This is a genomic window from Streptomyces sp. NPDC051214 (assembly GCF_040682375.1).
GTDB lineage: Bacteria > Actinomycetota > Actinomycetes > Streptomycetales > Streptomycetaceae > Streptomyces.
The window spans coordinates 1-56,040 of record NZ_JBFBAT010000010.1 but is presented as its reverse complement, the minus strand read 5'-3'; the positions used below and the strand labels follow the sequence as shown (position 1 = coordinate 56,040).

Here is a 56,040-nt window from a genome sequence, read left to right as displayed (position 1 = left end):
ACGGACGCTGGTCGGAGACCCGGACGCCGAGGACGTCGCGTCCGAGGCCTGGCTGCAGATAGCCCGTGACATCGACCGGTTCAGCGGCGACGCGGACCGGTTCCGCGGCTGGGCCGCACGCATAGCGCGCAACCGCGCCCTCGACCACATACGCATGCGGGGCCGCCGCCCGGCGATAGGCGGCGACGAGACCGAGCTGACCGGAAAACCCGGCGAGGCGGACACCGCCGACGAGGCGATGGAGTCCCTCGCCACCGGAGACGCCCTCGCCCTGATAGCCCAGCTCCCGCAGGACCAGGCGGAAGCGGTCGTGCTCCGGGTCGTCGTCGGCCTCGACGCCAAGAGCGCCGCCCAGACCCTCGGCAAGCGCCCCGGCGCGGTCCGCACCGCCGCCCACCGCGGCCTGAAGCGGCTCGCCGAACTGCTCGGCGCCGAGGGCCCGCCGAGCGAGGGCGCGCTGGACGCCGTACCGCCGCAGAGGGAGCGGCGCGGGCGCGCGGTGACATCCGCCGGTGTGACGCATTCGCGTTCGCGGGCGCAGAAGGACATGTGATGGCCGACGAGGACTACAGGTGGCTGGACCGCGACGCGGCGGAGCGTTTGCTGAGCGGTGAGTCCATCGACGGCACCGACCCTCACACCAAGGAACAGGCCGCACGGCTGGCCAAGGCCCTGGCCGCGCTCGCGGCGGACGACCGCGCGGGATCCGTCGTACCCGCCGACGTCTCCGCCGAACTCCCCGGCGAGGCCGCCGCGCTCGCCGCGTTCCGCGAGGCCCGTGGCCCCCGGGCGGCTTCTACGCGCGTGGGAGCGGGCGAAACCGTACGTATCGGTCGCTCGGCCGCGCCACCGCCCCCCGCCCGCTGGGCCCGTCCCCTGCGCTACGGCCTCGCCGCCGTGCTCGCCGGCTGCATGATCGGCGGGGTCGCCGTCGCGGCCGGTACGGGCGTGCTGCCCTCGCCGTTCGGCGACCGGGACCAGCCGGGCCCCGCGGCCTCCGCGTCCTCCGTCGCCTCGCCCGAGCCGCTCGCGTCCCCGTCCGAGGGGGCGACCAGCACCCCGGACATCGAGCCCGAGGACGTGACCACCACCCCCGAGGACCCCACGCGCGAGCCCGGCGGCAGCGCCCCGCCGCGCAGGACCGAGGACTCCGCCGGCGCCTCCAAGGGCGGCACCGCGGGCACCACGCAGCCCGGCTCCGGTGGTCCGCGCCGCGAGGACGAGGCGAAGGACTGGTACCGCAAGGTGGTCTCCGCCTGCCGCGACTACCGCAGCGGAGAACTCCAGGGCGAGAAGCGGCGCCGCCTGGAGGAGGCGGCCAAGGGATCCCAGCGGGTGACCGAGTTCTGCGGTCGCGTCCTGGACGGCTCCGGCGGCGGCGACCGCGAGAACGGCGGCGGCAGCGGTGGCAGCGGCGGCAGCGGTGGCGGGGACGACGACGGCGACAAAGGCGGCGACGGCGACAAGGGTGGCGACGGAGCACCCGGCGGCGGCAACGACCACTGGGGCAATGGCGGCAGCAAGCCCGTCCCGCCGATCGTCGGGCCCACCGTCCCGCGGCCGACGCCGACCCCCACCGCCTCCTACACCGCACAGCCCGTGCTGCCCCGCTCCTGACCTGCCGCTCACCCGCTCCTGACCTGCTCAAAGACCCCGGTCAGGGTGGGTGTGACGTTTTTTGGAGCAGTGACGCAGTAAGAAGTGAGCCGACTGGTCATCGGCCCGCGCACGAGCCAGGGGTTCCCCCCGTACCTTTGGCTCAGTGCCACCAGCGTGGGCGGGAGACGTTCCCCCGATCCCGCCCACGCTGATTAATCACTTGTAGACGACGACCTTGTCGCCCTTCCTCACCTGCGCGTACAGGCTCGCGATCTTCTGTTCGTCGCGTACGTTCACACAGCCGTGCGAAGCGCCGGTGTAGCCGGTCGCCGCGAAGTCCGTCGAGTAGTGCACGGCCTGGCCGCCGCTGAAGAACAGCGCGTACGGCATGGACGAGTCGTACAGCGTCGAGACGTGGTGGCGGGACTTCCAGTAGACGGTGAACGTGCCCTCGCGGGTGGGCGTGCCCTGCGAGCCGAAGCGCACGTCCATCGTGGAGACGGTCCGGCCGTCGATCATCCAGCTCAGCGTGCGGCTCTCCTTGCTGATGCACAGGACGCGACCCGTCAGGCAGGCCTTGGCGGGCTTCGACGGCGGGATGCCGCCCCCGGAGTAGAGCTCGTACTTCGTGGGCTCGTGCGTCATGGCGAGCAGCCGCTGCCAGGTCACCGTGTCGGTCGTGCCGGTGGCGGGCAGCCCGCGCTTCTCCTGGAACCCCTTGACCGCGGTGGTCGTGGCCTCGCCGTACGTGCCCGAGGGGTCCTCGTAGAGCCACTCGACCTCGCGGAGCCTGGCCTGCAGTTCCCGCACCTGGTCACTGCGCTGGCCCGGGGCCAGCAGGGTCTTCGGCGGCGCCTTCGGGGCCGGTTTCGGGGTCGAAGCCCGCTCCGTCCCCGGCTTCTCGGCCGGTCCGTCCTGTCCGCCGCCGCCCGCATCCGTCTTCGTGGGAGAGATCCGGATCGGCTGCGCCTTCCCGTCCGAGTCGACGGCCTGCGCCTTGCAGCCGGCCACCAGGGCGACCGTCATCACGGCTCCCACGGCTATCGCACCTTTGCGCACAATGACCCCCGGCGTCGCTGGACCGATCGACAGACTCACCGGGAGTGTTCCCAGCGAGTGACCACTCCTGCACGTTGCCGCATGCTGGTGGATGACCGCTATACCGGAGAAGTAACGAAGGATCTCTGGCAGGAGGCACAGAGCGATGGCGCGTGAGTCGGAGTCCGGACTGCCCGTCGAGCCCGTGTACGGCCCCGAGGCCCTCGACGGCTGGGATCCCGAGGTGAAGCTGGGCGCCCCCGGCGCGTATCCCTACACGCGCGGCGTCTACCCGTCGATGTACACCGGCCGCCCCTGGACGATGCGCCAGTACGCCGGGTTCGGTACGGCGGTCGAGTCGAACGCCCGCTACAAGCAGCTCATCGAGAACGGCACCACGGGCCTGTCGGTCGCCTTCGACCTGCCGACGCAGATGGGCCACGACTCGGACGCCCCGATCGCCTCGGGCGAGGTCGGCAAGGTGGGTGTCGCGATCGACTCGATCGACGACATGCGGATCCTGTTCGGCGGCATCCCGCTGGACAAGGTCTCGACCTCGATGACGATCAACGCCCCGGCCGCCCTGCTGCTCCTGATGTACCAACTGGTCGCCGAGGAACAGGGAGTTGACGCGGGCGCCCTGACCGGCACGATCCAGAACGACATCCTGAAGGAGTACATCGCCCGCGGCACGTACATCTTCCCGCCCAAGCCGTCCCTGCGCCTGGTCGCGGACATCTTCAAGTACTGCCGGGCCGAGATCCCGCGCTGGAACACCATCTCCATCTCCGGCTATCACATGGCCGAGGCGGGCGCGACGCCCGCGCAGGAGATCGCCTTCACCCTCGCCGACGGGATCGAGTACGTCCGTACGGCGGTCGCCGCGGGCATGGACGTGGACGACTTCGCGCCCCGCCTCTCCTTCTTCTTCGTGGCGCGTACGACGCTCCTGGAGGAGGTCGCCAAGTTCCGTGCCGCGCGCCGCATCTGGGCCCGCGTGATGCGCGAGGAGTTCGGCGCGAAGAACCCCAAGTCGCTGATGCTGCGCTTCCACACGCAGACGGCCGGGGTCCAGCTCACCGCCCAGCAGCCCGAGGTGAACCTGGTCCGGGTCGCGGTCCAGGGTCTTGGCGCGGTCCTGGGCGGCACCCAGTCCCTGCACACGAACTCCTTCGACGAGGCGATCGCGCTTCCGACCGACAAGAGCGCGCGCCTGGCCCTGCGCACCCAGCAGGTCCTGGCGTACGAGACGGACGTGACCGCCACGGTCGACCCGTTCGCCGGGTCGTACGTCGTCGAGAAGATGACGGACGACGTCGAGGCCGCGGCGCTCGGGCTCATGGAGCGCGTCGAGGACATGGGCGGCGCGGTGGCCGCCATCGAGAACGGCTTCCAGAAGGGCGAGATCGAGCGCAGCGCCTACCGCATCGCCCAGGAGACCGACTCCGGCGAGCGCGTCGTGGTCGGCGTCAACCGCTTCCAGCTGGACGCCGAGGAGCCCTACGAACCCCTCCGCGTCGACCCCGCCATCGAGGCCCAGCAGGCGGCCCGCCTCGCGAAGCTGCGGGCGGAGCGGGACCAGGCGGCGGTGGACGCGGCGCTGTCGTCGCTCCAGGATGCGGCCAAGGGGGAGGCCAACGTCCTCCACCCGATGAAGGACGCGCTGCGGGCGCGGGCGACGGTGGGCGAGGTGTGCGACGCGCTGCGGGAGGTGTGGGGGGCGTACGAGCCGTCGGACGTCTTCTGACGCCCGCCTGTCGTCCGGCCGACGTCACAAGAAGCGGGGTGTCCGATGTGCGGACACCTGATCCCTCATGTCGTACGCGCGTGCGACACTCCGCCCCATGCTGGGTGTCACCGATCTTCCGACCTATCTCGCGGGCCTCGCCCTGATCATTCTGCTGCCGGGGCCGAACTCGCTGTACGTGCTCTCCGTCGCCGCGCGCCGCGGCGTACGCACCGGCTATACCGCCGCCGCGGGCGTCTGGTGCGGTGACACTGTCCTAATGACGCTGTCCGCGGCCGGTGTGGCCTCGCTGCTGCAGGCCAACGCGCTGCTCTTCGGGATCGTGAAGTACGCCGGTGCCGGCTATCTGACCTGGCTCGCGATCGGGATGCTGCGGGCGGCCTGGGGGCTGTGGCGGGAACGGCGGCAGCCGGTGACCGAGACCGGCGCCGAGGCTCAGGAAGGCGCCGCCGAGCGGCCGTTCCGCAGGGCTCTGGTGATCAGCCTGCTGAATCCGAAGGCCATCCTCTTCTTCATCGCCTTCTTCGTTCAGTTCGTCGATCCGGGCTACGCCTACCCCGCGCTGTCCTTCCTCGTGCTCGGCGCCCTCGCCCAGCTCGCGAGCGTCCTCTACCTCACCGCCCTGATATTCAGCGGCACCAAGCTGTCGGCCGCCTTCCGCCGCCGCAAGCGGCTCTCGGCGGGGGCCACTTCGGCGGCGGGCGCGCTGTTCCTCGGTTTCGCGGCGAAGCTGTCGCTCGCCAGTGGGTGAGTGCTGAGAGCGGGTGAGTGCTGAGAGTCGGCCACCACCGGGCAGCGCTCAGTGGTGCCAGGCCGCCCCTCCTACGTTGTGGATCATGCGCTGGAGGACCTTGAGGGTACGGATGTACTCCTCGTCCGGGATGCCCGCGTGGATCTCCGCGCGCAGCTTCTGCTGGCGCACGGCGGCGCTTTCCCGCACGGCGCGGCCCTCGTCGGTGATGCGGATGCGGCCGTCGGCGTCCTCGGCCAGGAGGCCCCGGTCGCGCAGGGCGTCGATGTCGTGGTCCAGCTTGCCGTCGCCGACGTCGAGGTAGCCGCGCAGGATTCCCACGACCTCCGCACGCTCGCGGTCGTCGCACGTGAGCAGTTGGTTCAGGATCCACCACTGGGGCTGGGTGAGCCCGGCCTCGGCCAGCATGGTCCGGATGTGGTGGACGACGGCGTCGCCCGTGGCCGAAGCCCAGTAGCCGATGGGCTGGTTGATGAGGTCTTCGTCGCTGTGGGAGTACGTGAAAGTGTCCATGCCCAGAACGTAGAACCTCAAGTTTGATTGAGGTCAAGTGTCTGATCGAGGCCACGTGTCCGTAGTCTTGCCCCCATGGATGAAGGCGAGACGTTGGAGCGGCTGGTCCAGGAGTTGGTGGACGCCATCGGGGAGGCCGGGGCAGCCATGGACGAGGCCGTGGAGGTGGCCCGCGCGGTGTCGGCGGACGGCTCCGCCGACACCGATGCGGACGGAGTCACTTCCGGGTCATGAGCCCGTTGCGGATCAGCGGCGTGAGCCGCTCCTCCACGAAACGGTTAAGCAGCCAGGCGAGCAGCAGCATCGCCGCGACGGTCAGACCGAGCGTCGCGTACGAGGGAAGCCCGAGCCCCCGGTGCAGCGCGCCCACCGTCACCCAGCCCAGGTGCTCGTGCACCAGGTAGAACGGGTACGTCAGGGCGCCCGCCACCGTCAGCCACTTCCAGTCGGCCCGGTGCAGTGCGCCGAGCGCGATGAGCAGGACCGCGGCGAAGCCCGCCGTCACGACCGCGATGATGCCGAAGGACGTGCGGTAGGAGAAGAAGTCCGGGTTCGGCGCGTGCCAGAGGCGGTCCACCGCGTAGTGCTGGCCGATCAGCCAGCTCACCCCCACGATGCCCCACGCCGTCAGGTCCTTGCGGTCCCGGTGGACGAGGTAGATGCCGATGCCGCCGATGAAGAAGGGGGCGTACTCGGGCATGAGGACGAGGTCGAGCAGCGGTTCGTCCGCGCCCTCGGCGATGACCGCGGCCAGTGTCCACACCGCGCAGAACAGGATGACGCGGGCCCGGTTCGCGCCCGGCATGACGACGAAGAGCGCGAAGAGGGCGTAGAAGCGCAGCTCGGCCCAGAGCGTCCAGCAGACCCCGAGCACCCGGTCCACGCCCAGCGGTTGCTGCAGCATCGTCAGGTTCACCAGGGCGTCGCTCGGCGCGACCGCGTCGTACGCCACGACGGGCAGCGCGAAGACCGCCGTCACCAGCACGATGGCGGCCCAGTACGAGGGAAAGAGCCGCGAGACGCGTGAGGCGAAGAACGCGCGCAGCGGTCGGCCCCAGCCGCTCATGCAGATCACGAAGCCGCTGATCACGAAGAAGATCTGGACGCCGAGGCAGCCGTACGCGAACCAGCTGTGCGCCGTGGGGAACTGCAGCTGTGGTGAGCTGCCCCAGGCCTCGCTGATCTCGCCGTCACGTCCGCCGTAGTGGTAGGCGGCGACCATCAGGGCCGCGATGAGCCGCAGCCCGTCCAGGGCCCTGAGGCGGGGGCGGGCGCGCCGGACGGCGGGGGTCGTGATCGTGAGCGCGAGAGCGTCCGCCCCCGAGGATTCCTTCGGGAGCGTGGTTCCGGGAGAGGTCATCCGAGTGCGGTCCGCTTGATGGTGCGCTGGACCGAGCGGGCGCGGCGCGCGACCCGGCGTACGGCCGCGTTGCGCGGGATGAACGAGAGCTGCGTGGGCAGCGCTCCGGGCAGGGCGAGGGCCGTGAGGCGGCGCCGCTTGAAGTAGCGCCAGGTGTGCGGGGTCAGGTGCGTCGAGAGGTACCGCTCGGCGGCCTGGCGGCGGCGCGGGTAGATCTGCGGCTGCATGGCGAAGCCGACGGCGACGAGCAGCTCGCCCAGGTCGGCGACCGGCATGCCGGGCTGCCGTCCGGTGACGGCGCCCTTGTCGGCGAGGTCGGGGATCAGCGCGTCCACGATGGTGACCGGGACGCGGTTGCTGTTCTGGTAGGGCGCGAGCCGCTCCAGAAGGGTCTCCGTGCCGGTGCGGGCGACCGGCAGGCCGTACAGCGCGGACGCCGTGAGCAGCGCGGTCGAGAAGCAGCCGATGACGAGCGCGGGGCGCATCCGCTGGTACAGGACCTCGGCGAGGACCGGCGAGTCGAGGACGGTCAGCTCCACGCCGATCGCCTCCGCCTCCTTCTCGAGCATGCGCGACCAGCGGGCCGGGGCCGTCGGATGCGGCTTGAACACCACGCGCGTGTGGCCGAGTTCGGCGGCGCCGCGCACCATGCGGACGTGCAGCTCCTCCTCTTCCTCGGCGGTCAGGATGCCGAGGGCGGAGAGGTACTGGCCGAGGAGCAGGGCGGGTTCGGCGATGTCCGGTACATCCGACTCGCCGTCGGCCAGGCGGTCGAGCACCTTCACGAAGGCCTCGGTCGGCACGATCTCCGGCTCGACGTCGAACTCGGTCAGGAGCAGCGGGGTCAGGCCCGGCACCAGGTCCAGGTGGAGCAGGCGGCGCACGCGCGTGCCGACCAGCGGGTCGATCTTGTTGCGGGTCGGGCCGTAGCTCATCAGGCCGTCCGCATAGACGTCCACGGGCGCGCCCGTGAAGATCTGCGTCAGGGCCAGGGCCGGGTTGACCTGGATCGACTCGACGGCCAGCTCGATGGCGTCGTCACCGAGATCCCACAGGAGCCGGATGTACCGCTCCCACAGAGGGATGTCGTCAGCCCGCGGGGCCCAACCGCCCGGGTGGAAGGGGGAGATGGCCTCGTTCCAGGACCGTACGTCGTCGAACCGGTCCCGCAGGCGATCGAAACCCGGCATCTCGTACACGGCGACGGTCGTCTCCGGCGTCGCCGCGTTGTTGCTGACCAGGAGAATCCGCCGGTCGGCGGGACCGAAGCGGTCGGCGTCGATCGCGGCGGCCAGCGTGGCGGTGCCGTACAGCGTGGACGCGAGGAAGATCTGCGTCGTCGCCATTACGCGGCCACCTCCGCCGACACCGGACGCCGACGAAGGCGGCGAAGGCGGGTCGCCCGCTGTATGTCCATGGAGTCGAGGGCGTCGTCGAGAACGCCCTGCGGCATCCGCTTCAGGGCGGCCGCACTCAGTGACTTCAATTTCCGCGCCACTTGTGGCTCGAACCTTTCGATGGATCCCAGATGGTGGGAAATGATCGCGCAGTAAGTACGGACTGCCTTCGGCAGGAGTTTGTCCGCGTCCCGGTCCGCCGCGGTTTCACGTACCACCTGGTCGAATGCCCGAATGAAATCGAGCTGCCGTACGTCGCCGATCTGTGTCAGTGACGAGGCGACCCCGCGCCGGTAGAACACGCCGAGCAGACCCACCGCCGCGAAGGATTCCGCCTCGCGGTGCAGGCGCCAGATCCACGGCCGGTCCTCCGCGGTGCGCAGACCGTCCGTGAAGTGCAGCAGGCCCTGGTCGGCGAGGCGCCGGTGGTAGATGCCCGCCCAGGCGTACGCGTAGTCGACGGACGTCGACCGGTCGGCGGGCAGGATGACGTCCCGCGGCGGCATGACGACACCGCGTCTGCCGTGCGGGACACGGTGGATGCTGCGGGCCCGAGCGGTGCACTGCACATGGTCGGTACGCACGAAGTCGCAGCCCAACTGCTCGATGGCGGCGACGAGTTGCGCGTAATAACCAGGGGCGAGCCAGTCGTCACCGTCCAGGAAGGTGAGGTACTCGCCGCGCGCCGCGTCAAGGCCCGTGTTGCGGGCGGTCGCCAGACCGCCGTTCGTCTCATGGCGGAGATGGACGGCACCGGGCAGCTCGCGCGCGGCACGCTCCAGGATCTCTGGAGTCTCGTCCTTCGAACAGTCGTCGACGAGAATGAATTCGAAGTCTTCGCGTGCGTTCGCCCGCAGACTCCTCAAGGTGTCGGGCGCGTATTGCTGCACGTTGTAGAACGGCACGATGACGGAGAGCTTAACCACGTGGGTGACGTTAGGTGTCGGCCCGGCATTCGTCTTGGCCGAAGGTGAGATGCCAGGTGAACGACGCATGGCGGAATGGTTAACCCGCCTGCCGGCCGGTCTTTTCCGGGGCCGATTCGCCATTCGTCGGCGTGCTGTTAACCGTTTGTTGCATCTGAGTTGGGCCGCCCATCGGAATGCCTTCCTAGCGTCTTGGCTGTGCCAGCAAGCAACAGCGGGACGACACGGATCACCGTGCTCGCCGACTCCGACACTCGGTGGAAATGGGGCGCGCTCACCGCGAGCCGCCTCGCCGGCGAGGGAGCGGATTCGGGTGAGGCAGCGGACATGCGCCTCGACGGACGCCTCCTTCGTGGCAGGGCCACGCCCACCGTCCGTCAGCTCGAAGAGGTCGGGGTGCGCGCGGACTCGCTCCGTGAGGTCACCGCGGTCGAATTCCTGCGTGAGGTGGAGCGCGACGCGCCCGATGTGATCGTGCTCGCCCTGGTGGGCGGCGCGGTCCAGGCGGTGCTGCACGGGCTCGCCCGTACAGCTGTCTCCTTGGAGCGGCGCCCCGTCGTCGTCACCGGCTACGTCGGCGTCGTCTACGAGAAGCTCGCCGACGGTCTGCTCCTGCGCCACGGCGCGGACGTCGTCCTCGCCAACTCCCGGCAGGACGCGGAGCGTTTCCGCGCCGTGTACGAGGGGGTCGGCGCCGACGCGTCGGGCGTCGTGGAGAGCGCGCTGCCGTTCCTCGGCGGCGCGGCGTACCTCGAGAAGGGCCAGAAGCACGACCCGTACACGGTCGTCTTCGCCGCGCAGCCCTCCGTGCCCGACAGCCGCGCACACCGCACGTACCTGCTGCGCCGCATGGTCCAGCACGCACGCCTCCACCCGGACCGCGAGGTCCTGATCAAGCTGCGCAGCAAGCCCGGCGAGCACACCACGCACATCGAGGAACTGCCCTACCAGAAGCTCGCCAAGGGCGAGGACCTGCCGCCCAACTGCCGCCTCGTGTACGGGAACATGGGCGAGGTCCTCGACCGCACCGACCTGCTCGTCACGGTCAGCTCCACCGCCGCGCTCGAATCCCTGCACCGCCGCATCCCCACCGCGGTCCTCACCGACCTCGGGGTGCGCGAGGCGCTCGGCAACCACCACTTCATCGGCTCCGGATGCCTGGCGTCCTGGGACGAGATCGACGCCGGGCACAGCCCCGAGGCCGCTCCGGAGTGGGTCGCGCGGCAGGGCGTCGCGCCCGACGGGACGTACGCCACGGCGTTCGACGCGGCACGTGAGCGGGTCTCCAGCCTCCTCGCGCAGGACCGGCTGCCGCCCATCGCCCCGTACTACAGCCTCACCACCGCCCCCGGATACCTCCCCGGCATCCTGGCCCGCCACCACCTCGGCCCGGACGGCGCCCCGCTGCCCGGCGCGCCCGCCGCGGACCGCGAGCCCGGCCCCGTGCGCCAGGCCGTCCGCAGCGCGGCACGCGGCGCCTACCGGCACGGCGTGCAGCGCGTGGCCCCCGTCATCCGGCGGATGGGCGAGCTGTGAACCGCGATCGAGCTGTGAACCGCGATCGAGCCGCGGACCCAGGGCGTGCCGTGATACCCCACCCCTCTCAAGGAGCCCCCATGTCTCTCCCCGCCCCAGGGAGCGCGCCCGTACGCCGCGTCCTGGCCGTCATCCCGGCCCGCGGCGGCTCCAAGGGCGTGCCCGCCAAGAACCTCGCCCCGGTCGGCGGTGTGCCCCTGGTGGCGCGCGCCATCCGCGAGTGCCTGGCCGCGCGGCTCGTCACGGACGTCGTCGTCTCCACGGACGACCACGTGATCGCCGAGGCCGCGCGCTCGGCCGGCGCCGAGGTGGTCCTGCGGCCCGCGGCGATCGCGGGGGACACCGCGACCAGCGAGGCCGCGGTCCTGCACGCCATGGACGCCCACGAGGCGCTGCACTCCGTCGCGGTGGACGTCGTCCTGCTCGTGCAGTGCACCAGCCCCTTCATCGTCCGCGAGGACGTCGACGGCGTGGTCGGCTCGATCATCGACGGCGGCGCGGACACCGCCCTGACCGTCGCGCCCTTCCACGGCTTCGTCTGGCGGGACGCCGACGACGAGCCCAAGGCCCTGGACGCGCGCCGCACCGGCGAGGTGGGCGGCACCACGAAGGTCGCCACGGCCACCGCCACGGACGGCGGCTACGGCATCAACCACGACAAGTCCTTCCGCCCGCGCCGCCAGGACCGCCCCCAGGACCTCCTGGAGACGGGCGCGGTCTACGCCATGGACGTGGCCGGCTTCCGCGAGCACAAGCACCGCTTCTTCGGGCGCACCGAACTGGTCCGCACCGACCCGGCGCGCGTCCTGGAGATCGACGACCCGCACGACCTGGCCCGCGCCAGGGCGCTCGCGCCGCTCTTCGACTCCGGCCGGGCCGACGCCCTTCCGACCCGCGACGACATCGACGCGGTCGTACTCGACTTCGACGGCACCCAGACGGACGACAGGGTGCTGATCGACTCCGAAGGACGGGAGTTCGTCTCCGTGCACCGCGGGGACGGCCTCGGCATCGCCGCCCTGCGTGACGCGGGCATCCCGCTGCTGATCCTGTCCACGGAACAGAACCCGGTCGTCGCCGCGCGGGCCCGGAAGCTGCGGCTTCCCGTCCTGCACGGCATCGACCGCAAGGACCTCGCACTCAAGCAGTGGTGCGAGGAGCAGGGCATCGCTCCCGAGCGCGTGCTCTACGTCGGCAACGACGTCAATGACCTCCCGTGCTTCGGCCTTGTCGGCTGGCCCGTGGCGGTCGCGAGCGCCCACGACGTCGTGCGCGGCGCCGCACGCGCGGTCACCGCTCTCCCCGGTGGTGACGGCGCGATCCGAGAGATCGCCGCATGGATCCTCGGCCCCTCCCTCAACAAGTAAGGAACGTTCCTGCCATGAGCTCTACGATCTCCAACTCCCGTCTGCGCAGCTTCGGTTCGAAGACGGCCGGACCCGGTCAGCCCGTGTACATCACCGGTGAGATCGGCATCAACCACAACGGCGAGCTGGACAACGCCCTCGCCCTGATCGACGTGGCCGCCGACGCCGGCTGCGACGCGGTCAAGTTCCAGAAGCGCACCCCGGAGATCTGCACCCCGCGCGACCAGTGGGACATCGAGCGCGACACCCCCTGGGGCCGGATGACGTACATCGACTACCGCCACCGCGTGGAGTTCGGCGAGTCCGAGTACCGCGCGATCAGCGACCACTGCGCCAAGCGCGGCATCGACTGGTTCGCTTCCCCGTGGGACACCGAGGCCGTCGCCTTCCTGGAGAAGTTCGACCTCCCGGCCCACAAGGTCGCGTCCGCTTCTTTGACGGACGACGAGCTGCTCCGAGCCCTGCGCGCCACGGGCCGCACGGTCATCCTCTCCACGGGCATGTCGACCCCGAAGCAGATCCGCCACGCGGTCGAGGTCCTCGGCTCGGACAACATCCTGATGTGCCACGCCACGTCGACGTACCCGGCGCAGGCCGAGGAGCTGAACCTCCGCGTCATCAACACCCTCCAGCAGGAGTACCCGAACGTCCCGATCGGCTACTCCGGCCACGAGACGGGCCTGCAGACCACGCTCGCCGCGGTCGCCCTCGGCGCCGCCTTCGTGGAGCGCCACATCACCCTCGACCGCGCCATGTGGGGCTCGGACCAGGCCGCGTCGGTGGAGCCCCAGGGTCTGACGCGCCTCGTCCGGGACATCCGCACCATCGAGGCCTCCCTCGGTGACGGCGTCAAGAAGGTCTACGAGTCGGAGCTCGGCCCGATGAAGAAGCTGCGCCGCGTCACGGGCGTCGTCGCCGAGGCGGACGCGGCCGAGGCGGCCGACGCGGCCGAGCGTGAGCCGGTCTCGGTCTGAGCGCGCAGCCGCTCTCACCGGGATTCCCCCAAGGACAGGACACGGTCATACGACGATGAGCCCCCGAACCGGGCCGACGGCCCCCACCGCTGCGGCGCCCACCACCCTGGCGTTCGTAGAGAGCCCTGTGCAGCTCCTCAACGTCCTCGAGTGGGCGCATTCGGCGGGGGCGATCGGCCCGGCCGGCCCGGTCTTCCCGGCCCGTCCGGCCGGGGGGCTCACCGTCGTCGTCCTCTCCCCGAACGACCCCATGACCCGCGGCCAGCTGCGCCGCATGGCCCAACTGGCCCGTGACGAGGGCCTGAACGTCCGCTGGGAGGAGGCGCGCGGCGGCGCGGCTGCTCCCTTCCAGACGATCGGCGGCCTGGCGGGCGCGCTGCGGGCGGCGGACCGCATCGTGATCGGCGACCCGTTCTCGCGCTACGTGCAACTGCTCCTGACGATCACGCGGGCCCGCTCGCTGGTGGTCGTGGACGACGGCACCGCCACGATGGAGTTCATCTCCCAACTGGCGGCCGGTGAGCGCCTGGTGCGCTGGCACCGGCGCGGCGGCCGCCCCGGCCTGCGGGACCTGGCCTTCGCCCCGGTCTCGTCCTCCGCCCGCCGCCGCCTGACGCCCGGCGGCAAGCGGACGGTGGAGGTCTTCTCCTCCATGCCGATCGAGTCGGCGCCTGACGGTGTCGTCGTCACGGCCAACACCTTCGCTTGGACGCGGGACCGCTTCGGCCCGCCGCGGGTGTCGAAGGGCGCGGACCTGGTGGGTACGTCGCTCGTGGAGACGGGCGTGGTGGACCTCGATCGTTACGTGGAAGCGGTCCGCACCCTGTCCGCCGCCCACGGCGCGACGCGCTACTTCGCCCACCGCCGCGAAAGCTCGGAGAAGCTCCACCGCTTGGCGGTGGAGACCGGCCTCCAGGTGGTCCGCCCGGACCTCCCGTTGGAGCTGATCGCCCGCCGGGGCCCGATCGGCCGAACGATCCTGAGCTTCCCGTCAACGGTGGTCCACACCCTCCCCCTGGCCCTGGCGGGCACGGAGGTCCGGGTCGCGGTCTGCGACATCGACCCGGCCTGGCTCACGGAGAACGCCTCACCCAGGGCTCAGGGCTTCTTGTCCGGCGTAACGGGAACGGCGAGGGACGTACATCGCCTGGCGTCGGTGGGTTCGCCGGTACGGGGGGTAGCGGCTACGGCGTGACGGCGCCCTTGACGACCGCGATAGGGGCGACACACGCTGCGAGCGGTACTGCCCGGTCGCCGAGGTGATGGAGATGGTGACGATGACGATGGAGCCGCTCGAGGGTGAGTACGGGCCGAGTCCGGCCCGGTGGGTGCGCGAACAGGTCGAGCTGTACGAGCGTTCGGGCGGCACGGAAGGGGGGACGCTGTGGGACACGGGTTTGCCGGTGGTGATCCTCACGATGCGGGGCGCGAAGAGCGGCAAGATCCGTAAGGTTCCGCTGATGCGGGTGGAGCATGAGGGGCGGTACGCGGCCGTGGCCTCGAAGGGCGGGTTCCCGCGCCACCCGGTCTGGTACTTCAACCTCAAGTCCGACCCGCGCCTGGAACTCCAGGACGGGTCGGAGCGCTGGAGCATGACGGCTCGCGAGGTGACCGGGGCCGAGAAGGCGGAGTGGTGGGACCGAGCGGTATCCGCGTACCCGCCGTACGCGGAGTACCAGGAGAAGACCGCCCGGGTGATCCCGGTCTTGGTACTGGAACACACATCGGAGGCCCGCCCCGCGCGGTGAGCGTTACGGGGGCTTCGGTGGTCCGGTGGCTTTGAGGGGCGCCGGGGCCATCCGGTATCGCGAGGTTGGCGGTTACGGACCGGGAGTCAAGGGCGCTCCTACGTCGCGTCGGCTGCGCCGATTCCGCTGCGCTCCACCCTTGACACCCGCCCCTCCACCGCGCGAGGGAAGACAACCGGACGGCCCCAGGGGCGGGACTCTCGGAGACTCCCGTGGGGCGGTTCGGCTTTTCCGCCGGGTGCGGACTGGTTCGTCGCAGGGCACCCGGCGGTGGAGAGGTGCGCGGCCGGTTCGAAGATGGCTCCCGCTCTCGTCAAGCGGGTGCGGGCTAGTTCGTCGGGGGCGACCGGTGGGGGACGGGGTGCGCGAGCGGTTCGGGGATGGGCGACGGTTTCGTCAAGCGGCTGCGGACTGGTCCGTCGGGGGCACTCGGCAGTGGGCAGTGTGCGCGAGCGGTTCGGGGCTGGCTCCCGGTCTCGTCAAGCGGGTGCGAACTGGTTCTTCCGGGGCGAACGGCAGCTGGCAGAGCGCAGACGCGGGCAAGCGGGGGCGCTTTGGCGGCGGTGCGGGTGTCGTGCCGGGTGCGGACTGGTTCTTCCGGGGCGGACGTCGCGGGAAGAGGTGGGGGAGGGCCGGCGGCTGCGCGCGGTTCGGGGGTGGCTCGCTCGGGGGCGGGGCCTGCCTAGGTGGGGATGGGCGGGGTGCGGTGGGGGGTCTGGCACCTAATTCGCAGAAGGCGCATTGACCAACTCGCGCGCCCCCCAACTGCCCGAACACAACTTCCCCAAGTAGGTCCCGGCACCCAGCCCCCGAGGCCCGCCCGTTTCGACGACCTGTTTCGCCCACCCCTGATCGCACGCCCACCCAATGCGCCACGGATCCCCATGCGATGTGGCGCGCGCCTTCCCGATGTGGCACGTGTTGCCCTCTCGACGGCACCACGGGCGCGGATTGCAGGGAAGTCCCGGGAACCGTGCCTCCGGAGCCCTTTCTCGTGGGACTTTGCTGCATTCCGCGCCATCCGTAACGACTTGGGCGACTGATTAGTGGGAGGGGCCGACGCTCGAGGCTCCCGGCGCGAGGCCCCCGGCGGGAGCGGCCGACCCGATGCTCGGCGCGAGCGGCCGACTCGATGCCCGGCGAGCATTGCAGCGAGGGGCGGCGCAACCACAAGGGTGGGTGGCCCGCAGAGATGACCGCGCGACCGAGGCGCCACCCATCCCCGGGCCCACCGCGCACCCCGTCCACTGCCGGATGCCCCCGACGAACCAGTCCGCACCCGCTTGACGAAACCGTCGCCCATCCCCGAACCGGCCGCGCACCCCGTCCCCCACCGATCACCCCCGACGTACCAATCCGCACCCGCTTGACGAGACCGTCACCCCTCCCCAAGCCCACCGCGCACACCGCCCGCTGCCGATCGCCCCGCGACGATCCGGTCCGCAGTCGCTTGACGAGAGCGCGACCCATCCCGGAGTGCCCGCGCACCCCGTCCCCCACCGGTCGCCCCCGACGAACTAGCCCGCACCCGCTTGACGAGAGCGGGAGCCATCTCCGAACCGGCCGCGCACCCCGCCCACCTCCGGGTGCCTCCGACGAACCAGTCCGCACCCGGCACAAAAGCCGAGCCGCCCCGCGGGAGTGTCCGAGAGTCCCGCCCCTGGGGCCGTCCGGTTGTCTTCCCTCGCGCGGTGGAGGGGCGGGTGTCAAGGGTGGAGCGCAGCGGAATCGGCGCAGCCGACGCGTAGCGCAGCGGAGCGCCCTTGACTCCCGGCCCGTAACCGCCAACCTCGCGACACCGGATGGCCCCGGCACCCATCGAAGCCACCGGACCACCGAAGTCACCCCTCACCCCTGCAAGAAGCCTCCGGCACCCCCGAAAAGCCCCAGAGCCTACCCAGCTCAACTAGCGGCCATGCGCCACCCGGCCACTTTTTCTTACCCTATCGGGCTGAACTTTTGTTGATCGTGGGTCAGTTGGACCCTGCGCCGCCCTACCCTTCAGAGGGTGAACCAACTGATGTCGCAAGAGTCCGAGCGAGGGTCCGGGGCCGATCTGCCCGGGGAAGCAGCGGGGGACGCCCCCGGGGAAGCACTGCTCCCCGGTGCGCTCCCGGACGATCTGCGCGCCGAACTGATCGACTTCCGCCGCGACTTGCACATGCACCCCGAGCTCGGAAACCAGGAGTTCCGCACCACCGCGGCGCTCAAGGCCCGGCTTGAGCGCGCAGGGCTCCAACCCCGCGTACTCGCCATCGGCACGGGACTCGTCTGTGACATCGGGATCATTGAGGAGGGCGAGGGAAGCGACGAGAGCGAGGAGCGCGTCAGCGGTGCTCGCCGGCCCATGCTTGCCCTCCGTGCCGACATCGACGCCCTTCCCATCCCCGACACCAAGCTCGGCACCCCCTACCGCTCCACCGTGCCCGACCGCGCCCACGCCTGCGGTCACGACGTGCACACCACCGTGGTGCTCGGGGCGGGCCTCGTCCTCGCCGAGCTCGCGAAGCAAGGGCAACTGCCGCAGCCCGTACGCCTGATCTTCCAGCCGGCGGAGGAAGTGCTGCCCGGCGGTGCGCCCGACGCCATCGAGTCCGGGGTGCTCGAAGGGGTGGGACGCATCATCGGCGTGCACTGTGATCCCCGTGTCGACGCCGGGAAGATCGGGCTGCGGCATGGTGCCATCACCTCCGCCTGCGACCGGCTCGAGGTCTCGCTCGACGGGGCGGGAGGCCACACCGCTCGGCCCCACCTGACCACCGACCTCGTCACGGCCGCCGCCAAGGTCGTCACCGAGGTCCCCGCGCTCGTCGCCCGCCGCATCGACGCCCGTTCGGGGCTCGCGGTGACCTGGGGCCGCATCGAGTCCGGGCACGCCTGCAACGTCATCCCGCAGCACGCCGAACTCTCCGGCACCGTCCGCTGCCTGGACCTGGCCGCCTGGCGGAAGGCTCCCGACCTGGTGCACGGCGCGATCCAGGAGATCGCCGACCTGTACCGCGCCAAGTCCGAGGTCAACTACATCCGCGGGGTTCCGCCCGTGGTCAACGACCCGGATGTGACTGATCTGTTGAGCGAGGCCATGCGGCTCCGCCTCGGGCCGCACTCCGTCGAGGACACCGAACAGAGCCTGGGCGGCGAGGACTTCTCCTGGTACCTGGAGCACGTGCCGGGCGCCATGGCCCGCCTCGGCGTCCGTACACCCGGCGAGCGCACCGTACGCGACCTCCACCAGGGCGACTTCGACGCGGACGAGTCGGCGATCACGGTCGGCGTCGAACTGTTCACCGCCGCCGCTCTGCTCGACGGGGCCCGGTAGAGGAACCCCGTAGACAATCCCCGTAGGCAAGCGCTGCCGGCGGCCGGTTACGGCGTACCCGTTCATCCGGACGTAACCGGCCCTCGGCACGAATAGGTAACGGCAGTGCGAAACCCCGTTCCCCTCCCTTTCTACGCGCGTTACTGTGCGCCGAAATCAGGCCCTTCAAGGGTGCTTTGGGGAACGTAAGGGGTGCGTCCTATGCGTCTTCGTCGAGGATCTTGTGGAACCCGGGGAGCCCGGGTGTCGAGGCTCACCCAAGTGGCCGTGGCGGTGGCGTCCCTCGCCCTCGCCGCCTCGGCGTGCGGCAAGACCAGCAGTGAGGCCTCGGAGGACGAGGGCAAGGACGACAAGTCCGGCGGTTCGTCGAAGTACGACGACAAGGGCATCGGCCTCGCGTACGACATCGGCGGCCAGGGCGACCAGTCCTTCAACGACGCCGCCTACGCCGGATACGCCAAGGCCCGCAAGGACTTCAAGATCGGCGGCGTCGACATGGAGCCGGGCGACGGCGAGTCCAGTGCCGACAAGGTGCAGCGGATCGAGCAGCTGGCGAAGCAGGGCTACAACCCGGTCGTCGGGGTGGGGTACATCTACGCGCCCGCCATCAAGGAGGTCGCCGCGAAGTTCCCGAAGACCACCTTCGGGATCATCGACGACAACACCGTCAAGGCCGACAACGTCGCCGACCTCGTCTTCCACGAGGAGCAGGGGTCGTATCTGGCGGGCGTCGCGGCGGCCAAGGCCACCAAGGCCGATCACGTCGGGTTCATCGGCGGCGTGGACATCCCGCTCATCCACAAGTTCGAGGCCGGCTTCGTGCAGGGCGTGAAGGACACGAACCCCAAGGTCAAGATAGAGAAGCAGTACCTGACCGAGAAGCCCGAGGACGGCGGCTTCAGCAGCCCCGACAAGGGGGAGAACGCGGCCAGCGGTCAGATCGAGTCGGGCGCCGACGTGCTCTACCACGCGGCGGGGCTCTCCGGGCAGGGCGTGATCCAGGAGGCCGGCTCGCAGAAGGTGTGGGCGATCGGCGTCGACTCCGACCAGTACAAGCAGAAGGCCCTGGCCAAGTACAAGGACTACATCCTCGGCTCCGCCCTCAAGGACGTCGGCGGGGCGGTGTACGACCTGACGAAGTCCGTCGTCGAGGGCAAGCCGATCACCGGCGAGCAGCGCTACGACCTGAAGTCGGGGCGCGTCGGGTTCGCCGACAGCAACCCGAAGTACACGGCGATGAAGGACGTGGTCGCCGCCGTGGAGAAGGCCGAGAAGGACATCGTCGACGGCAAGGTCACGGTCAAGACCACTCCGTGACCATCCCGTCGTAGCTGTGGGGCGCCCCGTGCGGTGAGGGGCGCCCCACAGCGCGTACATGCTCCCGCAACCTCGCGGCCACAGCTCGATAACGGACGGGACAGAAGGGTTCTTATGTCAGGTCTACGCGCGTTACGCTGCGGCGAAATCAGCGCCAGGTGAGGCGCTCGTACGTGCTTGTGCTTGCTTGTACATAAGGAGTTCCTCTCTATGCGCCGGGTTTCCCGAATCGCCGCAGCGGGTGTGGCCACCGCCGCCCTCGCCGTCTCCGCCACCGCTTGCGGCGGCACGTCCAGCGACGCCGCAGGCTCCAAGAGCGACGGCAAGAGCAAGGGCGTCGCCATCGCGTACGACGTCGGCGGCAAGGGCGACCAGTCCTTCAACGACGCCGCGACCGCCGGCATGGACAAGGCCGCCAAGGACCTGAAGATCGGCAAGAAGGCCGTCGAGCCGAACGACGGCGAGTCCGACGCCGACAAGGCCCAGCGCCTCACCCAGCTGGCCAAGCAGGGCTACAACCCGGTGATCGGCGTCGGTTACGCCTACGCCCCCGCGGTCAAGGAAGTCTCCGCCAAGTACCCGAAGGTCACCTTCGGCATCGTCGACGACGAGACGGTCAAGGCCAAGAACGTCGCCGACCTGGTCTTCAGCGAGCAGGAGGCCTCGTACCTCGCGGGCGTCACCGCCGCCAAGACGACCAAGAGCAAGACCGTCGGCTTCGTCGGCGGCGTGGACGTCCCGCTGATCCACAAGTTCGAGGCGGGCTTCACGCAGGGCGTCAAGGACACGAACCCCAAGGTCAAGGTCGTCAAGCAGTACCTGACGGAGAAGGCCGAGGACGGCGGCTTCACCAGCCCCGACAAGGGCAAGACCGCCGCGCAGGGCCAGATCGAGGACGGCGCCGACGTGGTCTACCACGCCGCCGGTCTCTCCGGTCAGGGCGTCATCGAGGCCGCGGCTGCCAAGAAGGTCTGGGCGATCGGCGTCGACTCCGACCAGTACAAGCAGGACGCGCTCGCCAAGTACAAGAAGTACATCCTGACCTCCGCGACGAAGGATGTCGCCGGGTCGGTCTACAACCTGGCGAAGTCCGTCGCCGACGACAGCGCCAAGGGTGGCGTCGTCCGCGCCGACCTCAAGTCCGGTGGCGTCGCGCTCGCCGACTCGAACCCCGAGTTCAAGAAGAACGCCGACCTCCAGGCCGCCCTGAAGAAGGCCGAAGAGGACATCATCAGCGGCAAGATCAAGGTCAAGGCCACGCCGTGACGGCTGACGTCACCCCTGCGTGACGACAGCGCGGCGACCGCCTCGACATCGGTCGCCACAGCCGTAACAACAGCGTGATGGTCGCGGAACGGGGTGTGGGGGACGATGGTTTCCCCCGCGCCCCGTTCGCGCGGCCCACTGCCCAACTCCCGTCGAACCAGGGGCGCTACGCGCGTAGGTGGCCCCTTTCCTGAGGATTCCCGAGGAGAGTGCGCCATCGACGCGTCCACCGGGCCCGACAAGGGCCAGACCCCCGCCCAGGCCGTTGCCGTTGAACTCACCGGCATCACCAAGCGCTTCCCGGGCGTGGTGGCCAACCACGACATCCGCCTGATCGTCCGCAAGGGCACCGTGCACGCCCTCGTCGGCGAGAACGGCGCGGGCAAGTCGACCCTGATGAAGATCCTCTACGGCATGCAGAAGCCGGACGAGGGCACCATCTCCGTCGACGGCACCCAGGTGACTTTCGCCGGCCCCGCCGACGCCATCGCGCGCGGCATCGGCATGGTCCACCAGCACTTCATGCTCGCCGACCAGCTCACGGTCCTGGAGAACATCGTTCTCGGCAGCGAGAAGCTGCACGGCATCGGCGGCGCGGCCCGCCGCAAGATCGCCGAGATATCCGAGCGGTACGGCCTCGGGGTGCGCCCCGACGCCATGGTCGAGGACCTCGGCGTCGCCGACCGCCAGCGCGTGGAGATCCTCAAGGTCCTCTACCGCGGCGCCACGACACTGATCCTGGACGAGCCGACCGCGGTCCTCGTGCCGCAGGAGGTCGACGCGCTCTTCGACAACCTGCGCGAGCTGAAGTCCGAGGGCCTGTCCGTCATCTTCATCTCCCACAAGCTGGGCGAAGTCCTCTCCGTCGCCGACGACATCACCGTCATCCGGCGCGGCACGACGGTCGGCACGGCGATCCCCTCCGAGACGACCCCGCGCCAGCTCGCCGAGCTCATGGTCGGCAGCGAGCTGCCCACCCCTGAGACGGCCGAGTCGACGGTCACCGACCGCGCGATGATCGAGGTCGAGGAGCTCAAGCTCCTCGCCGACGGCGAGTCGGGCCGCGCCCTCCTCGACGACATCTCCTTCACCATCCACGAGGGCGAGGTCCTCGGCCTCGCGGGCGTGGAGGGCAACGGCCAGACCGAACTGATCGACGCGCTCATCGGCCTCAAGCACGCCGACTCCGGCGTCATCCGCATGGCCGGGAAGGACATCACCGACCTGGCCACGCGCCACCGCCGCGAGCAGGGCGTCGGCTACATTCCCGAGGACCGCCACCGCCACGGCCTCCTCCTGGAGTCGTCGCTCTGGGAGAACCGCATCCTCGGTCACGTCACCGAGAAGCCCAACTCCCGCGGCAAGGGCGGCTTCTGGCTCGACCCCAAGGGCGCGCAGGCCGACACCCGGCGCATCGTCGAGCAGTACGACGTCCGTACGCCCGGCATCGACGTCACGGCGGCCTCGCTCTCCGGCGGCAACCAGCAGAAGCTGATCGTCGGCCGCGAGATGAGCCACAAGCCCCGCTTCCTGATCGCCGCCCACCCCACCCGCGGTGTGGACGTCGGCGCGCAGGCCCAGATCTGGGACCAGATCCGCGAGGCGCGGCGGGAAGGACTCGCGGTCCTCCTCATCTCGGCCGACCTGGACGAGCTGATCGGCCTCTCCGACACCCTCCGCGTGATCTACCGCGGACGGCTCGTCGCCGACGCCGACCCGGCCACCGTCACGCCGGAGGAGCTCGGCTCGGCCATGACCGGCGCGGCCTCCGGTCACCTCGAACACGTAGAAGAAGAGCCCGCAGAGGGCTCTGGCGACGCTTCGGAGGACGAGGCCCGATGAAGAAGTTCGACAAGGAGCGCGTGCTCCTCGCGGTGGCCGGACCGGTCATCGCGCTCGTCGTGGCCGTGGCGCTGACCTCGGTCGTGCTGCTCGCCTCGGGCAAGAACCCGATCGAGCCGTACACGCTGATGCTGGAACAGATCAGCTACTCCGACGTCCAGGTCCTGACCATCAACCAGGCCGGGATGTACTACCTGGCGGCGCTCGCGGTGGCCGTCGGCTTCCGCATGAACCTGTTCAACATCGGTGTGGACGGGCAGTACCGCCTCGCCGCGATGACCACCGCCGTGGTCGGCGCGCACGTCGCGCTCCCGGCCGCGCTCCAGATCCCGCTCCTGATGCTGGTCGCCATGCTCACCGGCGCCTTCTGGGCGGGCATCGCGGGCATCCTGAAGACCACCCGCGGGGTCAGCGAGGTCGTCGCGACGATCATGCTCAACGCCATCGCGACGAGCGTCATCGGCTACATGACCCTCACCGAGAACTTCGGTGTCCCGGTCGGCAACAACCAGACCACCGGCGAGATGCACGAGTCCGGCTGGTTCCCCGGCATCAGCATGGGGGAGTCCGGCGAGATCTACGGCTTCGTGATCATCGCCGCGCTCGCGGGCATCCTGTACTGGGTCGTCCTCAACCGCACCCGCTTCGGCTTCGACCTGCGCGCCACCGGCGCCTCCACGTCGGCCGCCGCGGCCTCCGGCGTGAACGCCAAGCGCATGGTGCTCAGCGCGATGCTGATCTCCGGCGCGGTCGCGGGCCTGGCCGGCATGCCGATCCTGCTCGGCGACACCCACACCTACAGCCTCAGCTTCCCCGCGGGGCTCGGCTTCACCGGCATCGGCATCGCGCTGCTCGGCCGCAACAGCCCGGTAGGCATCGCGTTCGCCTCGCTGCTCTGGGCCTTCCTCGACAAGGCGTCGCCCGCCCTCGACTACGCGACCCCGGTCGCGTACGACAAGGAGATCGCGGTGATCATGCAGGGTCTCATCGTGATCGCGGTCGTCGTCTCCTATGAGGCCGTACGCCGTTGGGGCCTCAAGCGTCAGCAGCGCCGCGTCGGCGAGGAACTGGCCGCCGCAGCCCGCAACAACGGCAACAACGGCAACAACGACACCGTGAAGGAGGTGGCTGCCCGATGAGCTCGGCAACCGTAGCCAAGCCCCCGGCCAAGCAGCCCGCGCCGGGCCGCCGCCGCATATCGCTCCCCGTCCTCCTTCTCGTGATCGCGGGCGTCCTCGTCCTGACGTCCGTGGTCCGGCTGATCACCGACGCGAACGGCATCACTTCCACCGGCCAGATGTCGACCGCGCTGCGGCTCGCCGTGCCGATCGGCCTCGCGGGCCTCGGCGGTCTGTGGGCCGAGCGCGCGGGCGTGGTCAACATCGGCCTCGAGGGCATGCTGATCCTCGGCACCTGGTTCGGCGCGTTCGCCGGTTACCAGTGGGGTCCGTGGGTCGGCATCCTGTTCGGCATCCTCGGCGGCGCGCTCGGCGGTCTGCTGCACGCGATCGTCACGGTCACCTTCAACGTCAACCACATCGTCTCCGGTGTGGCCATCAACATCCTCGCCCTGGGCGTCACGCGCTACCTCTCCACCTTCGCCTTCGAGGGCAAGGAGGGCGGCACGTCGAAGCAGTCGCCGCCGGTGGACTCGCTCGGGGAGTTCTCCGTGCCGGGCCTCTCCGACTGGCTGCAGGACCTGAACGAGAAGCACTGGTTCCTCGTCTCGGACATCGCGGGCCTGCTCGGCGGCCTGTTCACGAACCTGTCGCCGCTCACCGTCATCGCCATCGCGATGGTGCCGCTGAGCTGGTGGGTCCTGTGGCGCACGTCGTTCGGTCTGCGCCTGCGCTCCTGCGGCGAGAACCCGGTGGCCGCCGAGTCCCTCGGCGTCAACGTCTACAAGTACAAGTACCTCGCAGTGATCATCTCGGGCGGTCTCGCGGGCCTGGGCGGCGCGTTCCTTTCGCTCGTCGCCTCGAACATCTACCTGGAGGGCCAGACCGGCGGCCGCGGCTACATCGGCCTCGCCGCCATGATCTTCGGCAACTGGATGCCCGGCGGCCTCGCGCTCGGTGCGGGACTGTTCGGTTACACCGACAGCCTGAAGCTCCGGGGCGGCGGCACGAACGTGCACGCACTGCTCCTGCTGCTCGCGATCCTGCTGGTCATCGGCGCGGCGTACCTCGTATGGCGCAAGCGTTACGTGCCCGCGGCGATCACCGCGGCCGTCTCGGCGCTGATGTTCGCGTGGTACGGCTTGACCGACGAGGTGCCCAACCAGGTCGTCACCGCGACGCCGTACGTCGTCACGCTGCTGGTGCTCTCGCTCTCCGCCCAGCGGCTGCGCATGCCGAAGGCGGACGGCCAGCCCTACCGAAAGGGACAAGGAACGTGACCGAGACCGACTGGGACGCGCTGCGGGATGCTGCGCGCGAGGCCATGTCCCGTGCGTACGCGCCCTACTCGGGCTTCCCGGTCGGTGCCGCGGCCCTCGTGGACGACGGCCGCACGGTGTCGGGCTGCAACGTGGAGAACGCGTCGTACGGCCTCGGCCTGTGCGCCGAGTGCGGCCTGGTCTCGCAGCTCCAGCTCACCGGGGGCGGCCGTCTGACGCACTTCACCTGCGTCGACGCCAAGGGCGAGATCCTGATGCCGTGCGGGCGTTGCCGCCAGCTGCTCTACGAGTTCGGCGGCCCGACGCTCCTCCTGGAGACGGCCGCGGGCATCCGCACGCTGGAGGACATGCTGCCGGACGCGTTCGGGCCGCAGCATCTGAACTGACCGTCGGCTCCTGCTCGTTACCGGATTGCGGGCAGGGGCCGTCTTCAACGCGCGACTCTATGCGCGTAGAGTCGCCTCACCCAGATGCGGTGGCACTTAGGTGATCACCGCGACCACCAATTGAGCAACCACCACGGCGAGAACCCGGTCCGCGAAAGCGGCGCCGGTTTAGGCGCAAAGGGGAGTCATGGACGTCATCTCCGTCATCCGTACGAAGCGGGACCGCGGCGAACTGAGCGGCGAGCAGATCGACTGGGTCATCGACGCGTACACGCGCGGCGTGGTCGCCGACGAGCAGATGTCGGCCCTGGCCATGGCGATCCTGCTGAACGGCATGAACCGCGGCGAGATCGCCCGCTGGACCGCCGCGATGATCGCGAGCGGCGAGCGCATGGACTTCTCGTCGCTCTCCCGCCCCACGGCCGACAAGCACTCCACGGGCGGTGTCGGCGACAAGATCACGCTGCCGCTCGCCCCGCTGGTCGCGGCGTGCGGCGCGGCGGTTCCGCAGCTGTCGGGCCGGGGCCTCGGCCACACGGGCGGCACGCTGGACAAGCTGGAGTCGATCCCCGGCTGGCGCGCCCTCCTCTCGAACGAGGAGATGCTGTCGGTCCTGGACGGCGTGGGCTCGGTGATCTGCGCGGCGGGCGACGGCCTGGCCCCCGCGGACAAGAAGCTGTACGCGCTGCGGGACGTGACGGGAACGGTCGAGGCCATCCCCCTGATCGCCTCCTCGATCATGTCGAAGAAGATCGCGGAGGGTACGGGCTCGCTCGTCCTGGACGTGAAGGTCGGCACCGGCGCCTTCATGAAGACGCTGGAGGACGCGCGTGAGCTGGCGTCCACGATGGTGGGCCTGGGCACGGACCACGGCGTACGCACGGTGGCGCTCCTCACCGACATGTCCACGCCGCTCGGCCTGACGGCGGGCAACGCGCTCGAGGTCCGCGAGTCGGTGGAGGTCCTCGCGGGCGGTGGCCCCTCCGACGTCGTCGAGCTCACCCTCGCCCTGGCGCGCGAAATGCTGGACGCGGCGGGCCTGCGTGACGTCGACCCGGCGAAGGCGCTGGCCGACGGCTCGGCGATGGACGTCTGGCGCCGGATGATCTCCGCCCAGGGCGGCGACCCGGACGCGGCCCTCCCGGTGGCCCGGGAGACGCACGTCGTGACGGCACCGTCGTCGGGTGTCCTGACCCGCCTGGACGCGTACGACGTCGGCGTCGCCGCGTGGCGCCTGGGCGCGGGGCGTGCGCGCAAGGAGGACGTGGTGCAGGCGGGCGCGGGGGTTGAGCTGCACGCGAAGCCGGGCGCTCAGGTCCGCGCGGGGGAGCCGTTGATGACTCTGCACACGGATACTCCGGAGCGGTTCGAGTACGCGCTGGAGTCGGTGACCGGTTCCTTCGACATCGCCCCGGAGGGCACGGGCTTCGCCCCGACGCCGATCGTGTTGGACCGCATCGCGTAGGGGTTTCCCTTCCCCCACCCCGCCCCTTCCCAAAACCATGGGGCTCCGCCCCCTGGACCCCCAAAAGATGGCCTCAAACGCCGGCCGGGCTGAGTGGTTCAGCCCGTCCGGCGTTTGAGGACGAACTCGGCGAAGCCGGTGATCGCGCCCACCAAGGCCCCCGCGCCAGAGCGGCCCGCCGCAGGCGAAACGGTGAACCTGCCGATGAGTTCTGCGCGCCCGCCCAGTCCCCCCAACATGAACCCAAAGCCGCAGCCGACCCTCACCCTCACCGGCACCCTCGACCGAGAAGCCACCCACCGCCTCTGCGAAGAGGCCCGCGCCGCGCTGCAAGCAACCGGCGCGAAAGTCCTCGTGTGCGACGTCGCAGACGTAGGCCCACCCGTCCTCGCCGCGATAGACACCCTCGCCAGACTCCAGCTCACCGCCCGCCGCGCAGGCGGCCGCATCCGCCTGCGCAACCCGGCCCCGGCCCTCCGCGAGCTACTGGACCTCGTCGGGCTCCCCATGGAGATCGAGATGGGTCGGCAGGCCGAACAGCGGGAACCACCGGGGCGTGTCCAGGAAGCAGTGGAAGCCCGCGATCCGCCCCTCTGAGATCTCGATGACCTGAATCGCCCAGGGCGCGAACCCACCCTTCTCGGGGTCGGGCTTGTAGTGGGCGAAGCCCGGCGTGCCGTTGACGTCGACCGGGAACAGGCGGCTGTCGGCACAGGAAGCGCCGATCGTCGACATGAAGCCGGTGATGTCGGCCGTGCCGCGCAGCCACAGGTCGAACGGGGGCATCGTCATGATGGCGTCTTCGTGCAGCAGCGCCGTCAGCGCCGCCATGTCGTACCCCTCGAAGGCGGCGACGTACCGCTCGAGGAGCTTCTGCTGTTCCTCGTCCAGGGGGTCGGACACGGCGGTGTCGTCGCCGGGTCCCTCGGCCAGCGTCGCCCGCGCCCGCTGCAACGCGCTGTTGACGGAGGCCACCGAGGTGTCGAGGAGCTCGGCCGCCTCGCTGGCCTTCCACGCGAGGACCTCGCGCAGGATCAGCACCGCCCGCTGCTTGGGCGGCAGTTGCTGCAGGGCGGCGACGAACGCGAGCCGCACGGACTCCTTCGCCACGGCGGCCTCGGCGGGGTCGCTGACGGAGGGCAGCACGCGCGCGTCCGGCATCGGCTCCAGCCATACGTTGTCCGGGCGCGGGGTGAGCGCGGCCTGCGCGAGCGGCGCCGACGCGGTCAGGTCCATGGGGCGGGCCCGGCGGTTGCCCGCGTTCAGCATGTCCAGGCAGACGTTCGTCGCGATCCTGTACAGCCAGGACCTCAGGCTGGAGCGGCCCTCGAACTTCTCGTAGCTCCGCCAGGCGCGGACCATCGTGTCCTGCACCGCGTCCTCCGCCTCGAAGGCGGAGCCCAGCATGCGATAGCAGTACCCGGTCAGCTCGACCCGGTGTTTCTCCAGCGTGACGTCGAGTTCCGACGTCGTCCCTGCGATGTCAGTCATACCAACCCACCCACCCCTGCGGCTGCCACGAAAGTCCCGGCACTTTGGAAGCTACCGCAGCCCACTGACAACGGCCCCCGGAGTCGGAAAACCCGCAGGCGGGAGGGGGTCGCCCAGGGCAGCAGCAGCCGACTAGTGCGCCGCCACCAGCCGCTGCCGGTCGCGCCGCTCCTGGACCCGGGCCACGTGCGACCCCCAGACGGTGAGGGACACGACGCCGCTCACCGCGAGCAGCCCCAGGCCCACCGTCCCGGCCCAGCCCCCCGCGTGGAAGGCGACCGCGCCGAGCGTGCCGCCCGCGCTGGAGCCCAGGTAGTACGCGGACTGGTAGAGCGCCGATGCCTGCGCACGCCCCGTGGTGGCCGTCCGGCTCACGGACGAGGAGGCGACCGCATGCCCGGCGAAGAACCCCGCGGTGATCAGGACGAGCCCGAGCAGCACCATGACCAGGGAGTCGGAGAGGGAGAGCAGCAGACCGCCGGCCGTCGTGCTCACCGCCAGGTACAGCGCCCCGCGCCGCCCGAGCCGCGTCACCAGCTTTCCCGCGGCGGCCGACGAGACCGTACCGACGAGGTAGACCAGGAAGATCGAGCCGATGATGCCCTGCGGGAGCGAGAAGGGAGCCTCGGTGAGGCGGTAGCCGATGACGGTGTAGACCGCGCCGAACACCGTCATGAACAGCGCGCCGATCGCGTACAGCCTGCACAGCAGCGGGTTGGCGAGGTGCGAACGGATCGTCCGGCCAAGGGCCTTGGGGTTGAGTGAGCCCGCCGTGAAGTGGCGCGGCGCGGGGAGCAGCGCGCGGAAGGCGAGGGCGCACAGGACGGCCACGACACCCACCACGGCCACGGCCACGCGCCAGCCCCATGCCTGCGCGACCCAGCCGGTGATGATGCGTCCGCTCATGCCGCCGATGGAGTTCCCCGCCACGAACATGCCGATCGCGGCGACCAGCGCCTTGGGCCTGACCTCTTCCGCGAGGAAGGCCATCGCGGAGGCCGGGAGCCCGGCGAGCGCGGCGCCCTGGACGGCGCGCAGCGCGATGAGCGCGCCGATGGAGGGCGCGAAGGGGACGAGGAGACCCACGACCACCGCGACCGTCAGCGAGACGGTCATGAGCGTGCGCCGCCCGAACCGCTCGCTGAGCGCGCTCAGGGGCAGCACGAAGAGGGCCAGCGCGCCCGTGGCGGCGGACACCGTCCAGCTCGCCGAGCTCGCGCTGACGCCGAAGTCGGCGGAGACGAGGGGGAGCAGCGCCTGCGTGGAGTAGAGGAGGGCGAAGGTCGCGACGCCGGCGAGGAAGAGGGCGAAGCTCATCCGGCGGTAGCCGGGGCCGCCGGGGTTCAGGCGCGTGTCGGCGGGTTCGGTCTGCGGGGACGACGAGGTCTGCGGGGACGACGGGGTGTGGGCGGCCGCGTGGGTGACGGACGCCCCGCTACTGGCAGGAGGCATGCATCGAACGTAGGCACACACGACTCATCCGTCCAATGCATGGACTGGTCATAATCGTTCCCATGGTGCATGAGCGCAGTTCAGAGCGGCGTCTGTCGCAGAGCAGTTACGTAGGAGACATCGGCTCGGCGGTGTCCGCGCCTGCCGAGCTGACCCCGGAGTCCTGGTCCGCGCTGCTCTCGCCGCGCCTCGCGTACTTCGCGGGGGTCGCGCGCACGGAGCATGTGACGCGGGCCGCGCAGGAGATGCAGGTGCCGCAGTCGACGCTGTCGCGTGCGCTGGTGCGCCTCGAACAGGACCTGGGGGTCGACCTGTTCGCACGCCACGGCCGTACGGTGTCGCTGACCCCGGCGGGCCGTACGTTCCTGGCCTCCGTCGAGCGGGCGCTCGGTGAGGTGGAGCGGGCCGCGGAGTCGGTGCGGGCGGACGCGGACCCGGCATCGGGCAAGGTGGCCTTCGGCTTTCTGCACACCATGGGCTCGGAGACCGTGCCCGGCCTCATCCGCGCCTTCCGCGCGGATCATCCGCGGGTCCGCTTCAGCCTCGTACAGAACTACGGGGAGGCGATGATCGAGCGCCTTCGGGCGGGGGAGCTCGATCTGTGCCTGACGTCGCCCGTGCCGGACGCGCCGGATCTCGTCGCCCGCCGCCTGGACGAACAGCGGCTGCGCCTTGTCGTGCCGGACGACCACCGCCTCGCCTCCCGTAAGCGGGTGCGTCTCGCGGAGGCGGCGGACGAGGCGTTCGTGACCCTCGAACCCGGCTACGGCCTGCGGCGCATCACGGACGACCTCTGCCAGCAGGCGGGCTTCAAGCCGCGGGTCGCGTTCGAGGGGGAGGAGGCGGAGACGCTGCGTGGCCTGGTCGCGGCGGGCCTGGGCGTGGCCCTCCTGCCGCCGCCGGCCGTGCCGCGCCCGGGGGTCGTGGAGCTGACGGTGACGGGGCAGCGGGCGGTGCGGGAGATCGGCGTTGCGTGGCTGGACGGGCATCCGGACACTCCGCCGGTGGCGGCGTTCAAGAAGTTCCTGCTGGGGCGGCGGGGGAGGCTGCTGCCGGAGTGACTTCTCTCTCGTGTCAGCCGTCCGGCGTTTGAGGACATCCTGTACGGGGGGTCCAGGGGGCGAAGCCCCTTGGTGTCATCGCTCAGTGCCGCATCGAACGCCCGAAGCCGGAGGCAAGAGGCATCCGCAGCCCCAGCGGCGGCGGAGCCGCCAGCGCGTCCTCCAGGGGGCGCGCGTACGCGTGGCCGAACAGTGAGCCCATGACGAAGTCCGAGGCCAGCGCCTGGACTTCGGACTGATGCTGCTGCAACCGGTGGCCGTCGGAGTGGACCTCGAACCGGCAGACTTCACGGTTGGCCTTCTTCGCCCGCGCCGCGAGACGGAACGAGAGCTCGGGGTCGGTCCGTTCGTCGTTCGTGCCGTGCACGATCAGGACCCGCCGCCCGGCGAGCTGTTTCACCGGCTCGGGGGAGGCGGCCACGTCGTCCTCCGGCAGCCAAGGGGCCAGCGCCAGGACGGAGTTGACCGCTTCGTGGCCGCAGGCCCGCAGAGCGGCCCGGCCGCCCATGTCCCGGCCCACGAGGCAGATCGAGACGTCGCCGTAGAGCCGGACGATCTCGTCGGCGGCCCACTCCGCGTCCCGCGCGAGCTGCGCCTGCGCACCGTTCCACCCGCGGCTGCGGTAGTGCACGACGTGCACGGCGAGTCCCTCCGTGCGGCCGTCCTGGGCGAGCCTGCGGCCGAGCGCGCGCACCGAGGACGCGGCGAACGGGGACGGCTTGCGGTCGGAGGTCTCGTGGCCGCCGGGGAGCAGCAGCACCGCGCCGCTGACCGCCGAAGGACGGGCGCCGATCACGCGTCCGAGCCTGGCCGCGCGCGCGGAATCGGGCGTCGCTTGCTGTGCCATGACAGAACAGTGTCAGAAGCGATGGTGTACGCCACCCGTCCGCGGGGTCACTGTTACGTATCGACCCGTGAGATCCACCCGGCGATCTACGCGCGTAGGCGCTAGAGTGCCGAGATGACGAGCCAGACCACCAAAGCCGGTCAGACGGACCGCGAAACGCCCAGCGCCGACCAGATCCGCCGCGCCCCGAAGGTGCTCCTGCACGACCACCTCGACGGCGGCCTGCGCCCCGGCACGATCGTCGACCTCGCCCGCGAGTCGGGTTACGAGGGTCTGCCCGAGACCGACCCCGACAAGCTGGGGATCTGGTTCAGGGAAGCCGCCGACTCCGGTTCGCTGCCGCGCTATCTGGAGACCTTCGCGCACACCTGCGCGGTGATGCAGACGAAGGACGCCCTCAAGCGCGTGGCGGCCGAGTGCGCCGAGGACCTCGCCGAGGACGGCGTCGTCTACGCCGAGATCCGGTACGCCCCCGAGCAGCACCTGGAGCAGGGCCTCACCCTCGAAGAGGTCGTCGAGGCCGTCAACGAAGGCTTCCGGGAAGGCGAGCGGCGCGCGAAGGAGAACGGTCACCGCATCCGCGTGGGCGCGCTGCTCACCGCCATGCGGCACGCGGCCCGCGCCCTGGAGATCGCCGAACTCGCCAACCGCTACCGCGATCTGGGCGTCGTCGGCTTCGACATCGCGGGCGCGGAGGCGGGCTTCCCGCCCACCCGGCACCTCGACGCCTTCGAGTACCTCAAGCGCGAGAACAACCACTTCACCATCCACGCCGGTGAGGCCTTCGGTCTGCCGTCCATCTGGCAGGCCCTGCAGTGGTGCGGCGCCGACCGCCTCGGCCACGGCGTGCGGATCATCGACGACATCCAGGTCGCCGACGACGGCACCGTGAAGCTCGGCCGCCTCGCCAGCTACGTCCGCGACAAGCGCATCCCCCTGGAGATGTGCCCCAGCTCCAACCTGCAGACGGGCGCGGCCGACTCGTACGCCGACCACCCCATCGGTCTGCTCCGCAAGCTGCACTTCCGGGCCACGGTGAATACCGACAACCGTCTGATGTCCGGCACCAGCATGAGCCGCGAATTCGAGCACCTGGTCGGGACATTCGGCTACACGCTCGACGACATGCAGTGGTTCACAGTCAATGCGATGAAATCAGCGTTCATTCCTTTCGATGAACGACTGGCCATGATCAATGACGTCATCAAGCCCGGATATGCCGAGCTGAAGTCCGAATGGCTGTTCCGTCAGACCGCCTCCACCAGGGCTTCTGTCGACGTGTAACAGGAAACGAAGCAGTGTGGGCGCGGCCGGGAACATTAATTCCCGGCCGCGCTTTTGCTGTTTCGCTGTTTGCGGACCGCCCCTTCACATGTTTACGGTCATGGGCCGCTCGAAAGTCCCCGTCATCAAGGACGCATTGAAGATGAAGCAGTCTGCCGCCAAGACCCTCGGTGTCGCCGCTCTCGGCGCCGCCTTCGCCGCCGCCGGTGCGGGTGCCGCCACCGCCGCGCCGGCCCTGCCCGACGCCACGGGCGCCCTGGGTTCCGCCACCACCGTGCTCCCCATGGAAGCGGTCGGCGAGAAGCTGCCCGCCGGTGGCCCCGAGGCGATCTCCGCCGGCCAGAACGTGCTCGGCAGCACCCTGCAGGCCTCCGCGCCGACCGTGGACAAGCTCGGCCAGAGCATGAAGGACGCCAGCGACCGGGGCAAGCCCGCCGCGGCCGACCCGGTCTCCGGTCTGCTCGGTGGCCTGCCGCTCGCCGGCGCCCTGCCCACGCAGGGCCTGCCCCTCCAGGGTCTGCCCACCGAGGGCCTGGGCCTGAACGGTCTGCCGCTCGGCTGATCCTCGCGGTCCCCGCACACGCCGATGGGGCGCACCCTTCTTCAAGGGTGCGCCCCATCGGCGTACGTGTGCGGTGGCGGCGGGGGCCGCCGGTTCACCAGGCTGCCTGCCTGGCCTTGCCCTCGGAGGGCAACAGGGCCCAGAGCGCGAGGTAGAGCAGGAACTGCGGCCCCGGCAGCAGGCACGAGACCACGAAGATCACGCGCATCGTGGTGGCCGACGTGTGGAAACGCTGGGCGAGGGCGGCACACACTCCGCCGAACATCCGGCCGTGGGTGGGGCGGGCAAGGGCGGTCATGGTGGCTCCTTCGTGAACCGTGGCGATGAGGCTCGGGGCCGTTCCCCGAGACGCTCCGGGGCGTCTTCCCCGATGACTCAAAGCTACGTTCACGAAGCGGGCGAGGCGTCGCCCTAAGGTGCGACGCCGACCCTGGGAATCGTCGGGGTCGGCCCCTGAGAGGCGTCCTCCCGCAGGAGGGCCGCCCGATGCTCCCCGTCCGTACGGCGGCGGAGCCTGGCCCTGGCCGCGGGCACCACGGCGAGATGCGCGAGGGCCACGCCCACGGAGTTCAGGAACAGCGAGTCGATGTCGACGACCTGCCCGGGGACCCCGGTCTGCAGCAGTTCGATGCCGAGCGAGATCAGCGCGCCCGCCGCGACCGTCCGCACCAGCGAACCGAGCGGTGACACGTGAACCCGCCCACCGGCGAGCGGAAGCAGCGCACCGAGCGGGGCGAGGAGCAGCAGACTGCCGCCTATCTGCCGGGCGGCCTGCACAGGTCCGAGCGCCAGATCCGCCTTGATGCCGGCGAACGGCTGCAGATTCGCCGCGCTGACCCACGGCACGTCCAGTGGACGCAGAGTGAGCCAGCCGACGAACAGAAGATGCGCGACGAGGAGGAATCCTCCTGCCGCACGGAAGCGGATGGCGGCCCCGTGGCCGCCCGAGCCTTGACGCACGCCCCCCAAGACGCGCCCGACGGCAGGATCGGTTCCGCGCATTCACTCCCGGAACACGCACTGTCCTGATCGCACACCGTGACTGTCTTGATCGACTACCGCACGGTCTCGGTGGGCGGAGCCACCGTCCCGGGGCGCTGCCGGACCGCCTGGGTGCATTCGTAGCGGCGCAGCGGGTCGTCGCCGGGGCCGCCCATGATCACCTCTCGGTCTTCGCCCGCCGCCGCGCTGTCCGCGAACGTGCAAACGATCTGTGCCAGAGCGAACGCCGACAGATCCTCCGGGGACGTGCTGAACCGCAGCGCGTCCTCGGGGTCGCCCTTCCGGGGGCCGCCGACGACCGTGCCGCCGCGTACGTCCGTCGCGAATCCCGCCTGCTTCTCCGGGGCCGAGGGCGCATGCGACAGCTCGTCGAGGAGCGCCTGCGCGATCCGCACGCGGTCCGTCGTCGCCTTCTCGGTGGGAATCCGCACCGACCGGTCGACGGTCACCAGCTGCGCCGCGCACACCAGGAAGACCTGCACGGGAACCCCGCTGGACTGCGACGCGATGCTCGACCCGGACATCACGCAGGGCACCCGCGATGGCCCGGGGCCGAAGTCCGTGGGCACCTCCGTCGCGCGGATGCCGCAGCCCGCCAGGAGCGTGGTCAGCGCGGTGGCGAGCAGCGCGACGCGCAGCCGTCGGTGGTTCATCGCTTCTCTCCCTCGACGACGTCGTCGCCGTCCGTGCCCGCCGCGGGCTCGTCCTCGGGCAGCAGCTCCGACGGGTCGCGCGGCAGCCACAGCGTGAACACCGCGCCGCCCTTGGGCGAGTTCGCGGCGGTGATCTCCCCGCCGTGGATATGCGCGTTCTCCAGGGCGATGGAGAGCCCCAGGCCGCTGCCCTCCGACCGCGGCCGGGACGCGCTCGCCTTGTAGAAGCGGTCGAAGACGTGCGGCAGGACGTCCTCGGGGATGCCGGGGCCCCCGTCACGCACCGCGATGACGAGCTTCTCGCCCGCGAGCCGCACCGAGACCTCCACCGGGGAGCCGCCGTGCTTGAGCGCGTTGCCGATCAGGTTCGCCAGGATGACGTCCAGACGGCGCGGGTCGAGCCGCACCATGATGCCGCGCTCCGCGTCCAGCTCGACCGCGTCGAGCCAGGCACGGGCGTCGATGCACGCCGTGATCTGGTCGGCGATGTCGACGTGGTCCAGGACGAGCCTGGCCGTACCCGCGTCGAAGCGGGTGACCTCCATCAGGTTCTCCACCAGGTCGTTCAGCCGGCGGGTCTCGCTGACCACGAGCCGCACGGCGGGCTCGATCATCGGATCGACGGACCCGGTCTCGGCGTCCAGCTCCTCTTCCAGGACCTCCGTCACCGCGGTGATCGCGGTCAGCGGCGTACGCAGCTCGTGCGACATGTCGGCGACGAAGCGCCGCGACGCCTCGTCACGGGCGCTCATGTCGTCGACCTTCTTCTCCAGGCTCTCCGCGGTCCGGTTGAACGTCCGTGACAGATCGGCCAGTTCATCCGTGCCCGACACCCGAAGACGCGTGTCCAGCTTGCCCTCGCCGAGCCGCCGCGCGGCGACGCCGAGCCGGTGCACCGGTTTGAGCACGGTGGTCGCGGCGGCCTGCGCGAGCAGCGCGGAGCCGATGAGCGCGAGCCCCGTGGCGATGGCGAGGGACCAGCCGAGCGAACTCAGGTCCTTCGCCTCCGGCTCCAGGGACTTGAGCATGTAACCGGTCGGGCCGCCGCCGATGACCTTGGCGCCGCCCACGAGATACGGGGTGCCGCCCTCGACGGTCCGCTGCCAGTACAGGTGGTACGGGCTCTTGTTGCTGGAGGTGAGCGGCTGCTCCTTGTTCACCGTCTTGCGCAGGGACTTGGGCACGTCGGCGAGCGTGAAGGCGTCCAGGTCGGAGTAGCCGACGATCGTGTCACCGTCGGCGTCCTTCCCGATCAGGAGCACGCTGTAGCGCTGGCTGCTGTTGGCCATCGTCCCGGCGGCCTGCTGCAGCTCGTCCTGGGTCGGATTGGGCGGCAGCGCACCGGCGCGGGTCTGCATCTCCTGCTGGAAGTCCTTCAGGGCCGCGTCCTGCGCACGCGTCAGGACCGCCTCGCGGTTCAGCCAGTACGCGATTCCGGACGCCGTCACGGCGGCGGTGAGCGCCACCAGACCGAACACCACGACAAGCCGGAGCCTGAGGCTCGTGAAACGGAGCCCCGCCATGATCGCCTTGCGCGCCGCGGCCCAACCGCGGAGCTGGTCCTGCGGTTTGGTCACTGAGGAGTGTCCAGCCGGTAGCCCACTCCACGCACCGTACGGATCAGCGTCGGCGAGGACGGCACGTCCTCCACCTTCGCCCGCAGCCGCTGCACACACGCGTCGACGAGCCGGGAGTCACCGAGGTAGTCGTGCTCCCACACCAGACGCAGCAACTGCTGCCGCGAGAGCGCCTGTCCGGGCCTGCGGCTCAGCTCCAGGAGCAGCCGCAGCTCGGTCGGCGTGAGCTGCAGGTCCTCGCCGTTCTTCGTGACGGTCATGGCGGCGCGGTCGATGACGAGCGAACCGAACGTCGCCGCGTCATTGGCCTCGCGCTCACCGCGCCGAAGCACCGCACGGATACGGGCGTCGAGCACCCGTCCCTGCACGGGTTTGACCACATAGTCGTCGGCACCGGACTCGAGCCCGACGACGACGTCGATGTCGTCGCTGCGCGCGGTCAGCAGGATGATCGGCAACTGGTCGGTGCGCCGGATGCGACGGCACACCTCGAAGCCGTCGATGCCCGGCAGCATCACATCCAGCACGATCAGGTCCGGCCGCTGCTCACTGAGCAGCTTCAGGCCGTCCTCGCCGGTGGCAGCAGTGGCCACCCGATGCCCTTGGCGGGTGAGCGAAAGCTCAAGGGCCGTACGGATGGCGTCGTCGTCCTCGATCAGCAACAGGGAAGGCACGGACGTCATTCTGTCCCATGGCACGGGCACAGTTCGACTGTTGGTCGGCTCCCACACTTCTCCCCTACACATGGAAGGCCTGTTGCAGGCCTGTGACAGTCGGCGGACACCGTCATGAAGTGGGTCCGGCAGAGTTTTGGTCACACGGAAACAGCCGGACTCCACCGACGGGGGGCGCGAGATGAACACACTGCACAGCACCAGCTCAAGCGCAGTAATCACGCGTCTCCACGACGTGATCCGGCCTGCCGAGAGGCACGAGAAGTCCGGTGCCGTGAGCGGGCGGGGGTGCGCTCGCGGCACCGGGCGTCAGCACACCGCGTACATGACGGTGGTTGACGCGTTCCCGGGGGAAACCCGCGGGGACAACGGGGGAACCGATGGGGGGGCTCACGGGGGAGCCGCGTACAGGGAGGACACGGGGGAGCGCACCACAGCGTCGGAGGCGGAGTTCACCGCCTACGTCCAGGAGCGTCGTGCCTCCCTGTACGCAACCGCCTATCACCTGACCGGTGACCGTTTCGAGGCCGAGGACCTGCTCCAGAGCGCCCTCTTCTCGACGTACCGGGCCTGGGACAGGATCAGCGACAAGGCCGCGGTCGGCGGGTACCTCCGCCGCACCATGACCAACCTGCACATCAGCGCCTGGCGGCGCCGCAAGCTCAACGAATACCCGACCGAGGAGCTGCCGGAGACGGCGGGCGACACGGACGCGATGCGTGGCACCGAACTCCGTGCGGTTCTCTGGCAGGCCCTGGCCCGCCTCCCCGAACTGCAGCGGACGATGCTGGTCCTGCGGTACTACGAGGGCCGCACGGACCCCGAGATCGCCGACATCCTCGACATCAGCGTGGGCACGGTGAAGTCCAGCATCTGGCGCTCCCTGCGCCGGCTGCGCGAGGACGACGTCCTCAGCTTCGGCCGTGACCAGGAGGAGTCCTTCGGCGAGTTGGTCGCCTAGGGATCACGGGGGGCCGCCGCTCCCGGGGGGGAGGCGGCGGAAGCAGGGGGGACACGGGGGAAGCACGGGGATCACGGGGGATCCACGGGGGAAAAAGTGGCGGGACCGGAAGGCCGGGGGGTCTTTCCGGTCCTTCTGCTGTTGGTGCACCGCCCCCCTCGCGGGGCTACGCGGCGTCCGCGCGGGCCTTGGCGCACCGCCCGGCGGCAGCGGCCGCGAGCCGTCCCAGGGCCTCGTCCTTGCCACAGGGGTGAGCGCCGAGAGCGGTCTGCCGGGCGACGATCGCCCGCTCGGCCCGCATCAGCCGCCAGCCGCGCCGCAGCAGGAACGCCACCGACTTCCGCCCCTCGCGCAGGTCCCGCAGAAGCCGCCGCCGGAACGTGGTGGAGGGCCGCCCCCGCAGACAGATCGCGTCGGCGAGCACCCCTATCTCCCGGCACCGCTCCACGATGTCCGCCGCGAAGATGCCCTCCGCGATGAACAGCGGTGTGCGCTCGATGTCCATCGCCGTCTCGCCCGTACGCGAGCTGGTGGCGATGTCGTAGACGGGGATGCGCGTACGTCCCGTGCGGCACAGCCGCTCGATGGCGGCGACGGCCACGTCCGTGTCCCAGGATGCGGGGGAGTCCCAGTCGATGTCCGTGCTGCCGGGGACCTGCGGCAGTGTCGGGTCGTCGTGTTCCTTGTAGAAGTCGTCGAGGCACAGGACCGGCAGCCCCGTGAGGGCCGCGAACGACGACTTGCCTGAGCCCGAGGGGCCGGCGAGCAGCACGACTCGGGTGGGTATCGGGGGATGGGAACTCACGAGAGAACAGTGTGCTGCATTGACCCGCCCAGGCGACCCGAAGGGTAGGGCTTTGGTACCCGCATCGCCCCTCAACTACGCTACGTGCACATCTGATTACCCAAGAGGATAAGGGCGGAACCATGGCACGGCACGCAACAGCCTCCAAGCACCTCTCCCGCGTCCTGCTGCGGGCAGGTCTGACGGTCACCGTCGCGGGCACGGCGCTCGGCATCGGTGGCGCGGCGACGGCGAACGCAGCGCCGGCCCCCGCGCCCCCGGCCTCCGACAACCTGCCCGCGGCCGGTGCGGGGGTGCTCCGGGCGGTGGAGGAGGTCAGCGCGGGCGGGCTCGGGCCCGTCAAGGAGCTGAAGCTCAACCCGCTGGCGGGTACGGGGTCCGACCCGCTGGACAACGCGCTCGGCACCCAGGTCGCGGACTTCAAGCCGCTCTCGACGGCGCCGGTGACGGCCCCGCTGGCGCAGGGCGGAGGGACGCTGGGCGACCTGCCGGTGGTGGGTGCGGCCACGGGGCTGCTGCCCGGCTAGCCGACCGGCCTTGTGCGGTGGCGAAGCCCCGGCCCTCCTGGACGGAGGAGGGCCGGGGCTTCGTCGTGCGCAGTGGCTTCAGATGGCCTCAGGCGGCCTCAGTACGAGGAGCCCGACGCGCCCAGCGAACCCGTGGGGTGCCAGACCGTCTTGGTCTCCAGGAAGGCCGTCAGGCGGTGCGTGCCCGGGTCGGCCGACCAGTCCACAGGCTGTGGACGGACGACGCGCTTGAGGTTGTCCGCGGCGGCGACCTCGAGCTCCTTGGCCAGGTCGTCGTCCTCGACGCCCGCGAGGTCGATCGCGTTCACGTCCTGGTGCGCGGCGAGCGACGGGGTGATCTCCGCCGTCCTGCCGGACAGGATGTTCACGACGCCGCCCGGCAGGTCGGAGGTGGCGAGCACCTCGCCCAGCGAGAGCGCAGGGAGCGGGGAGTTCTCGCTGGCGATCACCACGGCGGTGTTGCCCGTCGAGATCACGGGCGCGATGACGGAGACCAGACCCAGGAACGACGACTTCTGCGGGGCGACGACCGCCACCACGCCCGTCGGCTCCGGCGAGGAGAGGTTGAAGAAGGGGCCCGCGACCGGGTTCCCGCCGCCCACGAGCTGGGCGATCTTGTCGGTCCAGCCCGCGTACCAGACCCAGCGGTCGATCGCGGCGTCCACCTCGGCGGCGGCCTTCGACTTGGAGAGCCCCTCCGCCTCCGCGACCTCGCGCACGAACTGGTCCCTGCGGCCCTCCAGCATCTCCGCGACGCGGTAGAGGATCTGGCCGCGCAGGTAGGCCGTCTTGCCCGCCCAGGAGCCCTGCGCCTTGCGCGCGGCGGAGACCGCGTCACGCGCGTCCTTGCGGGACGAGAGCGGGGCGTTGGCCAGCCACTTGCCCTTTGAGTCGGTCACCTCGTACACCCGGCCGCTCTCGCTGCGGGGGAACTTGCCCCCGACGTATAGCTTGTAGGTCTTGAAGACACTCAAACGCTCAGACATCGAGGTAAGCCTCCAGGCCGTGGCGGCCGCCCTCGCGGCCGTAACCCGATTCCTTGTAGCCGCCGAAGGGCGAGGTCGGGTCGAACTTGTTGAACGTGTTGGCCCAGATGACGCCCGCGCGCAGGCGCTCGGCGACCGCGAGGATGCGGGAGCCCTTCTCCGTCCAGATGCCGGCGGAGAGGCCGTACTGCGTGTTGTTGGCCTTGGCGACGGCCTCTTCCGGGGTGCGGAAGGTCAGCACCGAGAGCACCGGGCCGAAGATCTCGTCACGGGCGACGGTGTGCGCCTGCGTGACGTTCGTGAAGAGGGTCGGCGCGAACCAGTAGCCGGAGGAGGGCAGTTCGCACGGCGCGGACCAGCGCTCGGCGCCCTCCGCCTCGCCGGTCTCGGTGAGCGCGGTGATACGGGCGAGCTGCTCGGCGGAGTTGATCGCGCCGATGTCCGTGTTCTTGTCCAGCGGGTCGCCCAGGCGCAGGGTGGACAGGCGCCGCTTGAGCGCGTGCAGCACCTCGTCCTGGACGGACTCCTGTACGAGGAGGCGCGATCCGGCGCAGCAGACCTGGCCCTGGTTGAAGAAGATGCCGGTGACGATGCCCTCGACGGCCTGGTCGATCGGGGCGTCGTCGAAGACGATGTTGGCGCCCTTGCCGCCCAGTTCGAGCGTGACCTTCTTGTCCGTGCCCGCGACCTGGCGCGCGATGGCCTTGCCGACGGCGGTCGAGCCGGTGAAGGCGACCTTGTTCACGTCCGGGTGGGCGGTGAGGGCCGCGCCCGCGTCGCCGTACCCGGGAAGGATGTTGACGACGCCCTTGGGCAGGCCCGCCTGGCGGCAGATGTCCGCGAAGAACAGGGCGCTCAGGGGCGTGGTCTCGGCGGGCTTCAGGACGACCGTGTTGCCCGTGGCGAGCGCCGGGGCGATCTTCCAGGCGAGCATCAGGAGCGGGAAGTTCCAGGGGATGACCTGGCCGGCGACGCCGAGCGGCCTGGGGTTCGCGCCGTACCCCGCGTGGTCGAGCTTGTCGGCCCAGCCCGCGTAGTAGAAGAAGTGCGCGGCGACCAGGGGGAGGTCGGCGTCGCGCGTCTCCTTGATGGGCTTTCCGTTGTCGAGGGTCTCCAGGACGGCCAGTTCGCGGCTGCGCTCCTGGATGATCCTGGCGATCCGGAAGAGGTACTTGGCGCGCTCGGCGCCCGGGAGCGCCGACCACTTCTCGAAGGCCTTGCGGGCGGCCTTCACCGCGCGGTCGACGTCCTCGGAGGAGGCCTGCGCGACTTCGGAGAGGACCTCTTCGGTGGAGGGCGAGACGGTCTTGAAGACCTTGCCGTCGGCCGCCTCCACGAACTCGCCGTCGATGAACAGGCCGTACGACGGCGCGATGTCGACGACGGAGCGGGACTCCGGAGCGGGTGCGTAGTCAAAGGGCGTGGAAGTCATGGGTCAGTCCACCGTGACGTAGTCGGGGCCGGAGTAGCGGCCCGTGGCCAGCTTCTGGCGCTGCATCAGCAGGTCGTTGAGGAGTGATGAGGCGCCGAAACGGAACCAGTGGTTGTCCAGCCAGTCCGTGCCCGCGGTCTCGTTCACCAGGACGAGGAACTTGATCGCGTCCTTGGTGGTGCGGATGCCGCCCGCGGGCTTCACGCCGACCTGTACCCCGGTCTGCTCGCGGAAGTCGCGTACGGCCTCCAGCATCAGGAGGGTGTTCGCGGGGGTGGCGTTGACGCCGACCTTGCCGGTCGAGGTCTTGATGAAGTCCGCGCCCGCCAGCATGCCGATCCAGGAGGCGCGGCGGATGTTGTCGTACGTGGACAACTCGCCGGTCTCGAAGATGACCTTGAGCCGGGCCTCGCCGGAGGCTTCCTTCACGGCGCGGATCTGCTCGAACACCGTCATGTAGTCACCCGCGAGGAACGCGCCGCGGTCGATGACCATGTCGATCTCGTCGGCGCCCGCCGCGACGGCCTCGCGGACGTCGCCGAGCTTCACGTCGATGGCGGCACGGCCCGCGGGGAAGGCGGTCGCGACGGAGGCGACCTTGACCCCGCTGTCGCCGACGGCCTCCTTGGCGGTGGTCACCATGTCCGGATAGACGCAGACCGCGGCGGTCCTCGGGGTGCCGCGGTCGGTCGGATCGGGGTTCACGGCCTTCGCGCCGAGCGCCCGGACCTTGCCCGGGGTGTCGGCGCCCTCCAGCGTCGTCAGGTCGATCATCGAGATGGCGAGGTCGATGGCGTACGCCTTCGCCGTCGTCTTGATCGAACGGGTGCCGAGCGCTGCGGCGCGTGCCTCCAGGCCGACCGTGTCGACGCCGGGCAGCCCGTGGAGGAAGCGGCGCAGCGTGCGGTCCGACGCTGTGACGTCCGTCAGCGCGTGTGCGAGGGGGGCGGATGCATGGGGCATGGTCACGAGGGGAGCATATCTACGCGCGTAGCGGCTGTACAGAGGTGGGTCGCTCCGGGGTAATCCGCCGGGCGGGCGTCCCCGCGGCAGTCCCGGAGCGGGCCTCAGGCAGAATCAGGGACATGACCGACCCCCAGCACCCCGTGGCTGAGCCCGAGTACAAGGACCGGACGTACCGGTCGTCCGGCGGTATCGCCGGAGGCGTCCTGCTGCTCGCCCTCGGCGGCTGGCTCGGCATCGACGCGATGATCCGGGGGGAGGGCCGTACGCCGTGGCTCGCGCTCGCCGGGCTGCTCCTGGCGGTGCCGATCGTCGTGGCCTTCACCGTGCGCCCCGCCGTGTTCGCGAACGACGACCGGCTGCGCATCCGCAACCCGTTCCGGACGATCACGCTGCCGTGGGCGTCCGTCTCGGGCCTGCGCTCCGGGTACTCGAACGAGGTCTTCACGCAGGACGGCACCAAGTACCAGCTCTGGGCCATCCCGGTCTCTCTGCGCGGCCGCAAGAAGGCCGCCCGGAGGAAGTCCCAGGGGGTGGCCGCGGGCGACCCGAGCGTCGGCGGGCCTGGCCTGCGCGCTTCCCTGAAGTCCGGCCGGCCGGAGACCCAGCGCGCTGCCGGGGACCAGATCATGGACGACCTGCGCGAGCTGTCCGAACTCCGCGCCTCCGCGAAGTCCGCTCAGGGCGAGCCCGAGGTGCGCTGGGGCTACGAGATCCTGGCGCCCGCCGTGGCCGGGGCGGTGCTGCTCGCGGTGTTGCTGGCCGTCGCCTGAGGGCTGGACTTACGGCGGGCCCATCCACGCGAGCAGCATGTGGCCGCCGAACGCCGCCGATGTGAGCGCCGCGGCCACCACGACCGTCACGGCGACGTGCGTCCGCGCGCGGGACAGGGCCGCCGCGAGCGGCAGCAGCAGAGGGAAGCCCGGGAGCAGGAAGCGGGCCCGGGGGAAGTAGACCCCCTTGCTGCCCAGCACGATCAGGAGCAGCAGGCCCGTGAAGACCAGCAGGGGCAGCGGCTGCCGGTCACCCACCGACAGGACGAACAGCGCCACCGACGCGAGCAGCGTCGCCGTCACCATCATCAGGAACAGCTGCGGCCGCTGGACCGACAGCAGGTCCTGCACGGTCCGCACGGTCGCCACCCCGCCGTCCCACTCGTTGCGCCACAGCTTCTGTACGGCGAAATAGCCGTCCCAGCGGCCGAGTCGCAGCCCCACCCAGCCGACGTACGAGAGCCAGCCGAGCGGGGCGAGCACGGCCCCCAGGAGCATGCGCTTGCGGCCGGTGCCGCCCCGTTCGCCTCGTGCGCCTCGTGCGCCTCGTGCGCCTCGTGCGCGCCACAGTGCGAGCAGGGCCGTCAGGGACACCGCCGCCGCGAGCGCCGCACCCGTGGGGCGGGTCAGCCCCGCGAGCGCGGCCAGCGAACCCGCCCAGATCCAGCGTCCGGTGAGCACGGCGTACAGCGCCCACGCGGTGAGCGCCGTGAAGAGCGACTCCGTGTAGCCCATCCACTGCACGAGCGCGACGGGGAGCGAACCCCACAGGACGGCGAGCAGGACGCCCGCCCTGCGTCCGTACAGGCGGTCGCCCACCGCGAAGATCCCCCACGCCGCGAGGAACGAACAGGTGACGGCGATCGCGAGCCCCACGGCCCCGCGCGGCTCCGGGACGAGCAGACCGCCCGCCCTGATGAGGAGCGAGTGCAGGGGGAAGAAGGCGAGGTTGTTCGCGTCGATCTGGGTGCCCAGGGTGTCCGCGTACCCCTTGTCGGCGATCTTCAGATACCAGTCGCAGTCCCACGACTCCGCCAGCAGATGCCAGACGTCCCGGTCCTCCCGGCGCGCCCACAGGGCGAAGACGAGGGTGCCGAAGAGGCGTACGGCGCCGTACGCGAGGAGCGCGGGCGTCGCGCGGCGCAGGGCGCGGACGGCGCGTGCGCGGCGGCCGGGGGAGCGGCCCGGGGTGACGCGGGGGCGGCGGGACGGGGCGACGACCCGGGGCGTCGCGGTGGACGCCGGTGCGGTCGGGGTGGTCTCGGGGGTCGGTCCGTACGGCACTGCGGCAGCTCCAGGAACGTGATCGTGCGCTGCCGGTCACCCTTCCTGGGGGACCGGCAGCGCACCGGATCACTGCGGCGGCTGCGCCGATCGAACCACCCGGACGGGTGGTGGCTGAGGCCCTAGATGCCCGCGGCGGCGGACAGGTCGCGCTTGATCGCCGCGAGGAGCTCCGTCGCCTCGGTGCGGGCGGTCGGCAGTCCGTCCTTCGCCGGGACGGGGACCACCACCTCCAGGTAGCACTTCAGCTTCGGCTCCGTGCCGCTCGGGCGCACGATGACGCGGGCCCCGTCGAGCGTGTAGCGCAGGCCGTCGGTGGGCGGCAGCGTGTCCGTGCCCTGCGTCAGGTCCTCGGCCTTCGTCACGGGCAGGCCCGCGAGCGACGTCGGGGGCTGCTCGCGCAGACGGCGCATCGCGTCGGCGATCAGGGAGAGGTCCTCCACGCGGACCGACAGCTGGTCGGTGGCGTGCAGGCCGTGCTCCACGGCCAGGTCGTCCAGGAGGTCGAGGAGCGTGCGCCCTTGCTCCTTCAGCTCGGACGCCAGCTCGGTGAGGAGCAGCGCCGCCGTGATGCCGTCCTTGTCGCGTACGCCTTCGGGGTCCACGCAGTAGCCGAGGGCCTCTTCGTAGCCGTAGCGCAGGCCCTCCACGCGGGCGATCCACTTGAAGCCGGTGAGGGTCTCCTCGTATCCGAGACCCGCCTTCTCGGCGATCCGGCCGAGCAGGGACGAGGAGACGATCGACTCCGCGAACGTGCCGCGGGCGCCCCTGCGCACGAGGTGCGCCGCCAGGAGTGCCCCGACCTCGTCGCCCCGGAGCATGCGCCAGTCGGCGCCGTCCTTGACCGCGGCGGCGCAGCGGTCCGCGTCCGGGTCGTTGGCGATGATCAGGTCCGGGTCCACCTCGCGGGCCTTCGCGAAGGAGAGGTCCATCGCGCCCGGCTCCTCCGGGTTGGGGAACGCGACGGTCGGGAAGTCCGGGTCGGGCTCCGCCTGCTCGGCGACGAGCACCGGGGCGGGGAATCCCGCCCGCTCGAACGCCGCGAGGAGGGTGTCCTTGCCGACGCCGTGCATCGCCGTGTAGACGGTGCGGGCGGTGCGGGGGGAGTCCGGGGACAGGACGGCGTCCGTGCGGGCCAGGTAGGCGTCCAGGACGTCGTCGCCGAGGGTTTCCCAGCCGGTCTCGGGGCGGGGTACGTCGTGCAGGCTCGGCACCGCGTCGATCTGCGCGGCGATCTCCGCGTCGGCGGGCGGCACGATCTGGGAGCCGTCGCCGAGGTAGACCTTGTAGCCGTTGTCGCGCGGGGGGTTGTGGCTCGCCGTCACCTCCACGCCCGCGACCGCGCCGAGGTGCCGTATGGCGAAGGCGAGTACGGGGGTGGGGAGCGGGCGGGGGAGCACCGCCGCCCGGAGTCCGGCACCGGTCATCACGGCGGCGGTGTCGCGCGCGAAGTCCGCGGACTTGTGGCGGGCGTCGTAGCCGATGACGACGAGGCCGTCGGTCTGACCCTGGGCCTTCAGGTACGCGGCGAGGCCTGCTGCCGCGCGGATGACCACGGAGCGGTTCATGCGCATGGGGCCCGCGCCGAGTTCGCCGCGGAGGCCGGCGGTGCCGAACTGGAGGGTGCCGCTGAAGCGGGCGGCCAGTTCCTCGGTGTCCGCGGCGTCCGCGGTCTCGATGAGCTTCGCGAGTTCCTCGCGGGTCTCGGGGTCCGGGTCCTCGGCCAGCCAGGCCTGGGCCCGCGCGATGAGTTCAGAGTCGTCCAGCACGGTTCTTCAGCCTCTCGTATGCGGGGTTCTGTGCGGGCCGGGTTCGGCTACCCGGGCCCGGGGGCGGGTGCGGGGTGGCCCCGGGGTGGGTCCCCGGTGCGTCTACCCGTTGCGGTCCGGGGGCTTGCCTGGCTTGGGTCGCGGGTGCGTCGGTCTGGTGCGGCCTGGTGGGGCTTTCCTGTCCCGCCGCTTCGCGGCAGATCTTTCCCGCCCACCCACCCGTTCACCCCGCGGCGAAAAGGCTCACGCACCCGCCCGCCGCTCCGTGGCAGCCGGGCGGGAAGGCTCGTGCGTTGACGGGCTCGATGCTGCGGGGCAATCGGGCGGGTGGGCGGGAAAGCTTGTGCGGCAACAGGCTTGATGCTGCGGGGTGAACGGGTGGGTGGGCGGGAAAGCCCGTGCGGCAACCAGCGCTTCGGGTCACCAAGGCACAGTGCGGGGGCGCTCCTCCCGGGATGAAGTCCCCGGCTGCCGAGAAAAGCGCCCCCAGGCCAAGCCCCCCCGCAGGGAAAAGCTAGATGCGGCCCAAGACGTCGCCCAGGAGCTCGCCCATGCGCGTGGCGCTGTCGCGGCCCGCCTGGAGCACCTCCTCGTGGTTCAGGGGCTCACCCGTCATGCCCGCGGCGAGGTTCGTGACCAGGGAGATGCCGAGCACCTCCGCGCCGGCCTCGCGCGCGGCGATGGCCTCGAGGACCGTCGACATGCCCACCAGGTCCGCACCGATGGTGCGGGCCATGCGGATCTCCGCCGGAGTCTCGTAGTGCGGGCCGGGGAACTGCGCGTAGACGCCCTCTTCGAGGGAGGGGTCGATCTCCTTGCAGAGGGTGCGCAGCCGCGGGGAGTACAGATCCGTGAGGTCCACGAAGTTCGCGCCGACGATCGGCGACGTGGCCGTCAGGTTCAGGTGATCGCTGATCAGGACCGGCTGACCGGGACGCATGCCCTCGCGCAGACCGCCGCAGCCGTTCGTCAGCACGATCGTCTTGCAGCCCGCGGCCACCGCCGTACGCACGCCGTGCGCGACGGCGGCGACGCCACGGCCCTCGTAGTAGTGGGTGCGGCCCAGGAAGACCAGGGCGCGCTTCTCACCGATCTTGATGGAGCGGATGCGTCCGCCGTGTCCCTCCACCGCCGGCATCGGGAAGCCGGGCAGATCGGTGACGGGGAACTCGGCGTCGGGCTCGCCGAGCGCGTCGACGGCCGGCGCCCAGCCGGAGCCCATCACGAGGGCCACGTCGTGGGTCTCGGCGCCCGTCAGCTCACGCAGGCGCGTGGCGGCGGCGTCGGCGGCGGCGTACGGGTCGCCCTGGTCGTCCGAAATAACTGAAGCGTTCACGCGGACGAGAGTAGCCGCTCTCGCCCTACGCGCGTAGATGACGATGCCCACGGGATTCGGATCGTTGTCTTGTCGTTTCCGACGAGAGCCCCGGCAGGCGCGCGGAAGGCCCTAACAGGGCCGCTTGCGCAGCTCCATCACATAGTCGTGCGGCGCCCCCGCGGTCTCCGCCGCGTCGGCCAGCTCCCCGAGATAGCGCGCGGACGGCAGGCCGCCCTCGTACCCGTTGAGGACGTACACCCACGCGGGTTCCTCGCCGTCCAGGGTGTGCACCCGCACCCGCATCCTGCGGTAGACGTCGAGCCCCACGCCCTCCCAGCGGTCCATGGAGTCCTCGTCCATGGGGGCGACGTCGTACAGCGTCACGAAGACCTGCGAGCGCGGCGCCTCCACGATGGTGGCGAGCGCGCCCTCCCACCCCATGTGCTCCCCGCCGAACGTCAGCCGCCAGCCGTTCAGCCAGCCCGTCTGGCGCAGCGGCGAGTGCGGGGCGCGGCGGGACATGAGCCGCGGATCCAGATTGCCGGCGTACGCGGCGTAGAGCGACATGTGGTCGAGGGTACGGCAGGCGACGCGTGCGTCCCTCCGGTGCGCACAGGCCCCTCCAGTAGGCAGAACGGCCGGATGGAGCCCCCGGGGCGAAGCACCTTGAAGCGTGCGGGACAATGGAGTACGTGACTCGGATCGTGATCATTGGCGGCGGACCCGGCGGATACGAGGCGGCACTCGTTGCCGCCCAACTCGGCGCGGAGGTGACCGTCGTCGACTGCGACGGTCTGGGCGGGGCGTCGGTGCTCACCGACTGCGTCCCGTCCAAGACTCTGATCGCCACGGCCGAGGTGATGACCACCTTCGACTCCTCGTACGAGGAGCTGGGCATCATCGTCGCGGACGACACCCCGCACATCGACACCCCCGCCCGCGTCGTCGGCGTGGACCTCGGCAAGGTCAACCGCCGGGTGAAGCGCCTCGCGCTCGCGCAGTCCCACGACATCACCGCGTCCGTCACGCGTGCGGGCGCGCGCGTGCTGCGCGGCCGTGGCCGCCTGGAGGGCCAGCAGGACACCGACGGCTCGCGCAAGGTCATCGTGCGCGCGGCCGACGGCACCGAGGAGACCCTCGTCGCCGACGCCGTGCTCATCGCCACCGGCGGTCACCCGCGCGAGGTCCCGGACGCGCTGCCCGACGGCGAGCGCATCCTGAACTGGACCCAGGTGTACGACCTGGACGAGCTCCCCGAGGAGCTCATCGTGGTCGGCTCCGGTGTCACCGGAGCCGAGTTCGCCGGCGCCTACCAGGCGCTCGGGTCGAACGTCACGCTCGTGTCGAGCCGCGACCGCGTGCTGCCCGGCGAGGACCCGGACGCCGCCGCCGTCCTGGAGGACGTCTTCCGGCGCCGCGGCATGAACGTCATGTCACGCTCCCGCGCGGCTTCCGCCAAGCGGGTGGGCGACCGCGTGGAGGTGACGCTCGACGACGGCCGCGTCATCTCCGGCACGCACTGTCTGATGGCCGTGGGCGCCATCCCCAACAGCAGCGGAATGGGCCTGGAGGAGGCCGGTGTCCGGCTCAAGGACTCCGGGCACATCTGGACCGACAAGGTGTCCAGGACCTCTGCTCCCGGTGTGTACGCCGCCGGTGACGTGACCGGCATCTTCGCGCTGGCCTCCGTCGCCGCCATGCAGGGGCGCATCGCGATGTACCACTTCCTGGGCGACGCGGTGACGCCGCTGAACCTGAAGACCGTGTCGTCGAACGTCTTCACCGACCCCGAGATCGCGACCGTCGGCTACAGCCAGTCCGACGTCGACGGCGGCAAGATCGACGCCCGCGTCGTCAAGCTGCCGCTCCTTCGCAACCCGCGCGCGAAGATGCAGGGCATCCGTGACGGCTTCGTCAAGATCTTCTGCCGTCCGGGCACGGGCATCGTGGTGGGCGGTGTGGTCGTCGCACCGCGCGCCTCGGAACTGATCCACCCCATCTCGATCGCGGTCGACAACAACCTGACGGTCGAGCAGATCGCGAATGCGTTCACCGTGTATCCCTCCCTTTCGGGCTCGATCGCCGAGGTCGCGCGTCAGCTCCACACGCGGAAGTCGGCGGGCGAAGCCTGATCGCGGACCGATCGTCGGTTGAACGCCGAATGATCGGGGCCGGTCCGGGGTAGCAACTCCGCGCAGGTCACGGGCTGTTGTCGCCCATTCGCCCGGCATAGGCGGGGGGAGTAGGCACCTATACCACTTCCCACCCTGCCGTGCGAACAACTTCTGTAATTCGGCGCAAACTGCTGAAAGCAGACGGTCGTTGGGGTTACTGTCAGTTTCGTGTTCGCTGCAGAACGTCGCCAATTGATCCTCGAAATGGTGCGGGCCAACGGAGCTGTATCGCTCCGGGAGCTCGCCCGCGTCGTCCAGACCTCCGAAGTGACCGTACGGCGGGACGTGCGCGCTCTGGAGGCAGAAGGACTCCTCGACCGCAGACATGGCGGTGCGGTATTGCCGGGCGGATTCACGCGGGAGTCCGGCTTTCCGCAGAAATCACATCTCGCGACCGCCGAGAAGACGGCAATCGCCGATCTCGCGGCGGGACTCGTCGAAGAAGGCGAAGCCATCGTCGTCGGGGCGGGTACGACCACGCAGGAGCTGGCCCGACGGCTCGCGCGGGTGCCCGGTCTGACCGTCGTCACCAATTCCCTTCTGGTGGCACAGGCCCTGGCCCATGCCAACCGCGTCGAGGTCGTCATGACCGGCGGCACCCTGCGCGGTTCCAACTACGCGCTCGTGGGCAGCGGGGCCGAACAGTCCCTGCAGGGCCTGCGGGTCTCGCGCGCCTTTCTGTCGGGCAGTGGTCTGACCGCCGAACGCGGGCTCTCCACGTCCAACATGCTCTCGGCGAGCGTGGACCGTGCGCTCGTCCAGGCCGCGGCCGAGGTCGTGGTCCTCGCCGACCACACCAAGCTCGGCACCGACACGATGTTCCAGACGGTGCCGACGGACGTCATCACGCGCCTGGTCACGGACGAACCGCCCACGCACGACGACCGCGCGGCCACCGAGCTGCAGGCCCTGGCCGATCAGGGCGTGCAGATCGCCGTCGCCGGGGGGGCCGCGAGCCCCAACTCCGGACCGGGGGTGGATTCCGTCCCGGCGCGGCAACCGCGTCGGGACGTGCCACTGCCGGGCCAGCGCCGCAACCACGGCGGTCACGGGGCAGGCCCCGGGGCGCAGTTGCGCAGTGCGGTGCTCGGGGAGCAGCAGCCCGGGGAGCGGGCCGCGCGGGTGGCGGATCTACGCCGCCGCTGAACCGGCCGTGGCCGCCGGGACCTGGCCGCGGTCTTCGGGTGCCGATCCATCGGCCTTCAGGCCGCGCAGGGTCAGCATCAGGAGGCGGTCGGCCAGCTCGGGCTCGTCGGGGGTCTCCTCGGCGGCCAGCGCGATCGCGTTGGTCAGCTGCATCAGGTCGCCGATCGAGACGTCCTGGCGTACGGCACCGGCCTCCTGGGCCCGCACGAGCAGGGCCGTGCCCGCCTCACGCATGGGCCTGCTGCATCGGGAGAGTGCCGAACTGTCGTCGTGCGACGCCGACATGAGGGCGCGGGAGAGCCCGCGGTACTCACCCGCATGAGTGATGATGGCGCGCAGCCAGGTCACCAGGGCCGAGCAGGGCTGCGGATCTTCGAGCAGCGCGCGGGAACGGTCCAGGAGGTCGCTCACCGCCTCTTCGAAGACGGCGCTCATCAGGGCGTGCCGGTTGGGGAAGTGGCGGTAGAGGGTGCCGATGCCCACGTTCGCGTGGCGGGCGATGTCTTCCAGCGAGGCGCTTGTGCCGTGCTCTGCGAAGGCTTTGCGGGACTCTGCGAGGAGCCGGTCGTAGTTGCGGCGCGCGTCCGCTCTTTTCGAGCGGGGGCGCTCTTGCGGGCTCTCTGCCTCTGCCATGGCGTGCCTCCCTGGACGTACGCGTGCTTCAAGTCTGCCCGAAGCGTGCGTACCGCCCGTCACCGGCTGCGCCGAGCTCGTCCTCAAACGCCGGACGGGCTGAGAACTCAGCCCGTCCGGCGCTCGGGTCAGTCCTTGATCTCGCAGATCACCGCGCCGGAGGTCAGGCTCGCGCCGACCTCCGCCGTCAGGCCCTTGATCGTGCCCGAGCGGTGCGCGTTCAGGGGCTGTTCCATCTTCATGGCCTCCAGGACGACGACCAGGTCGCCCTCCTGCACCTCCTGGCCCTCCTCGACAGCGATCTTGACGATCGTGCCCTGCATGGGGGACGCCAGGGTGTCACCGGAGGCCGCCGGGCCCGACTTCTTCGCCGCGCGGCGCTTGGGGCGGGCCCCGCCCGCCGCTGCCGTACGGGCGATGGTCATGCCGAGGGAGGAGGGGAGCGAGACCTCGAGACGCTTGCCTCCGACCTCGACGACCACCGTCTCGCGGCCCGGCTCCTCGTCCGTCTCGGCGTCCGCCGCCGCGGAGAACGCGGGGATCTCGTTGACGAACTCGGTCTCGATCCAGCGGGTGTGGACCGTGAACGGGTCCGTGGAGCCGGTGAGTTCGGGGGCGAAGGCCGGGTCCTTGACGACCGCGCGGTGGAACGGGATGGCCGTGGCCATGCCCTCCACGTTGAACTCCTCGAGGGCGCGAGCGGCCCGCTGCAGCGCCTGCTGACGCGTTGCGCCGGACACGATCAGCTTGGCGAGGAGCGAGTCCCACGCCGGGCCGATGACGCTGCCGGACTCCACGCCCGCGTCCAGGCGCACGCCCGGACCCGACGGCGGGGCGAACTCGGTCACGGTGCCGGGGGCGGGCAGGAAGCCGCGGCCCGGGTCCTCGCCGTTGATGCGGAACTCGAAGGAGTGGCCGCGCATCTCGGGGTCGCCGTACCCCAGTTCCTCGCCGTCGGCGATGCGGAACATCTCGCGGACCAGGTCGATGCCGGTGATCTCTTCGGTGACCGGGTGCTCCACCTGGAGACGGGTGTTGACCTCCAGGAAGGAGATCGTGCCGTCGGTGCCGACGAGGAACTCGACGGTGCCGGCGCCCTCGTAGCCCGCTTCCTTCAGGATGGCCTTCGACGCCGCGTACAGCTCGGCGTTCTGGGCCTCGCTCAGGAACGGCGCGGGGGCCTCCTCCACCAGCTTCTGGTGGCGGCGCTGAAGCGAGCAGTCACGGGTCGACACGACGACCACGTTGCCGTGCTTGTCGGCCAGGCACTGCGTCTCCACGTGCCGCGGCTTGTCGAGGTAGCGCTCCACGAAGCACTCGCCGCGGCCGAAGGCGGCGACGGCCTCGCGCACCGCGGAGTCGTACAGCTCGGGCACCTCTTCGAGGGTCCGGGCCACCTTCAGACCGCGCCCGCCGCCACCGAAGGCGGCCTTGATCGCGATCGGCAGGCCATGCTCCTCGGCGAAGGCGACGACCTCGTCGGAACCGCTGACGGGGTCCGGCGTACCGGCCACCAGCGGGGCACCCGCGCGCTGCGCGATGTGCCGGGCCGCGACCTTGTCGCCGAGGTCACGAATTGCTTGCGGCGGCGGGCCGATCCAGATGAGGCCCGCGTCCAGAACGGCCTGCGCGAAGTCGGCGTTCTCCGAAAGGAAGCCGTAGCCGGGGTGGACCGCGTCCGCCCCCGCGTCCTTGGCCGCTGCCAGCACCTTGGAAATGTCCAGGTAGCTGGTGGCCGGAGTGTCACCGCCCAGCGCGAACGCCTCATCTGCCGCACGTACATGCAGAGCATCCCGGTCAGGATCTGCGTAGACGGCTACGCTCGCGATCCCTGCATCCCGGCATGCCCGAGCAACGCGGACAGCGATTTCGCCACGGTTGGCGATGAGCACCTTGCGCACGATGGCTCCCTCCTTGAAACAAGCCGAGTTTAGGGACTGCCGACACGACCTTTCGACCCGTCCCCAATGGTGAGCTTGCCCACACGGAGCGTGATCCGGGCCTGCCCGTACCGCGAAATCCCTTGTCGCACCACGGTACGCAGGGTCCCTTACCGGCAGACTAACGTCCCGGTGTGGTCAAGGTCTCTGTGAGAGCGCGCTGCGGCAGAGGGGCAATCTTTGTGGAGTCCCTACGAATGGCCCAATGATTCTTTGCCATGGGCGAAGCCCTTGTCCCCCGGTTTACCCTCCCCCAAGCTCTTAACGAGCAGGGGGTGCCCCCATGTAGCGTTCGCGATGTCTGGGACGTACTGGCGGTAACAGTGGAAGTGGGTGGGCGCCGTGGCGCGTAGACCGGTGGCCTTGGTGGGCGCGATCGTGCTCCTGGTGGAGGCGGTGGGCATCGCACTCCTCAACTGGTTCCTCGGGCTCGTCGTGAACAAGCAGGACATGTCGCTCGCCGGGCTCGACCCGCACGCGATGTCGGTCTCGACGTGGATCGCGGGTGGCGTCTTCGGCCTCTACCTCGCGCTGTGCGGCCTGGTCATGGCGCGCTCGGGGATCACCGACCGTGCGCCGGGCCGCTTCGGCCGGCTCCTGCTGATCAGCGCCGCCGTGGTGCACGCGCTGCTCGGGGCGTTCTCGGTGGGCCTGGTGGGCTGGCCCGCCTTCGTCTTCATGATGGTCGTGCTCGGCCTGATCGTCCTGACGCTCGTGGCGTACGACAGGAAGCCCGGCGAGGCCGCCGACGCGCCGCGCACCGGCAACGGGGCAGCGGGCGGCGCCGCTCCGGAGAACGGCGCCCCACAGCCCGCCTGAGCCCCTCCGGGGCTGTCGCGTGGGTCTACTTCGCCCACAACTCCGTGATCCCGACGCCCAATTCGGACAGCAGGCGGCGCAGCAGCGGCAGCGAGAGGCCGATGACGTTGCCGTGATCGCCCTCGATCGAGTCGACGAAGGGGGCCGAGCGGCCGTCGAGGGTGAACGCGCCCGCCACGTGCAGGGGTTCGCCGCTCGCCACGTACGCGGCGATCTCCTCGTCGGAAGGGTCGCCGAAGCGGACGACGGTCGACGCGACCGCCGACACATGGCGGCCCGCCGCGGTGTCGTACACGCAGTGGCCGGTCTGCAGGACGCCCGCGCGTCCGCGCATCGACTTCCAGCGGGCCGTCGCCTCCTCGGCGTCGGCGGGCTTGCCGAGCGCCTGGCCGTCCAGTTCGAGGACCGAGTCGCAGCCGATGACCAGGGCGCCCTTGGCGTCCGGGCGCGCCGAGACGACCGATGCCTTGGCCTCGGCCAGGGCCAGGGCCAGCTCGGCGGGGGTCGGTGCGGAGATCGCGTCCTCGTCGACCCCGCTGACGATCACCTCGGGGGCGAGACCGGCCTGGCGCAGGAGGCCGAGCCGGGCGGGGGACTTGGAGGCGAGAACGAGGCGGCGTGGCTGTCGGGGCTGATCACTCATGCGGCCAGGTTAGCGAGCCCCGGTGGACCCCCGGGCGGACGTCTCGGCGGACGCCTCAGTGGATGCCCAGGACGAACATCGCGATGACCATGGCCAGGGCGAGGACGAGCCCCGCACGGCGCATCTTCACCTGCATGTCCCGCATGTCCTTCGGCGGGTTGTCCTCCGGGTCCGACCACAGCATGCAATCGATACTGCGCGCGGTGACGGCGGGGGGGGGGGGTGTGGGGTAAGAGGGGCCCCCGGCCCGGGCACGCCTTACGCGGGGGCGGGGGCGGGGTCTGCGGGGGGGGGAGGTGGGGGGCCACGGCGGGG

General features: G+C 70.7%; 53 protein-coding genes (1 of these 53 only partly in view). 28 read left to right on the top strand and 25 right to left on the bottom strand.

Translation table 11 applies throughout. From position 1 onward, the window contains the following. Positions 1–553: the 3' portion of an RNA polymerase sigma factor gene (locus AB0M70_RS26020; protein WP_365823293.1), read on the top strand. It extends 113 nt beyond the left edge of the window; 553 of the gene's 666 nt are visible here — the last part of the coding sequence; its start codon lies off the left edge, out of view; its stop codon occupies positions 551–553. After that, the gene (locus AB0M70_RS26015) at positions 553–1,617 is read left to right on the top strand and encodes a hypothetical protein (protein ID WP_365823291.1); all 1,065 of its coding nucleotides are present in this window, start codon (positions 553–555) and stop codon (positions 1,615–1,617) included. Before AB0M70_RS26020 ends, AB0M70_RS26015 begins: the two co-directional genes overlap by 1 nt. Positions 1,618–1,815: 198 nt before the next feature. On the opposite strand, the gene AB0M70_RS26010 is transcribed toward AB0M70_RS26015, so the two are convergent. Then, the gene (locus tag AB0M70_RS26010) at positions 1,816–2,625 is read right to left on the bottom strand and encodes a L,D-transpeptidase family protein (RefSeq protein WP_365823778.1); all 810 of its coding nucleotides are present in this window, start codon (positions 2,623–2,625) and stop codon (positions 1,816–1,818) included. A gap of 178 nt (positions 2,626–2,803) precedes the next feature. Here AB0M70_RS26010 and AB0M70_RS26005 point away from each other — a divergent pair, with 178 nt between their 5' ends. After that, positions 2,804–4,384 (top strand): methylmalonyl-CoA mutase family protein, encoded by a 1,581-nt coding sequence (locus AB0M70_RS26005; RefSeq protein WP_365823289.1) that lies wholly within the window; start codon positions 2,804–2,806, stop codon positions 4,382–4,384. A gap of 97 nt (positions 4,385–4,481) precedes the next feature. Next, complete coding sequence (gene leuE / locus AB0M70_RS26000) at positions 4,482–5,135, top strand: leucine efflux protein LeuE (RefSeq protein ID WP_365823287.1); 654 nt, start codon at positions 4,482–4,484, stop codon at positions 5,133–5,135. Between the two features lie 48 nt (positions 5,136–5,183). Here the strand turns inward: leuE and AB0M70_RS25995 are convergent, their stop codons facing one another. After that, positions 5,184–5,648, bottom strand: a complete 465-nt coding sequence (locus AB0M70_RS25995; RefSeq protein ID WP_365823285.1) for a MarR family winged helix-turn-helix transcriptional regulator — start codon at positions 5,646–5,648, stop codon at positions 5,184–5,186. A 75-nt stretch (positions 5,649–5,723) separates the two neighbouring features. Here AB0M70_RS25995 and AB0M70_RS25990 point away from each other — a divergent pair, with 75 nt between their 5' ends. Continuing rightward, a complete protein-coding gene (locus tag AB0M70_RS25990) occupies positions 5,724–5,882 on the top strand; it encodes a hypothetical protein (RefSeq protein ID WP_365823283.1) in 159 nt (52 codons plus the stop codon). On the opposite strand, the gene AB0M70_RS25985 is transcribed toward AB0M70_RS25990, so the two are convergent. Genes AB0M70_RS25985 through AB0M70_RS25975 form a run of 3 tightly spaced genes read right to left on the bottom strand, consistent with a single transcriptional unit; the run spans position 5,866 to position 9,331 of the window. Continuing rightward, the gene (locus AB0M70_RS25985) at positions 5,866–7,008 is read right to left on the bottom strand and encodes an acyltransferase (RefSeq protein WP_365823281.1); all 1,143 of its coding nucleotides are present in this window, start codon (positions 7,006–7,008) and stop codon (positions 5,866–5,868) included. The genes AB0M70_RS25990 and AB0M70_RS25985 overlap by 17 nt on opposite strands. Beyond that, positions 7,005–8,354: an alpha-2,8-polysialyltransferase family protein gene (locus tag AB0M70_RS25980; protein ID WP_365823279.1), complete on the bottom strand. Its 1,350-nt coding sequence runs from the start codon at positions 8,352–8,354 to the stop codon at positions 7,005–7,007. Before AB0M70_RS25980 ends, AB0M70_RS25985 begins: the two co-directional genes overlap by 4 nt. Further along, on the bottom strand, positions 8,354–9,331 hold the full coding sequence (locus tag AB0M70_RS25975; protein WP_365823277.1) for a glycosyltransferase family 2 protein: 978 nt from the start codon (positions 9,329–9,331) through the stop codon (positions 8,354–8,356). Before AB0M70_RS25975 ends, AB0M70_RS25980 begins: the two co-directional genes overlap by 1 nt. A gap of 198 nt (positions 9,332–9,529) precedes the next feature. On the opposite strand from AB0M70_RS25975, the gene AB0M70_RS25970 reads away from it, so the two are divergent. The 14 genes from AB0M70_RS25970 to AB0M70_RS25905 all read left to right on the top strand — a co-directional run bounded on the left by AB0M70_RS25970 (position 9,530) and on the right by AB0M70_RS25905 (position 27,546). Continuing rightward, a complete protein-coding gene (locus AB0M70_RS25970) occupies positions 9,530–10,867 on the top strand; it encodes a DUF6716 putative glycosyltransferase (RefSeq protein ID WP_365823275.1) in 1,338 nt (445 codons plus the stop codon). An 80-nt stretch (positions 10,868–10,947) separates the two neighbouring features. Further along, positions 10,948–12,234 (top strand): acylneuraminate cytidylyltransferase, encoded by a 1,287-nt coding sequence (locus tag AB0M70_RS25965; protein ID WP_365823273.1) that lies wholly within the window; start codon positions 10,948–10,950, stop codon positions 12,232–12,234. A gap of 14 nt (positions 12,235–12,248) precedes the next feature. Then, positions 12,249–13,208 carry an N-acetylneuraminate synthase family protein gene (locus AB0M70_RS25960; protein ID WP_365823271.1) on the top strand — a complete coding sequence of 320 codons (960 nt, stop codon included), beginning with the start codon at positions 12,249–12,251 and terminating at the stop codon, positions 13,206–13,208. Between the two features lie 55 nt (positions 13,209–13,263). Further along, positions 13,264–14,403, top strand: coding sequence for a hypothetical protein (locus AB0M70_RS25955; RefSeq protein WP_365823269.1), 1,140 nt, complete (start codon positions 13,264–13,266; stop codon positions 14,401–14,403). 73 nt (positions 14,404–14,476) lie between these two features. Then, positions 14,477–14,956, top strand: a complete 480-nt coding sequence (locus AB0M70_RS25950; protein ID WP_365823267.1) for a nitroreductase family deazaflavin-dependent oxidoreductase — start codon at positions 14,477–14,479, stop codon at positions 14,954–14,956. Positions 14,957–16,976: 2,020 nt separating this feature from the next. Further along, on the top strand, positions 16,977–18,275 hold the full coding sequence (locus tag AB0M70_RS25945; RefSeq protein ID WP_365823265.1) for an amidohydrolase: 1,299 nt from the start codon (positions 16,977–16,979) through the stop codon (positions 18,273–18,275). Between the two features lie 201 nt (positions 18,276–18,476). Then, positions 18,477–19,592 (top strand): BMP family ABC transporter substrate-binding protein, encoded by a 1,116-nt coding sequence (locus AB0M70_RS25940; protein WP_365823263.1) that lies wholly within the window; start codon positions 18,477–18,479, stop codon positions 19,590–19,592. A 210-nt stretch (positions 19,593–19,802) separates the two neighbouring features. Continuing rightward, on the top strand, positions 19,803–20,858 hold the full coding sequence (locus AB0M70_RS25935) for a BMP family ABC transporter substrate-binding protein (protein WP_365823261.1): 1,056 nt from the start codon (positions 19,803–19,805) through the stop codon (positions 20,856–20,858). A gap of 216 nt (positions 20,859–21,074) precedes the next feature. Further along, the gene (locus AB0M70_RS25930) at positions 21,075–22,700 is read left to right on the top strand and encodes an ABC transporter ATP-binding protein (protein ID WP_365823776.1); all 1,626 of its coding nucleotides are present in this window, start codon (positions 21,075–21,077) and stop codon (positions 22,698–22,700) included. Further along, entirely contained in the window at positions 22,697–23,839 is a 1,143-nt protein-coding gene (locus tag AB0M70_RS25925) for an ABC transporter permease (RefSeq protein WP_365823259.1), read from the top strand. The genes AB0M70_RS25930 and AB0M70_RS25925 overlap by 4 nt, the downstream gene beginning before the upstream one ends. Beyond that, the gene (locus tag AB0M70_RS25920) at positions 23,836–25,098 is read left to right on the top strand and encodes an ABC transporter permease (RefSeq protein ID WP_365823257.1); all 1,263 of its coding nucleotides are present in this window, start codon (positions 23,836–23,838) and stop codon (positions 25,096–25,098) included. The genes AB0M70_RS25925 and AB0M70_RS25920 overlap by 4 nt, the downstream gene beginning before the upstream one ends. After that, entirely contained in the window at positions 25,095–25,484 is a 390-nt protein-coding gene (locus tag AB0M70_RS25915) for a cytidine deaminase (RefSeq protein WP_363208869.1), read from the top strand. Before AB0M70_RS25920 ends, AB0M70_RS25915 begins: the two co-directional genes overlap by 4 nt. A gap of 187 nt (positions 25,485–25,671) precedes the next feature. Continuing rightward, on the top strand, positions 25,672–26,949 hold the full coding sequence (locus AB0M70_RS25910; protein ID WP_365823255.1) for a thymidine phosphorylase: 1,278 nt from the start codon (positions 25,672–25,674) through the stop codon (positions 26,947–26,949). Between the two features lie 204 nt (positions 26,950–27,153). Continuing rightward, positions 27,154–27,546: an STAS domain-containing protein gene (locus AB0M70_RS25905; protein ID WP_365823253.1), complete on the top strand. Its 393-nt coding sequence runs from the start codon at positions 27,154–27,156 to the stop codon at positions 27,544–27,546. Here AB0M70_RS25905 and AB0M70_RS25900 read toward each other — a convergent pair. Both AB0M70_RS25900 and AB0M70_RS25895 read right to left on the bottom strand, forming a co-directional pair. Continuing rightward, complete coding sequence (locus AB0M70_RS25900; protein ID WP_365823251.1) at positions 27,433–28,440, bottom strand: sigma-70 family RNA polymerase sigma factor; 1,008 nt, start codon at positions 28,438–28,440, stop codon at positions 27,433–27,435. The genes AB0M70_RS25905 and AB0M70_RS25900 overlap by 114 nt on opposite strands. 132 nt (positions 28,441–28,572) lie before the next feature. Then, a complete protein-coding gene (locus AB0M70_RS25895; RefSeq protein ID WP_365823249.1) occupies positions 28,573–29,892 on the bottom strand; it encodes an MFS transporter in 1,320 nt (439 codons plus the stop codon). Positions 29,893–29,954: 62 nt separating this feature from the next. Between AB0M70_RS25895 and AB0M70_RS25890 the strand changes: the two genes are divergently transcribed. Further along, positions 29,955–30,953 carry a LysR family transcriptional regulator gene (locus tag AB0M70_RS25890; RefSeq protein WP_365823247.1) on the top strand — a complete coding sequence of 333 codons (999 nt, stop codon included), beginning with the start codon at positions 29,955–29,957 and terminating at the stop codon, positions 30,951–30,953. An 82-nt stretch (positions 30,954–31,035) separates the two neighbouring features. Here the strand turns inward: AB0M70_RS25890 and AB0M70_RS25885 are convergent, their stop codons facing one another. After that, on the bottom strand, positions 31,036–31,800 hold the full coding sequence (locus AB0M70_RS25885; RefSeq protein ID WP_365823245.1) for a prolyl oligopeptidase family serine peptidase: 765 nt from the start codon (positions 31,798–31,800) through the stop codon (positions 31,036–31,038). 114 nt (positions 31,801–31,914) lie between these two features. Between AB0M70_RS25885 and AB0M70_RS25880 the strand changes: the two genes are divergently transcribed. Further along, the gene (locus AB0M70_RS25880; protein ID WP_363208875.1) at positions 31,915–33,084 is read left to right on the top strand and encodes an adenosine deaminase; all 1,170 of its coding nucleotides are present in this window, start codon (positions 31,915–31,917) and stop codon (positions 33,082–33,084) included. A 142-nt stretch (positions 33,085–33,226) separates the two neighbouring features. Further along, entirely contained in the window at positions 33,227–33,646 is a 420-nt protein-coding gene (locus tag AB0M70_RS25875) for an ATP-binding protein (RefSeq protein WP_365823774.1), read from the top strand. 94 nt (positions 33,647–33,740) lie between these two features. Here AB0M70_RS25875 and AB0M70_RS25870 read toward each other — a convergent pair whose 3' ends face one another. The 5 genes from AB0M70_RS25870 to afsQ1 form a co-directional block, all read right to left on the bottom strand. After that, a complete protein-coding gene (locus tag AB0M70_RS25870; RefSeq protein WP_365823243.1) occupies positions 33,741–33,944 on the bottom strand; it encodes a PspC domain-containing protein in 204 nt (67 codons plus the stop codon). Between the two features lie 113 nt (positions 33,945–34,057). Beyond that, complete coding sequence (locus tag AB0M70_RS25865; protein WP_365823241.1) at positions 34,058–34,648, bottom strand: VanZ family protein; 591 nt, start codon at positions 34,646–34,648, stop codon at positions 34,058–34,060. A 53-nt stretch (positions 34,649–34,701) separates the two neighbouring features. Continuing rightward, positions 34,702–35,301 (bottom strand): hypothetical protein, encoded by a 600-nt coding sequence (locus tag AB0M70_RS25860; RefSeq protein ID WP_365823239.1) that lies wholly within the window; start codon positions 35,299–35,301, stop codon positions 34,702–34,704. Next, positions 35,298–36,878 (bottom strand): HAMP domain-containing sensor histidine kinase, encoded by a 1,581-nt coding sequence (locus AB0M70_RS25855; protein ID WP_365823237.1) that lies wholly within the window; start codon positions 36,876–36,878, stop codon positions 35,298–35,300. The genes AB0M70_RS25860 and AB0M70_RS25855 overlap by 4 nt, the downstream gene beginning before the upstream one ends. After that, entirely contained in the window at positions 36,875–37,552 is a 678-nt protein-coding gene (afsQ1, locus tag AB0M70_RS25850; RefSeq protein WP_030562528.1) for a two-component system response regulator AfsQ1, read from the bottom strand. The genes AB0M70_RS25855 and afsQ1 overlap by 4 nt, the downstream gene beginning before the upstream one ends. Positions 37,553–37,733: 181 nt before the next feature. On the opposite strand from afsQ1, the gene AB0M70_RS25845 reads away from it, so the two are divergent. Beyond that, positions 37,734–38,513, top strand: a complete 780-nt coding sequence (locus AB0M70_RS25845) for a SigE family RNA polymerase sigma factor (protein ID WP_363208882.1) — start codon at positions 37,734–37,736, stop codon at positions 38,511–38,513. A gap of 166 nt (positions 38,514–38,679) precedes the next feature. On the opposite strand, the gene AB0M70_RS25840 is transcribed toward AB0M70_RS25845, so the two are convergent. Next, the gene (locus AB0M70_RS25840; RefSeq protein ID WP_365823234.1) at positions 38,680–39,318 is read right to left on the bottom strand and encodes an ATP-binding protein; all 639 of its coding nucleotides are present in this window, start codon (positions 39,316–39,318) and stop codon (positions 38,680–38,682) included. A 122-nt stretch (positions 39,319–39,440) separates the two neighbouring features. On the opposite strand from AB0M70_RS25840, the gene AB0M70_RS25835 reads away from it, so the two are divergent. Beyond that, positions 39,441–39,845 (top strand): hypothetical protein, encoded by a 405-nt coding sequence (locus tag AB0M70_RS25835; protein WP_365823232.1) that lies wholly within the window; start codon positions 39,441–39,443, stop codon positions 39,843–39,845. 98 nt (positions 39,846–39,943) lie between these two features. Here AB0M70_RS25835 and AB0M70_RS25830 read toward each other — a convergent pair whose 3' ends face one another. Genes AB0M70_RS25830 through deoC form a run of 3 tightly spaced genes read right to left on the bottom strand, consistent with a single transcriptional unit; the run spans position 39,944 to position 43,226 of the window. Next, complete coding sequence (locus AB0M70_RS25830; protein WP_365823230.1) at positions 39,944–40,831, bottom strand: aldehyde dehydrogenase family protein; 888 nt, start codon at positions 40,829–40,831, stop codon at positions 39,944–39,946. Further along, entirely contained in the window at positions 40,824–42,263 is a 1,440-nt protein-coding gene (locus tag AB0M70_RS25825) for an aldehyde dehydrogenase family protein (protein ID WP_363208887.1), read from the bottom strand. The genes AB0M70_RS25830 and AB0M70_RS25825 overlap by 8 nt, the downstream gene beginning before the upstream one ends. Before the next feature lie 3 nt (positions 42,264–42,266). Continuing rightward, a complete protein-coding gene (deoC, locus tag AB0M70_RS25820) occupies positions 42,267–43,226 on the bottom strand; it encodes a deoxyribose-phosphate aldolase (protein WP_365823772.1) in 960 nt (319 codons plus the stop codon). A gap of 122 nt (positions 43,227–43,348) precedes the next feature. Here deoC and AB0M70_RS25815 point away from each other — a divergent pair, with 122 nt between their 5' ends. Then, positions 43,349–43,999 carry a PH domain-containing protein gene (locus AB0M70_RS25815; protein WP_365823228.1) on the top strand — a complete coding sequence of 217 codons (651 nt, stop codon included), beginning with the start codon at positions 43,349–43,351 and terminating at the stop codon, positions 43,997–43,999. Positions 44,000–44,008: 9 nt separating this feature from the next. Here AB0M70_RS25815 and AB0M70_RS25810 read toward each other — a convergent pair whose 3' ends face one another. The 4 genes from AB0M70_RS25810 to AB0M70_RS25795 form a co-directional block, all read right to left on the bottom strand. Next, positions 44,009–45,283: a hypothetical protein gene (locus AB0M70_RS25810; RefSeq protein ID WP_365823226.1), complete on the bottom strand. Its 1,275-nt coding sequence runs from the start codon at positions 45,281–45,283 to the stop codon at positions 44,009–44,011. A 122-nt stretch (positions 45,284–45,405) separates the two neighbouring features. Continuing rightward, positions 45,406–47,049, bottom strand: a complete 1,644-nt coding sequence (locus AB0M70_RS25805) for a phospho-sugar mutase (protein WP_365823770.1) — start codon at positions 47,047–47,049, stop codon at positions 45,406–45,408. A 517-nt stretch (positions 47,050–47,566) separates the two neighbouring features. Further along, positions 47,567–48,388, bottom strand: coding sequence for a purine-nucleoside phosphorylase (locus AB0M70_RS25800; RefSeq protein ID WP_363208889.1), 822 nt, complete (start codon positions 48,386–48,388; stop codon positions 47,567–47,569). Between the two features lie 111 nt (positions 48,389–48,499). Then, the gene (locus AB0M70_RS25795; RefSeq protein WP_344523525.1) at positions 48,500–48,937 is read right to left on the bottom strand and encodes a gamma-glutamylcyclotransferase; all 438 of its coding nucleotides are present in this window, start codon (positions 48,935–48,937) and stop codon (positions 48,500–48,502) included. A 116-nt stretch (positions 48,938–49,053) separates the two neighbouring features. Between AB0M70_RS25795 and AB0M70_RS25790 the strand changes: the two genes are divergently transcribed. Beyond that, positions 49,054–50,502 carry an NAD(P)H-quinone dehydrogenase gene (locus tag AB0M70_RS25790; protein ID WP_365823223.1) on the top strand — a complete coding sequence of 483 codons (1,449 nt, stop codon included), beginning with the start codon at positions 49,054–49,056 and terminating at the stop codon, positions 50,500–50,502. A gap of 210 nt (positions 50,503–50,712) precedes the next feature. After that, positions 50,713–51,690 (top strand): DeoR/GlpR family DNA-binding transcription regulator, encoded by a 978-nt coding sequence (locus tag AB0M70_RS25785; protein ID WP_363208891.1) that lies wholly within the window; start codon positions 50,713–50,715, stop codon positions 51,688–51,690. Here AB0M70_RS25785 and AB0M70_RS25780 read toward each other — a convergent pair. Together AB0M70_RS25780 and AB0M70_RS25775 are read right to left on the bottom strand one after the other, a co-directional pair. Next, positions 51,676–52,323 (bottom strand): TetR/AcrR family transcriptional regulator, encoded by a 648-nt coding sequence (locus AB0M70_RS25780; protein WP_365823221.1) that lies wholly within the window; start codon positions 52,321–52,323, stop codon positions 51,676–51,678. The genes AB0M70_RS25785 and AB0M70_RS25780 overlap by 15 nt on opposite strands. Before the next feature lie 128 nt (positions 52,324–52,451). After that, the gene (locus AB0M70_RS25775; RefSeq protein WP_365823219.1) at positions 52,452–54,224 is read right to left on the bottom strand and encodes a biotin carboxylase N-terminal domain-containing protein; all 1,773 of its coding nucleotides are present in this window, start codon (positions 54,222–54,224) and stop codon (positions 52,452–52,454) included. 381 nt (positions 54,225–54,605) lie between these two features. Between AB0M70_RS25775 and AB0M70_RS25770 the strand changes: the two genes are divergently transcribed. Then, on the top strand, positions 54,606–55,082 hold the full coding sequence (locus AB0M70_RS25770) for a hypothetical protein (protein ID WP_365823217.1): 477 nt from the start codon (positions 54,606–54,608) through the stop codon (positions 55,080–55,082). 25 nt (positions 55,083–55,107) lie between these two features. Here the strand turns inward: AB0M70_RS25770 and AB0M70_RS25765 are convergent, their stop codons facing one another. Further along, positions 55,108–55,725 carry a nucleoside triphosphate pyrophosphatase gene (locus tag AB0M70_RS25765; protein ID WP_365823215.1) on the bottom strand — a complete coding sequence of 206 codons (618 nt, stop codon included), beginning with the start codon at positions 55,723–55,725 and terminating at the stop codon, positions 55,108–55,110. 55 nt (positions 55,726–55,780) lie between these two features. Then, positions 55,781–55,909, bottom strand: coding sequence for a hypothetical protein (locus AB0M70_RS25760; RefSeq protein ID WP_363208896.1), 129 nt, complete (start codon positions 55,907–55,909; stop codon positions 55,781–55,783). Positions 55,910–56,040: the final 131 nt, after the last annotated feature.

Excerpts from the sequence above, each read along its gene's own strand:
- AB0M70_RS26015 (WP_365823291.1), top strand. The coding sequence starts at position 553 with ATGGCCGACGAGGACTACAGGTGGCTGGACCGCGACGCGGCGGAGCGT.
- AB0M70_RS26010 (WP_365823778.1), bottom strand. The coding sequence starts at position 2,625 with ATGACGGTCGCCCTGGTGGCCGGCTGCAAGGCGCAGGCCGTCGACTCG.
- AB0M70_RS26005 (WP_365823289.1), top strand. The coding sequence starts at position 2,804 with ATGGCGCGTGAGTCGGAGTCCGGACTGCCCGTCGAGCCCGTGTACGGC.
- leuE (WP_365823287.1), top strand. The coding sequence starts at position 4,482 with ATGCTGGGTGTCACCGATCTTCCGACCTATCTCGCGGGCCTCGCCCTG.
- AB0M70_RS25995 (WP_365823285.1), bottom strand. The coding sequence starts at position 5,648 with ATGGACACTTTCACGTACTCCCACAGCGACGAAGACCTCATCAACCAG.
- AB0M70_RS25990 (WP_365823283.1), top strand. The coding sequence starts at position 5,724 with ATGGATGAAGGCGAGACGTTGGAGCGGCTGGTCCAGGAGTTGGTGGAC.
- AB0M70_RS25985 (WP_365823281.1), bottom strand. The coding sequence starts at position 7,008 with ATGACCTCTCCCGGAACCACGCTCCCGAAGGAATCCTCGGGGGCGGAC.
- AB0M70_RS25980 (WP_365823279.1), bottom strand. The coding sequence starts at position 8,354 with ATGGCGACGACGCAGATCTTCCTCGCGTCCACGCTGTACGGCACCGCC.
- AB0M70_RS25965 (WP_365823273.1), top strand. The coding sequence starts at position 10,948 with ATGTCTCTCCCCGCCCCAGGGAGCGCGCCCGTACGCCGCGTCCTGGCC.
- AB0M70_RS25960 (WP_365823271.1), top strand. The coding sequence starts at position 12,249 with ATGAGCTCTACGATCTCCAACTCCCGTCTGCGCAGCTTCGGTTCGAAG.
- AB0M70_RS25955 (WP_365823269.1), top strand. The coding sequence starts at position 13,264 with ATGAGCCCCCGAACCGGGCCGACGGCCCCCACCGCTGCGGCGCCCACC.
- AB0M70_RS25950 (WP_365823267.1), top strand. The coding sequence starts at position 14,477 with ATGGTGACGATGACGATGGAGCCGCTCGAGGGTGAGTACGGGCCGAGT.
- AB0M70_RS25945 (WP_365823265.1), top strand. The coding sequence starts at position 16,977 with ATGTCGCAAGAGTCCGAGCGAGGGTCCGGGGCCGATCTGCCCGGGGAA.
- AB0M70_RS25940 (WP_365823263.1), top strand. The coding sequence starts at position 18,477 with ATGCGTCTTCGTCGAGGATCTTGTGGAACCCGGGGAGCCCGGGTGTCG.
- AB0M70_RS25935 (WP_365823261.1), top strand. The coding sequence starts at position 19,803 with ATGCGCCGGGTTTCCCGAATCGCCGCAGCGGGTGTGGCCACCGCCGCC.
- AB0M70_RS25925 (WP_365823259.1), top strand. The coding sequence starts at position 22,697 with ATGAAGAAGTTCGACAAGGAGCGCGTGCTCCTCGCGGTGGCCGGACCG.
- AB0M70_RS25920 (WP_365823257.1), top strand. The coding sequence starts at position 23,836 with ATGAGCTCGGCAACCGTAGCCAAGCCCCCGGCCAAGCAGCCCGCGCCG.
- AB0M70_RS25910 (WP_365823255.1), top strand. The coding sequence starts at position 25,672 with ATGGACGTCATCTCCGTCATCCGTACGAAGCGGGACCGCGGCGAACTG.
- AB0M70_RS25905 (WP_365823253.1), top strand. The coding sequence starts at position 27,154 with ATGAGTTCTGCGCGCCCGCCCAGTCCCCCCAACATGAACCCAAAGCCG.
- AB0M70_RS25900 (WP_365823251.1), bottom strand. The coding sequence starts at position 28,440 with ATGACTGACATCGCAGGGACGACGTCGGAACTCGACGTCACGCTGGAG.
- AB0M70_RS25895 (WP_365823249.1), bottom strand. The coding sequence starts at position 29,892 with ATGCCTCCTGCCAGTAGCGGGGCGTCCGTCACCCACGCGGCCGCCCAC.
- AB0M70_RS25890 (WP_365823247.1), top strand. The coding sequence starts at position 29,955 with ATGGTGCATGAGCGCAGTTCAGAGCGGCGTCTGTCGCAGAGCAGTTAC.
- AB0M70_RS25885 (WP_365823245.1), bottom strand. The coding sequence starts at position 31,800 with ATGGCACAGCAAGCGACGCCCGATTCCGCGCGCGCGGCCAGGCTCGGA.
- AB0M70_RS25880 (WP_363208875.1), top strand. The coding sequence starts at position 31,915 with ATGACGAGCCAGACCACCAAAGCCGGTCAGACGGACCGCGAAACGCCC.
- AB0M70_RS25875 (WP_365823774.1), top strand. The coding sequence starts at position 33,227 with ATGAAGCAGTCTGCCGCCAAGACCCTCGGTGTCGCCGCTCTCGGCGCC.
- AB0M70_RS25870 (WP_365823243.1), bottom strand. The coding sequence starts at position 33,944 with ATGACCGCCCTTGCCCGCCCCACCCACGGCCGGATGTTCGGCGGAGTG.
- AB0M70_RS25865 (WP_365823241.1), bottom strand. The coding sequence starts at position 34,648 with ATGCGCGGAACCGATCCTGCCGTCGGGCGCGTCTTGGGGGGCGTGCGT.
- AB0M70_RS25860 (WP_365823239.1), bottom strand. The coding sequence starts at position 35,301 with ATGAACCACCGACGGCTGCGCGTCGCGCTGCTCGCCACCGCGCTGACC.
- AB0M70_RS25845 (WP_363208882.1), top strand. The coding sequence starts at position 37,734 with ATGAACACACTGCACAGCACCAGCTCAAGCGCAGTAATCACGCGTCTC.
- AB0M70_RS25835 (WP_365823232.1), top strand. The coding sequence starts at position 39,441 with ATGGCACGGCACGCAACAGCCTCCAAGCACCTCTCCCGCGTCCTGCTG.
- AB0M70_RS25830 (WP_365823230.1), bottom strand. The coding sequence starts at position 40,831 with ATGTCTGAGCGTTTGAGTGTCTTCAAGACCTACAAGCTATACGTCGGG.
- AB0M70_RS25825 (WP_363208887.1), bottom strand. The coding sequence starts at position 42,263 with ATGACTTCCACGCCCTTTGACTACGCACCCGCTCCGGAGTCCCGCTCC.
- deoC (WP_365823772.1), bottom strand. The coding sequence starts at position 43,226 with ATGCCCCATGCATCCGCCCCCCTCGCACACGCGCTGACGGACGTCACA.
- AB0M70_RS25815 (WP_365823228.1), top strand. The coding sequence starts at position 43,349 with ATGACCGACCCCCAGCACCCCGTGGCTGAGCCCGAGTACAAGGACCGG.
- AB0M70_RS25795 (WP_344523525.1), bottom strand. The coding sequence starts at position 48,937 with ATGTCGCTCTACGCCGCGTACGCCGGCAATCTGGATCCGCGGCTCATG.
- AB0M70_RS25790 (WP_365823223.1), top strand. The coding sequence starts at position 49,054 with ATGGAGTACGTGACTCGGATCGTGATCATTGGCGGCGGACCCGGCGGA.
- AB0M70_RS25780 (WP_365823221.1), bottom strand. The coding sequence starts at position 52,323 with ATGGCAGAGGCAGAGAGCCCGCAAGAGCGCCCCCGCTCGAAAAGAGCG.
- AB0M70_RS25765 (WP_365823215.1), bottom strand. The coding sequence starts at position 55,725 with ATGAGTGATCAGCCCCGACAGCCACGCCGCCTCGTTCTCGCCTCCAAG.
- AB0M70_RS25760 (WP_363208896.1), bottom strand. The coding sequence starts at position 55,909 with ATGCTGTGGTCGGACCCGGAGGACAACCCGCCGAAGGACATGCGGGAC.